The sequence below is a fragment of the Acetobacter malorum genome (assembly GCF_001580615.1).
Classification (GTDB): Bacteria; Pseudomonadota; Alphaproteobacteria; order Acetobacterales; family Acetobacteraceae; genus Acetobacter; species Acetobacter malorum.
This window is the reverse complement of record NZ_LHZC01000056.1, coordinates 229,059-286,729: the sequence shown is the minus strand read 5'-3', so window position 1 is coordinate 286,729 and position 57,671 is coordinate 229,059. Positions and strand designations below refer to the sequence as shown.

Genomic DNA, 57,671 nt, shown 5'->3' with positions numbered 1-57,671 from the left:
CATTGCTGTCGACGCATCTTCCCAGCAGGGCACGACGCCTGTTGATTTAGACATGTTGCCAATCTCGGCCATTGACCACATTGAAATCCTGCAGGATGGTGCCGCAGCCCAGTATGGATCTGACGCCATTGCAGGCGTTATCAATGTGATCCTGAAATCAAACAGTCACGGTCTGCACATGCAAGCCACGAACGGCGGATATGCTGCCGGAGATGGCTTTACGACAGGGGAAAACCTGAACGCGGGGTTTGCTCTGGGGCAGCGTGGATATGTGAATATCAGTGCAGAATTCAAGCATCAGGATCGTACCCAGAGGACAGGGATTGACCCCAGAACCGGGCGTAATAATGACCTCGCAACTGGTCAGCCGCAGGTCACACGGGAATCAATCGAGGCGAATTTCGGCTATCATCTGACAGATCAGGTTGAACTCTATGGGTTTGGCACCTTTACACATCGGGATGCTGAACGCTGGACCTATTTACGCGCGCCAAGCACGACGGCAGCCGACGGGCTTCAGGGCATGTATCCGAATGGTTTTGAACCTGTGGAGACAATGCCTGAAAATGATTATGGCTTTACGTTAGGGTTTCGAGGGAAAAAATTATACGGCTTTGACTGGGATCTTAGTTCCACCATTGGCGGAGACCACGATAGGCTGGCCGATTACAACTCAGCCAATGCGGATGCCTACAAAGAAACCGGTTATTCACCGTCCCGCTTTTACCTGGGCAATTACTCCAATCAGCAGTGGACAAATAACCTCGATATCCGGCGGGGTGTTGATCTGCCGTTTCTCTACAGACCTCTGAATATTGCGTTTGGGGGCGAATATCGCAGAGACACCTATTCAATCGGGGCCGGGGAGCCGTTGTCATATTATCTGAGCGGGGCACAGGGGTACCAGGGAGAAACGCCAGAAAACGCGGTTAATTCCGCCAGACATGTGGCCGCAGCTTATATTGATTTGTCGACACAAATTATCTCGCGCTGGCGGGTGGATATTGCTGGTCGGTTTGAGCATTATAATGACGTTGGGAACGCACGGACCGGCAAAATTTCCAGCCGTTATGATATCAACAAATATATCGGGTTCCGTGGGACAGCTAGTACTGGCTTTCGGGCACCTACTCTTGCTGAGCAGAATTTTGCCGCTTTTATTTCCAGCCCGAACTACGCTACGGGGCAAATTGCAGCAAACTCTGCAGCTGCACGTGCCTTGGGTTCGCCGGGGTTGCGTCCTGAAACATCAACAAATTTCAGCGTCGGGATGATACTGAACCCTTTGCCACGGCTTCATATCAACATTGATGCTTATACGATCTCTATCAAACACCGGATTGTTGATGGAGGATATGCTTCAGGCGCACGCGCCATTGAGGCTTACGCAGCTGCCGGCGTGAATACATCCGGGTTTACTGGAGATGAATCCGCGGTCAGTACAAATTATTTCACCAATGGTGCCAACACGCGCACTACAGGCCTTGATATCACAGCCCGTTACGCCACGGATTTCGGCCGGTTTGGAAAGGTGGACTGGGATGCCGCCGTTAATTTCAATCATACCAAAGTCAAAAATATTGCTCAGACAGGGGAGGGCAATCCCGTCCTGAATGCTCAGCAGATCAGCCTGATGTCGACGGAAAACCCCTCCAACAAGCTTATTTTTGGCGGCCGATGGACATTGGGAAAATGGGATGTGGCCGTACATGAAATTCGCTATGGCCACACAACGTCAAATCTGACGTTTGTCTCTGGGCCAAATGCCTTTTCCACCACAGAGTTTTACCATCAGATCAACCGCCCGCGCTTTGTGACCAATCTTGAGGTAGGCTATCAGGTGCTGCCTCAGCTTCATCTGGCGTTGGGTGGCAATAATATTGGAAATGCTTACCCGAGCCGGGTGCCTTCTTTTACGGCAGATTATAACAATAACCTCTATGATACGCTTAGCCAGCAGCTTTCAGAAGAGGGCGGATTTTACTATCTGCGTGCGGATTTAAAAATATGAACAACGCCACATTTTCAGAGAAATCGCATGCCTGAGAGTCTGACGGATAGTCTGAGAGTTGACCGGCTTTACAAAGCTTTTGGCGGCAGCCCTGTACTGGAGGGGGTGAGTTTTTCCATAAAGGCAGGCGACATTGTTGGGATTATCGGACGGTCTGGGGCAGGGAAGACAACGCTGCTCCGCTGCCTGCACGGCGCGGAAACCCCGGATGCGGGAGGCGTTTTTATTGAAGGCCAAGAAATCGGCAGGTTGAAAGAAAAGGAACTCCTTGCACTTCGCCGGCGTATTGGCATGGTTTTCCAGAATTTTAACCTGCTTAAATCCCGGACTGTGTGGGGTAATATTTCTCTGACTCTTGAGATTGCAGGGTTTTCCAAATCAGCGCGTACAGCAAGAATTCAGGAACTGATAGGGCTGGTCGGACTGGAAGGGCATGAAAACAAACATCCTTCTCAGCTTTCGGGTGGACAAAAGCAAAGGGTAGGGATTGCGCGGGCACTTGCCACAAATCCGGCGGTCCTGTTGTGCGATGAAGCCACATCTGCTCTGGATCCAGAAACAACATCATCTATTCTTGCTTTGCTGAGCAAGATCAATCAGGAACTTGACATCACGATTGTGCTGATCACCCATGAAATGGATGTGATCCATCGCCTTGCGCGCCGTGTAATGGTTTTAGAACAGGGGCGTATTACCGAAGATGCACGGACAGAGGATTTTTCAGGTGCAAAAGAGAAGCGTACATTCACGCAGTTTTTTGAAGGAGAAGAGCAGAGCTTTCTTTCAGGCCAGCGACTGTCTGTTATACAGAGCGAAAAAACGCATGGAGGATTACTTGCACTGCGTGTGACGGTTTCAGAAAGTGCCTTATTCACGTCTCTCATTCCTGCTCTTTATGAACAGTTTTCTATTACATCAAACGTGCTGAGAGTAAATTTGAACGAAAATTATTCCGATGCGTGCGCAACACATCTCGTTATTCTCTCTCGCGACGATGAGAACGCCCTGAACTGGATTGTGCAGTACGTCGAAAAAATGGAAGTGCTTGGCTATGTCCCATCAGGTATTTGATCTGTTCCTGAAGGCAACGCTGGCAACTCTGGAAATGGTTTTTGCTTCTGCCGCCATTGCCGTAATTTTTGGATTACCACTAGCGCTGCTTCTGACTGTAACGGCCCCAAACGGTTTATGGCCGTCACCTGTTATTCGCAAAGGGCTAGGCTTTATTATTGATCTGACCAGAGCTGTACCTTTTATTATTCTTCTCGTCCTGCTCATCCCGTTCACCCGTCTTCTGGTTGGAACAGCTCTTGGGACCGGAGCTGCGATTGTGCCTCTTTCAATCACCGCTATTCCGTACTTTGCACGCATTGCAGAAGTGTCTTTAAAAGACGTGGACCCGGCGCTGATTGAAGCCATACGCTCCATGGGGGCAACGCGCCTGAAAGTCGTATGGTCTGTACTGCTGCCAGAAGCCCTACCCGGATTGATTTCAGGCCTGACGGTTACAGTGGTCACCCTAATCAGCGCCTCGGCCATGGCGGGTGTGGTTGGAGCTGGCGGATTAGGTGACCTTGCTATCCGTTATGGATATCAGAGGTTCAATACAGGCATGATGCTCTGGATAGTTGGGATACTTGTAATTATTACAATAATTGTTCAAATTTTTGGAAATTTTTTAGCGGGTAAATTCAGGAGAAATCTATGATCAATTTGGACTTGTAACAGCTTTGTGCCGGTCACTTATCTCGTTATGCCACTCCTGACCGGCACCAAATCGTTACAAGTCCAAAGTGAAGGTGAGCTCGACCTCGCCTGTCAGCGACTACGCAGGCCTTGGTTCCATAGCCGCCGTGAGAGCGGCCAAGCGCTTTAAGACGGTCTCGCTGTGGTCTCCTTTTTTGGGCCCCAGCGGCCTTATGATGGGCACGAATATTGGGGGCGTCGAGAAAGACCGTCTCCAAGCCCTGTCCACGTTCCTGTACCAGGGCGAAGAGGCGTTCCCAGACCCAACGGATGGAAAACTGCGCAGCTAGCTACCCCGGGCCCAATTCCGAAAGAATGCTGCGGCATCTCACATTATTCTGATATTGCAACTATACTGAATTGCCCTAGGTTTTGTGGAGACGTTTTTTATCTTGCTGCGGATACGGCACGAAAACAGATCCTGCATCCTTATTGCAAATCTTTTACCAAAGTAGTGGTGGGTAAAATCAACCTATTCATCCTTTCATGATGATGGAACTTTGAAGAGGTCTTGATGTATGTGTGGCTGACAACGGAGGTACTGGTTGGGCGCTTTAACATGACCTCCGAGATGCGCTGCTGCGTGCCAAGGCCAGCGCGGATCGTAAAGGATCGTACGTGCAATGGCGATCATGTCAGCATCGCCCGTAGCCACGATAGCTTCGGCCTGTTCGAAGCCTGTAATCAGGCCAACGGCCACAACGGGGATGGACGTTTCCCGCTTAACCGCACGGGCCAGTGGAACTTGGTATCCTGGGGCAACCGAAATATTTTGCCGGGGGCTTACTCCACCACTGGAAACGTGGATGGCGTCGCAGCCGCGTGCCTCGAGCGCCTTTGAGAAAGCAGTGGTCTGTTCAATGTCCCAACCATTCTCCACCCAGTCAGTTCCCGATACGCGAACGGAGACCGGGTGGTGAGGCAATGCCGTACGTACGGCGTCGAACACTTCCAATGGGAAGCGCATCCGGTTTTCGAGCGTCCCTCCATAGGAATCGTCCCTTTGGTTTGATAGGGGAGAAAGGAACTGATGCAAAAGATAGCCATGTGCCGCGTGCAACTGCACGGCATCAATCTCCATTCTGGCGGCTCGATGAGCGGATGCGACAAAGGCGTCGCGTATTCTGACCATGCCTTCGCGGTCTAGCCTCATGGGCGCATGATCAGTTGGCTGAAAAGGTAGATCCGAGGGCGCGGCCGTTTGCCAGCCGTTCGCCATGTTGGGGGCGATTTGCGCTCCACCTTTCCACGGCACCTCGCATGATGCCTTACGTCCGGCATGGGAGAGTTGGATGGCGATTTTAACGTCTGAAGTTGCCCGGACAACGTCCAGAGCACGGCGCATGGCATTTTCAGTCTGATCATCCCACAGGCCGACATCCGCATAAGTGATGCGTCCATCGGGCATTACGGCTGTGGCTTCGATTGTTAACAGTCCTGCGCCAGAAAGCGCCATGGAGCCAAGGTGGGTCAGATGCCAGTCCGTCATTTGGCCGTCGATAGCGGAATACTGGCACATGGGTGCCACGACGATCCGGTTGGGCAGGGTTAGGCCCTGAATGTCTATCGGTGTGAAGAGAACAGGTCCGCTCATGTGAATTCTCCCAGATGTCAGAGGATATTTTTGCGCTAAGTTAAGCAGTTAAGGCCGTAACGAAAAAAGGATATTCGCCAGATCTTCTTCGATAGTGATGCCGTTCTGCATGGCATGCGCGCGGTTTGCGTGTCTTCTTTCGCCGGGCAGGCGAATGTCCGGATCAGAATGCAGATGCGCGATGAGATGCATGAAGCGCTCCGTGGCATCGTTGCCGGAGGTGATGGCCGGGTCCATGACCAGAAGAAACAGTCCCGCATTCGAACTGGCTGCCCCGGGATAACGGGACGAATGGTCTTCAAAACCGAATGCCGCGCCCGTCATTGCGGCTGCCATAATTTCCACCATCAAGGCGATCGAAGCTCCCTTATGGCCACCGAACGGCAGAAGGGGACCACCATTCATGATGTCGTCTGCCGCAGTCGTCGGGCTGCCTTCGCGGGTCAGTCCGGCGGCTGGGGGAAGGGGGCGGCCCTCGCGAGCGTGGCGGCGCACGTCACCTACAGAAAGCACGCTTGATGCCTGGTCGAAAGTAATGGCCCCGCCTCGTCCGTCGGGAAAGGCGAAAGCCATGGCATTGGTGCCGATTAAAGCCTTCTTCGCGCCGTAGGGTGCCATGCGAGGTCTGGAGTGCACGAAACTGGCAGCCACCAGCCCCTCTTCGGCCAAAGGTTCGATGTCGCACCACAGCGCCCCTAAATGATGCGTGTTACGCACGCACAACGCAGCCAGGCCTTCTTGCCGAGCCATTTCGGTTAGGCGGTTTCGGGCCATGCTGGCGGCAACTGGCGTGAAGCCGTTGCCACCATCGGCACGCAGGAGGCCGGGCCGCACCTGCACGATATCGGGCAACGCGGCGGGATCGGCCCAGTGCGCACGGATTGATGCAACGTGGTCCGGCAGGCGTGACAGCCCATGACTGAGAACGCCGTCGCATTCTGCACGGACCAGACAGTCAGCAATCATTCCGGCTACTTCTGGCCGGGCTCCTGCATGCGTCATAATATCAAAGGCAAGGGCCAGTGCATCGGCCCGGCTCAGATGGATCAGCACACGAACGTCCTTCTATGCGCTGGGCAACCGGAATTCCGTGTGCGCGTGCAGGAATTCCCGGGTGGGAGCGTGGGTGGGGTGCAGAAGAATCTCCGTAGGAGTACCCTGCTCAAGAATGCGACCGCCATGCAGAAAAACGACGCGGTCCGCCACGTTGTAGGCAAAGCCTAACTCGTGGGTTACGACGACCATCGTGGTGCCTTCTTGCGATAATTGCCTCATCGTCCGCAAAACCTCGCTGACGCGCTCAGGATCAAGTGCCGAGGTGGCTTCATCGAACAGCATTACGTCCGGGTCCATTGCCAGTGCCCTCGCGATCGCTACCCGCTGACGCTGGCCGCCGGAAAGGGTATCTGGGAAGGCCAGAGCCTTCTCGGCAAGACCTACATGATGCAGATGATGCCGCGCTTTTTCCCGTGCCTGCGTGATGCTGTAATTCAGGACGCGCCGCAGACCAATCATAATGTTTTCTTCTACCGTCAGGTGAGGAAACAGGTTGAAATGCTGAAAGACCATCCCCACGCGCCGGCGCAAACTCCGCAGTTCGCCTTCACGATAACGGCGCGTGCCATCAGGGCGTGGCTGGCCCAGCTTGTTGCCGTGCAGGAAAACATCACCCTCGTCTGGCAAGTCGAGCAGATTCAGAGTGCGCAGGATGGTGCTTTTCCCCGAGCCACTGGAGCCGAGCAATACGACCGTCTCGCCTTTCGCCACACTGAGGTCGATCCCTTTCAGCACATCCTGGTTGCCGAAGCGCTTGTGAATATTTCTGACCGCTATCACGCTCATTCTCTTTCTTTCCTCCGATGGCCTGCGAAGTGTCGCGCTGCGATCCGGCTTACCCATGTCAGGGTCAGGATCAGGATGGTCATCACGATGGCGGATGCCGTATAGGTTTCGATGGGGCGGTATTCGATATCGCTGACAATCTTGGTTTGATAGAGAAATTCCGGAAAAGCGATGGTCGAGGCCACGGTGCTGATCTTGACGATTTCTATGGCCTCATTGGCCAGGGACGGCATCGCCGCTCGTATGATCTGCGGCGCGATGATCCAGCAGAAAATTCCGGCGCGCGACAGCCCTAATGCCTGGCCACCTTCCCACTGCCCAGGATCGACCGCAAGAAAACCTCCACGCAGAATCTCGCAAAAATAAGCGCTGGTATAAAGGGAAAAAGCGACGCATGCAGTCAGAAAGCGATCATTCTGAAAGCCGGTGAGAACCGGGATTACGTAAAAAAACAGGAATAAAATGACGAGTGCCGGAACATTGCGGAGTAGTTCGACATAGGCTGCAGATGCCATCCGGACGGTGCGAAGTGGAGACATGGCGGCAATAGCCGCCAGCAGGCCGAGGGTGAATCCGGCGACCATGACCACACCTGACAGGCATATGGTATTCATAAGTCCCCGGCCCAATGGTAATAAATAATGCACCAGAAAGCTGAAATCCCATGTATGCCTCATTGTGACCTGCCCCGGCCGAGACGCCGCTCCATGGAGCGCGCAAACATGCTGAGGACGAAAATCGGCACGAAAAAGATGCCGCCGAGAACGACATACGTTTCAATAGGATGATAGGTGCTCGCCGTGACCTGCGACGCAGCATAGACGATTTCGTTGTAAGAGATGACCGATGCGAATGTCGTCGTCTTGATCAGGTCAATAGCTCGGGTCATGAAGCTGGGCAGTAGCGCACGTAATGATTGCGGCGCAATGACGAACAGAAATGCTGTATGGCGACTCATGCCGAGAGACAAAGCGGCTTCCCATTGTCCGCGTGGTATTGCGTTCAGCCCGCTACGGAAAACTTCGCTGAAGAAGGCGGCTGATTGCAATGCCACAGCGCCCACCGAGACGACGAGCGCCGACAGGCCGAGGCCTGTGATCATCGGGAAGGCAAAAAACAACCAATAGAACAGAACGATGGCCGGAACGGCGCGAAGGATGTCGACGTAAGCGGCACTCCAGGCACCAAGAAGCGGAATGCGCAGCACCCGTAGGGCGCACAGGAGCGCCCCCAGAGGGATTGCGAGCAATAGGGATAAGGTCGTCAGGATCAACGTGCCCTTCGCCCCTTCGATAAACAGGCGATAATCTTGTAGAACCGCCATAAAATCCCAATGATAAGGCATAGTAGAACGGTATCCGGTCATAGCCCGGTAGAAAGAGGGGGCATCACTGCTTTATTCCCCAATCCTGCCGGTTTAGCGAAACGGCGGTATCAGCATTGACCCCGCGATAGCGCAGAAATGTATTGTATATTTCTTCCATCTTACCGGTATTGTAGTAACGGGTGACGAAAGCGGTCAGGAATTCCTTCCACCTGTTATCCTCTTCCTTTCGCACTGCTACGCCACCGGGCACAGACAGAACCGGCATGGGTAGGATTGTCTTACCGGTTCCTATATGCACGCGAGCGATATCGGCGGCCATTGCCGAGAGTACGCCGCCGTTGACCCGACCTGACTGGAACGCGGCAATTATCTCCGCGCTGCTACGAAAGCGCAGGATATTGGCCCGTGGTGCGACTGAGGTTACATATTCATCGGAATTGGAGCCGAGCGCTACAGCCAGACTGTAGCGACTATCGTTCAGATCTGACCACCGGGCAATCGAGATCCTCTCGTCCGCCAGCACCCCCAATGGGTACCAAAGCATGGGCACTGGCAGGAAATCGACCGCCAGAGCGCGCCGCGGCGTCGACTCCAACATAAACATGACATCGTACTGGTCCACCTGCAGGCCGGTAACGGCATTGGCCCATGTCGTTTCGACAATTTCGAGATCGACCTCAAGTGTCCGGGCGAGATCGGCCGCCAGCACCGGGCAGATCCCGCGCCACATATCGGCCCCCACTGTGACGCTCCCCGGCGCCCCTGAATGCAGAATATCCTTGAAATACCAAGGTTCCAGCAAGGCGGCGCCAACCCGTAGTTTTCGCGTAAGCGCGATGCGATCCCAGGTGCTGGGTGGCGAGGCGCGATACGGATTTGCCGCTGCCTTGTGGCCAACGACAGCAGTTGCTGCCGTCAGGCCGACTGATGCTATCAGCTGGCGCCGTTTCATGATCAAATCACGAATTTGCGGCACGTGCGACATGTGGCTTCATACTGAGATCTTGCAGTATATTTTCTTGATATAAGCGTTGCTTTCCCAGGCATTGGAAATTGCCCGGTTCACGATCAGCGTCTCACCTGGCCCGTAAGTCTGGCTTTCTCCTATGGCGTTGGTCAGGGTAACCTGGCCCTCAAGGAAGTGCATTAATTCATAATCGCCAAAGGCCGCCAGCCTGCGTCGATAAGGCTCGGCCCCCCACAAGCCAACCGTAAATTTGCCATCTGTGCTGGTATAGAGGGTGCGGCGTCCCACGGCCGGCAGCGACGCACCTAGAATCAGGTCTGCAGGCGGAGGGGAGGCGGGTTCCAGAGCGCCAGCGGGATCAATAGGCAGGATGCGGGGGCGCGGTGCCGTCTGGTCGTCAGGGGTATCGCGGCGATGATGCATGAAGAAGACACGTGTTCCTTCGGTCTGCGTCCAGTGCACACGGGCACTACGAGGCACCACGACCGCCTGCCCAGACTGGAAGCGGGCAGGCGTTCCCCCATCGTCCTCAAGTCTGATCTCGCCTGCCGTTACGATCAGCAGAAGATCTACAGGAAAACACTCAATAGTGGCATCAAACGCCTTTAAACGTGCTTCGCCGGTATAGACGTCATGATCGTCGTTACGCACATAATAGAGAGCGCCGCTAAAAAATTTGTTTTCAGAAAAAGAGGGATGTTCGGCATCTACCCAGGGCAGGAACCCTTCGACCCTGTGTTCTGACGGATTAAAGGTAATAATGGGGTACATGGACTATCCTTTCGTGATGGATGTGGATTGCACGCGATCTAGGGGAGGATTCAGAAAAAATTCCTGCCCCATCGCATGGAAACGGAAATCTGCGATGGCGTCCTCGATCCTGTAGGCGGCGGTGGCCAGTCGGACGATGCTACTGTGAGCGAAATGGTACCATCGGGGCGTCACCGCCGTTATGGGATGAACGGCATCGGGTGCCTGACCCAGAGCGCAGAGGGCCAGATCCCGGCCCAGCACAGTGCCGACGCCGATGCCACGCCCGCTCAGCCCGGCGGCAGACCACAGCCCAGGTGCCAGATCGTGCAGCACGGGATATTTGTCCGCCGTCATGTCGACCCAGCCGCCCCATGCCTCCTGCCACGTGACCGGGCTCAGCTGGGGATACGTCATACGCAGGCGGCGGCTTGCCCCGGTTAGGAAGGCGCGTCCGTCGCCGGAGCGTTCCGGACCGTCAACTCCAACATGTAGCCGCCCGTCGGGCCAGATGCGGATGCCGGAAAAGAGCCGTCGCGTATCATTCAGGGTCTGCCTCTCCGGCAGGATGCCAGCTAGTATTTGCGGGTCCAGCGGACGGCTGATCGCCTGATAGGCTCTGACAGGAAAGATTTCGCTACCGATTCCGGGGTGCAGGCGGTCGGAGGTGAAGGCATTGGTGGCGATAATGACGCTTTCGGCGCGGATTGCACCTTGGGCGGTTTGCACGATCCAGCCCTGTGCGTTTCTTTCCAGCTGAGTGACTGTGGTATTTTCAGAAATGCTGGTGCCGGCGTTCAGAACGGCCCGTGCCAGGCCGCGCGTATAAGCCAGGGGATTGAGGGCGATACCCCGCTTGTCTTGCAAAGCCACGCGATAGCGTGGGCTGCCTGTCACGGTCGTGCAGGCCGCGTCTTCCAATAGCGTCACGGGGTAACCACGACGAGCCAGATCATCGGCAAGGCGGCGCAATCCAAGCTCTTTGCCGGGACGGTGCGCGGCGATCAGGTTGCCACTTTCCAGCATCTCGCACTGAATGTCGTGGCGCCTTACCGTTTCTGAGACGATTTCCGGAATGCGTGCCATCGTTTCGTTGATGCGCCAGGCGCGTTCGGGAGGGAAGGTGGCGTCAATTTCCTTGGGCGTATGTTTCGCCGCCGCCGCGACCTGCCCCCATGCCCGCCCGGAGGCGCCCCATCCGATATGCCGCGCCTCCAGCACATGTACGCGGACGCCGCGCTCTGCCAACGCCAGGGCCGCTGACAGGCCAACGATTCCGGCACCAATAACGATGATATCGTAATGGCTGCCCACAACGATCGGCGTGGTGGCAATCGCACTTTCTCCCCGCTCGGAGAAATATTTGCACGGGGCGTCCTGACGGGGCGTGATATCCGCATTCTTCGTCATATCGTCAGTCCTTCCATCATCTTCACGGTCAGCCGAACTGGTTGAGGCACGCGCGGCGGTATTTATCCCCACCCAAGGCATTCGTGATTTCTGTACCGACATACTGGGCATACTCGGCCAGAGGGGCATAGGAATCCTGCGGCATCGCACCGTCCTCCGCCGTGAAGATGATCGATCCGAACGGCTCCGTGCTCTGCCACCAGACCGGCACGGCCAGTGAATTGACGTTCGTTCTGATTGCACCTTCGGTGGTGGCGTAGCCGCGCCTCCTGATCGCGCGGATCGCGCTCTCCAGTGTTTCCGGCTCTCTACCGATTGGCAGGTGATCGCGCGGCAGGGATGCAAGAGCCTGAGGCGGCAGATAGGCGGCAATAGCCAGCCCGCCTGCCGTTCTAAGCAGTGGCATTGTTTCTCCCAGAGAAATTGACAGCAAATGGCCCTTTAGCCCCTCCACCTTCTCCAGATAGATGAAATGTGGATACAATAGCTTGGTCGCGATAACGGTATAGCCAGTCTTCTGGGATGCCATCCGGATCATAGAATGGACAACCCGCAAAGCCGGGTGGCGCGCGATGATCCTGCTGCCTAGCGACCACAGCAGAAGGGACATCTTGTATTTCCTGCTGCCATCATCCTGTTCGACGTATCCGGCCTGGCTCAACGTATAAAGAATGCGCTGAACAGCACTTTTTTCAATCTTCAACGCGTCGGTAATCTGCGTAATCCCCCGCGGCTCGCTTTCTGCCGCAAGATATTCCACAATTCTGATTGATTTTAGTAGCGTCGAGCTGCCGCGTGTCATGCTCTGTCCATTTCATATGCTGTCAGAATATTCATGACTTCAGAAATCATAAGATCCTTTCAGATAATAATATCCGCCGAACATGGGAACCTGGGACGAGGCTTTGTCGTAATATGCGACGCCGTAGATGGTGGTTTCAGGCGTTAAACGCCGTGGGCGGACGTTAAAGATGTTGTTTGATCCAAGTGCTACGCGCAGCCGTTTGAGCGGGCGGTATCCAACCTCAATGTCCGTAGTCCAGCGTGGTGTATTGACGAACTGCTCAAACACCTTGTTCGAATATCGCACTGAGGCCGGGGCCTGATCCTGATAGGTTTGCATGGTTGTGGTTTGCCCCCAACGCGTCTGGCGAAGGGTGACATCCCATTTTTCGATTTCCCAATGTGCGGTCAGGATGATTTTGCTGCGTGGCGAGGCCGTCGTAAGATAGCTGATACCCTGAGCGCTCAGAAGCGGATTGCCGTTATTATCTATACGCAGGTGGTGCAGCCGTGTCCTGTTAAGATCGATGCCAAGATTCAGGTCTAGCAGACCGTTCTGGTGAAAATCGAAGCGGTAATCGGCAGTGATGTCTACGCCCTGGGTTCTGGTGCTGGCGGCGTTAGAAAAATAATTGCCCGTGACATTGTTGGTATTCAGGCCGCCTCCACCAATCGCTGTCGGCACGTCCGCTCCCATCATGCTGATGGCCTGAAGGGCGAGCGGACCATTATAATTGCCGCTACCGACGATCCGGTCGCGCAGATTGATCTGGTAGACATCCGCCGTGACATGCAAGCCTTTGATCGGTTCGACATAAAAGCCGCCGCTGGCGTTTGTGGAGCGTTCGGGCTTGAGTGGTGAGCCGCCTAGCAGCTTTGCTGATGCGGAATTGGCCGGCAAAAGGGCAGAGGCACCTGACGGCGATATACCCAGAGTGCTAAAATGTTCCTCGGCCAGCGTGGGCGCGCGGAACCCGTTACTGATTGTGGCGCGTATGCCGAAACGGGATGTAAAATCGTAGCGAGCTGCGATCTTACCGCTTTCGGTATCACCAAAATCGGTATAGTGCTCGAACCGGCCAGCGATATCTACGTCCAGCTTTTTGACTGGATGAGTGTCTATATCAATATACCCGGCCCAGACATCTCTGCTCCAGTTCCCGGCATTTTGTGGCATCAGCCCTGGCTGACCGTTCGAGCCACCATAAGAATAGGATAATGGCTCTCCCGGACTCAGGCGGTACATATCCAGCCTGTACTCGCCACCCCAGTAGAGTTCGATAGGCCTATTGAGAACATGCAGCTTTTTCGAAAAATCCAGATCGTTGGTCCATTGAGAATTACGATAGTTCCCGACCAAGAAATCCGTCGGCGTCGTTCCAAATTGAGCATAATATCCTAAGTTTGCTGTATTTTTCATGCTCATACGGTTTTGGTCTGCGCCGTAAGTGGTGCGGAGGCGCCATTTGACCCCGTAGGGCAATTGGCCTTTCAGCCCCAAAGTAGCGGCGTAATCGTCTTCATCTATCGTTTCAGACGGTACGAAGCCGTAGGGATAGATAGCGGGTAAGGTGCTGGGTACCCGCAGATACTGATAAGATTCGGCATGACGATGGGCATACGTGATGTTGCCGAAGAACCCGAGCGTATCGTTGATATCGTATCCGAAATTCGCCAGTAGCGATCCGCGTGTTTCCTCCGGTGAACTGAGGAAGGGATTGTTATGGGTGCCAGTACGGACATCGGTGTTGGCTGCTGCCGCATGGTCGGTATGATAATATTGGCCGCTGATATTAAAAAATCCGGATGATCCGATCTTGAAGCCGGAATTAATGTTCTGCTGGATATTCCAGCCGCTGCCGTCATAGGCATTCGCACCCGTCTGAGTTGCGATCTGCATGCCATGGTTCTTTTTTTTCAGGATGATGTTCACGACACCGGCTATAGCGTCGGCGCCATACATCGCCGCCGCCCCGTCACGCAAAATTTCGATATGATCAATGGCTGACGCGGGGATCATGTTTAGATCAACAGGTGTAGATCCTTGCTGAGGCCCAGGATAGATGATCATGTTCGCTGTGGAATGGCGGCGCGCGCCGTCGATCAGCACCAGAGTCTGATTGGGACTAAGCCCGCGCAAGCGGATTTGCGAGGTTAGGGCTTCGGTATCACGCCCTTGAGCGGAAATCGTGATTGACGGATTTAGGCGTGCTAACGCGTCCGCGACATTCATAGCTCCTGATCGCTGAAGCTGCGTTGCGGTGATGATGTCGATCGGGCTGATGCTCTGGCGTGCCTTTACGCCGGTTGAATGCGTTCCGGTTACTACGACCTGTTCATTAACGGGTGAGGCGGGGTTTTCCGTTTGCCGAACCGTTTTCGTGCTCTGCGTCGGGGCTGCTGTTTTCTGGCTCGGTGAATGGCGCAGAGTCTCTTTCCCCTGCGGCGTTGCCGCGCAGAGCGCGTTCGTCGTCAGGGAAGTAATCAGAAAAGTGCCTGCAACCGGCACATAAGCTTTTATCGCCATGCCATAAACCACCATAACAAACGGTTGATATAATCAATATACTGCATGGTGTGATTTATTTTTCAAACACGAATGTGACACTATATATCGTATAATGATATATGAACCGCAATTAATTAAATCAGATAAGAAATAACACTTTAATACATAGTGAAATGTTTGCGTTATAAGGCTGAATCCGAACTCTTCAGCATGCACAATGCCTTGAGGTCTTGCTGCGGAATATGTGAATATTTGCGATCACAGTCTAGGCTGTTAAGGAAGCGATTGGGCCGTATCCAATTTTGGAGAACTGCCTGTAGCTAAATCACGTGAAAATCCGTCCCATCCCTGTCTGTGGGATTGCGCTTCTCGAAGGGCGGAACTGATGGGGTGGATGCTCATCCAATTCTTCAAGAGCAGAGATTCTGAAAATCCAAACAAATGTAAGAAAAATATTCTTTATTTTTCAGTGAGTTATATTTTCTGTTAAACGTTCGATGATTCCGCTCATAAGCTGCAATTTTCTTTGGTTGTGTGCCCCCGCAACCAATGAATTCTACACTAAGAACTTACCAAGAACGCCAGCATCGGGGTGATGCATGGCGCTCTTACTTTTCGTCATAAAGACAAGCATTGCAGCCAGATCTCTCTCAAGGAAGATCCCAAATGCTTCCTTTTCTGGAATGAGGCGGATCCATGCGCGGGATGTGGATAGAATATAGAATGCAGACGAGAGTGAAACTCCAGCGTAGATTGGGCTCATAGCAGGGTATTGTCACGGTAGGGTGATACCTGTCCGCTCCCCTCCATTGCTCACAATCCCGGTTGAGCATCTGGCGTTTTTCCGTTCCCGGATCAGGAGAGCCCTGATCCGGGTCTGACGTAAGTCAGGACGTGGTTTTGCGGTGGATGGCGGCCTGCATGTCGGGGCTGAAACAGGGCCGTTCCACATACTGGCCCGCGCCGCGTGTCACGCGCAGGTCGTTGTCGGCCCAGACGACTTTTCCGCCGCTGATAGTGTATCGGGCCAGGCCGGTCAGGGTCATGCCTTCATAGATGTTGTAATCGACATTCTGGTGATGGGTTTTTGCCGAGACCGTCCGGCTGGCCTGCGGATCCCACAGGACGAGGTCGGCATCCGCGCCCACGGAGACGCTGCCCTTGCGGGGGTGGATGTTGAAAATCTTCGCCGTGTTGGTGGAGGTGATGGCCACGAATTCCTGCGGTGTCAGTTTTCCGGTCAGCACACCGTGGTGCCACAGCACGCTCATCCGGTCTTCAATGCCTGGGGTGCCGTTCGGGATTTTTGTGAAATCGTTCCGTCCCTGTTCCTTCTGTCCCGCGCAGAAGCAGCAGTGATCCGTGGCGGTGGTCTGCAACTGGCCGGAGGCCAGTCCCGCCCACAGGGCTTTCTGGTGATGTTTGGGGCGAAAGGGCGGACTCATGACGTGTTGTGCTGCGCCGAGCCAGTCTGGGTCTGCGTAAACGCTGTCGTCGATCACGAGATGCTGGGCCAGGACCTCGCCATAGACGCGCTGGCCGCGGGCGCGGGCTGCGGCAATGGCGGCTGTGGCTTCCTCCGTCGAGACATGCACGATGTAGATAGGAGCGCCGAGCAGTCCTGCGATGGCGATAACGCGCTGTGCGGCTTCGCCTTCCACGGAGGGCGGCCGGGAGAGGGGGTGCGCCTGCGGGCCTGTCATACCGCGTTTGAGGAGATCGGCCTGGAGATAGGCGACGGCGTCTCCGTTTTCCGCGTGGATGTTGCACAGGGCGCCGAGTTCGAGCGCTCGGCTGATGGAGCGCAGGAGGACGTCATCATCCACCATCAGGGCGTTTTTGTAGGCCATGAAGTGCTTGAAGGAATTGACCCCGCATTCCCGGGTCAGGGTGCCCATGTCTTCATGGACTTTCTCGTCCCAGTGCGTGACCGCGACGTGGAACGAGTAATCGGAGACGGCTTTCTCCGCCTTACTGCGCCAGTCTTTCCAGGCATCGAGGAGGGAATGTCCGGGCTCAGGGATGACGAAATCGATGATGGTCGTCGTGCCGCCGGCAACGCCTGCGCAGGTGCCCGTATAAAAATCCTCGCTCGCCACGGAGCCCATGAAGGGCATTTCCATATGGGTGTGCGGGTCGATCCCGCCGGGCATGACCAGCAGGCCGCCCGTATCCAGAATGTCGCAGCCCGAGGGGGATTCCAGATCGGGGCCAACGGCGACGATCCTGCGTGCGTCGTCACACAGGACATCCGCTCTTTGAGATGTTTCGGCCGTTACGACGGTGCCACCACGGATGAGAAGCATGGATTTATCCTTGCGTAGAGAGGTTGGGGACGGAATTTCGGGTGATCCGGACAGGCCCGGTCTTGTCAGCGGGCGGAAAGGGGAGAACGATGTCTGTATGACTGAGACTTTTTCTCCTTCTTCTGGGGGCAGGGCCGTTCACAGGACCCGGCCAGGCATTCCCCGGCAGGCGGCCGAAGCGGCCATTCTCGCGGCTGCCGAGCGTGTGTTCGGCCAGCATGGTTTCCGCGGGGCGAGCATGAATGAAATTGCCCGCGAAGCAGGTGTTCCCAAGCCGAATATCCATTACTATTTCGGGACGAAAGAAGAGCTCTATCGCAGCGTTCTCGAAAACATCATGACGTTCTGGCTGCGGGACGCGGATCACTGGCTGGTGCCAGAGCGGCCGGCGCGGGAGGGATTCGAGGGATATATCCGGGCGAAAATGGCGTTTTCCCGCGCTCGCCCGGATGCGTCGCGGATCTTTGCCTACGAGCTTTTGCAGGGCGCGGGAAATATCCATTATTACCTTTCTACAACCCTGCGGGAGCACGTTGCGAGACGGGCACAGACATTTGAGGTCTGGCACAGGGAGCGCCAGATGCCAGCCATTGATCCGGTCCATCTGATGTTTGCCATCTGGTCAATGACGCAGGCCTATGCCGACATGAGTGCGCAGATGAGCGCGGTGATCGGCTGTCCTGCTCTCGGTGGCCCTGATTTCGAGGCGGGGCTGCAGACGATCCTGCGTCTTGTTCTGGGATTTTGTAACGACATTGGGGATCAGGTGTGATTTCAGCAAGGAAATTGCTCCCTTCTGGTGATTGGGGAATGATTGTTGCTTGAGTGAGGATGTAATTTTCTGACCGCATGGTCAAGTTTACGTTGCGGAATCGGTATGACTTCAGTCATGGTGTGTTACGAAATGCACATGATTGAGAGTTTTCTTCATGAATCAGACTCCGAATATCGCCGCAGATCGCCTGCCCCCGGACATACTTGCCCGGAACTTTTCAGATGCTCATCCGCCTCTGACGGAAGGGCAGGCCACCATCGAATCTGATCGGTGTTTCTTCTGTTACGACGCCCCCTGTGTTGAGGCGTGTCCGACCGGAATTGATATTCCGGGCTTCATCAAGAAGATCTCGACAGGGAATATTACGGGATCGGCACGGACGATTCTGGAATCGAACATTTTCGGCGGATCCTGTGCGCGGGTCTGTCCGACGGAAATCCTTTGTGAAGGCAAATGTGTCCGTAATTCGCAGGAGGACCGGCCTATCCAGATCGGGACACTTCAGCGCCATGCCACGGACTGGCAGATGGGGACGGGTGAACAGCCGTTCAGCCGGGCGCCCCTGACGGGGAAGCGGATTGCTGTCGTGGGGGCAGGACCGGCGGGGCTGGCCTGTGCGCACCGGCTGGCCATGCAGGGGCATGACGTTGTCGTCTTCGACGCGCGGCCCAAGGGGGGTGGTCTGAACGAGTATGGTGTTGCCGCTTACAAGCTGGCGGATGAGTTCGCGCAGAAGGAAGTGGCATTCGTCCTGTCCATCGGGGGGATCACGGTCGAGAACGAGATGGTGCTTGGCCGGGATATCACGCTGGCGTCTCTCAGGGCGCAGTATGACGCCGTGTTCCTCGGGATAGGCCATGCCGGCGTCAGGGCGCTGGGGATTACCGGGGAGTATTTTCCGGGCGTGCGCAATGCCGTGGAGTTCATCGAGGATCTGCGGGTCTCTCCGACAAAATCGGATGTTCCCGTCGGGCGGCGTGTGGTTGTGATTGGGGGTGGGAACACGGCTATTGATGCTGCCGTTCAGGCGAAGCGCCTGGGGGCGGAAGAGGTCACGCTGGTCTATCGCCGGGCTGCGGAAAACATGTCTGCGACGACGGTCGAGCAGGAATGGGCGCAGACGAACGACGTTACGATCCGGTACTGGTCGGCTCCCGTGCGGATCGACGGGTCGGAGGACGGGGTTGCGTCCGTCACCTTCGCCCGTGGTCTCACGAAAGACGGGCGCCCTGTTTACGATCAGGGGGAATACACGCTTGAGGCGGACATGGTTCTCAAGGCGGTGGGACAGCTGTTCCTGCCGGACCCTCTGGCGGAGGACGAAATCGTTATCGAGGGGGGCCGCATCAGAGTGGATGCCGAGGGGCGGACAACCATGACGGGCGTGTATGCCGGCGGAGATTGCACGGCGGGCGAGGATCTGACTGTGGCGGCTGTCCGTGATGGTCGCAATGCTGCTGAAGCCATCACGGCGGATCTGATGAAGGCGGGGAACTGAAACATGGCCGATTTAAGTATCAATATCGCTGGTATTCGTTCTCCCAACCCGTTCTGGCTGGCGTCGGCGCCGCCGACTGACAAGGAATACAATGTCCGGCGGGCGCTGGAAGCCGGCTGGGGCGGCGTGGTGTGGAAGACGCTGGGCGAAGATCCGCCGGTCGTGAATGTCAGCAGCCGTTACGGAGCCACTCGCTATAACGGACAGCGCATGGCCGGGCTCAACAATATCGAGCTCATCACGGATCGTCCGCTGGCGGTCAACCTGGCGGAGATCAAGTCCGTCAAGAAGGACTATCCGGACAGGGCCATCATCGTCAGCATCATGGTGCCGTGTGTGGAGGAAAGCTGGAAGCGTATCCTTCCGCTTGTCGAGGAGACGGGAGCGGATGGCATCGAACTGAACTTCGGCTGTCCGCATGGCATGTCCGAGCGGAACATGGGGTCCGCAGTCGGGCAGGTTCCGGAATACGTGGAAATGGTGACGCGGTGGTGCAAGCAGTACACACGGATGCCGGTGATCGTGAAACTAACCCCGAATATCACGAATATCCTCAATCCGGCCCGGGCGGCCCTGCGCGGTGGGGCTGATGCGGTTTCGCTGATCAATACCATCCAGTCCGTGGTGGGGGTCGATCTGGATGCGATGGCGCCCATGCCGGTCGTGGACGGGCGGGGCACACATGGGGGCTATTGCGGGCCTGCGGTGAAGCCGATTGCCCTCCGGATGCTGGGAGAGATCGCCCGGACGCCTGATACATCCGTTCTGCCAATTTCGGGGATCGGAGGAATTTCGAACTGGCGGGATGCGGCCGAATTCCTGGTCATGGGGGCGACGTCGCTTCAGGTCTGTACGGCTGCGATGCATTATGGCTTCCGGATTGTGGAGGACATGATCGATGGCCTGTCCAACTGGATGGACGAGAAGGGCTTCGAGACGATCGCGGATGTGACGGGGCGTGCGATTCCGAATTTCGTCAACTGGAACCAGCTTAATCTCAAATTTAAGACGCTTGCGTCGATCAATCAGGATGCCTGCATCAAATGTGGCCTTTGCTACATTGCGTGTGAGGATACGTCCCATCAGGCCATTTCAAAGACGCTGCTGAATGGCGAGCGCCATTATGACGTCATTGATGAGGAATGTGTGGGCTGTAACCTCTGCGCGCATGTCTGCCCGGTGGATGACTGCATCACGATGGTGCCGCAGCCTGTCGAGGGTGTTGAGACATGGAATGAGCATCCCAACAACCCGATGAGCAAGATCCCTGCAAAAGCGGGCTGATCGCCCGGACACGAAAAACCCGAAAACGGAGAACAACAATGAGCATGCAGTATGCATCTGGCGCGGTTGGCAATGTTACCGTGAATGGCGTGAAGCTCTGGGATGATATTCTGGAGACGGCAAAATTCGGTGGGACGCCGAAGGGCGGGATCAAACGTCTTGCCCTGACGGAGGAGGATCGTCAGGTCCGGGACTGGTTTGTCCGGACCTGTGAGGCGCTGGGATGTACAGTGTCCCATGATTCCATGGGCAACCAGTTTGCGCGGCGTCCCGGGACGGAGGATACGCTGCCGCCCATTACGATGGGGAGTCATCTCGATACACAGCCGACAGGTGGGAAATTCGACGGGATCGTCGGTGTGCTGGGTGGTCTGGCGGTTCTGCGGGCGTTGCAGGAAACGGGGCGGGAGACACGTCATCCGATTGAGCTGATCAACTGGACGAACGAGGAAGGGTCGCGTTTTTCGCCCGCCATGCTCTCTTCAGGTGTGTTTGCAGGGGTTTTTACAGAGCAGGAAGCGCTCGATACGAAGGATCGGGAGGGCGTGCGTCTGGGGGATGCGCTTGAGGGCATTGGGTATCGCGGGGCGGAGGTCTGTGGCGCGCATCCTGTAGCGGCCTATTTTGAGCTGCATATCGAGCAGGGGCCGATCCTTGAAGTCGAGCATAAGACGATTGGAATTGTGACGGGTGTGCAGGGCATGCGCTGGTATGAGGTGACGCTCACGGGCCGGGATTCCCATGCCGGGAGCACGCCCATGCGGTTGAGGGCGGATGCGCTGGTGACGGCGGCGCGCATGATTGATGCCGTGCAGACAATCGCGCTGGAGCATGGTCCGGATGCGGTGGGGACGGTCGGGCTGATTGAGAACAGGCCGAACAGTCGCAACGTCGTCCCGGGGGAGGTGTTCTTTACCGTCGATTTCCGCGACCCCGACGACAGCATTGTCCAGAAAATGGAAGATGCGTTTTATGCACAGGCGTCGGAGCTAGCCGAAAAGGCCGGTTTGACGCTTGATATCGCACGGGTGTGGGATACGCCTGCGGTGCAGTTCGATCCGGAGTGCGTTGCATCCGTCACGCGTGCGGCTGATACGCTGGGCTATCCGGCCCGGCGGATTGTTTCGGGTGCGGGGCATGATGCGACCTATATGGCGCAGGTTGCCCCGACCGCGATGATTTTTGTGCCCTGTGCCGGAGGGCTCAGCCATAACGAGGAGGAAAGTGCTGAACCTGACGATGTGACGGCCGGTGCCAATGTGCTTCTCCGGGCTGTGCTGGAAACGGATATGCGTCTCTGACAGGCGGGTAGCCGGATTTTTTCAGACTGGTGGGGGAGGGGCGTTGATGAAGCCGGGTTTTGCAGCGGATCTTTATAACGAGGAACTGGCCCCGGTTGCGCCGGAGAACCGGACCTGGTCGTGGCTGAACATGGCTACGGTCTGGATGGGGATGGTCCATAATATTGTGGCCTACGAAGCGGCGGCCGGTCTTATGGCGCTTGGTCTCTCGGCATGGGAATGTCTGGAGGTCGTGGCGGTTGCCTATGCGATCCTGTTCGTGACGATGTGGTTCAATGCACGGCCCGGAACGCAATACGGAATTCCGTTCTGTGTTCTGATCCGGTCCGCTTTTGGACCGAAAGGAGCACAGATTCCCGTTGTCCTGCGGGGATTTTGCGCGGTTTTCTGGTTTTCCGTTCAGGCTTATGCCGCCACACAGGCGATGGATGCCATCCTCTCCACACTAAGTACGGTATGGGCGTCTTTCAGTACACCTGTTTTAGGAATGCCGGAAAAGCGATGGGCCGCGATGGCGATCATCTGGGCGCTCCATGCCTGGATTTCGAGCCATGGTGTTCATCGTATCAAGAACTTCGAGCTGGTTGCCGGGCCTTTGGTCATTATCGTGGGGCTTGTCGCGACAGTCTGGGGACTACGGGTGGGGCATGGTCTGGGGCCGCTGTTTTCCGTCCCGTCCCGGTTGCACGGGTTTGCCTTTCTGGCAACGTTTGCGCTGGGCGTGACAGGCATGATCGGGATGTGGGCGACGTTTGCCGTGAATATCCCGGATCTCTCGCGGTTTGTCCGGTCTCAGCGTGATCAGGTCATCGGGCAGGCCATTGGTCTGCCTCTGACGGCCCTTGTTTTCACACCGATGGCCATCATCACTACATCGGCAACTGTTCTGCTGTTCGGGCGGCCGATCTGGAATCCGACGGAGCTTCTGCTCGCGCTCAATCAGCCGCTTGTTACGGTGATCGGAGGGGCCACACTCATTCTGGCGACACTGTCCGTTAACGTGGTCGCTAATATTCTTCCAGCGTCTTACGACCTTATCAACCTCTTTCCCCGTTATCTTGATTTCAATCGCGCAAGCCGGCTTGTTCTTGCTCTGGGGATTTTCTTTGTTCCCTGGCTCTGGTTCGATCATGCCGATAATATTTATCGGATGCTTGATATCATCGGCGGTACCCTGGGGCCTGTGACAGGCATCATGCTGGCTGACTATTATGTTGTCCGGCGGCAGGCTCTCGATGTTGGCGCGCTTTATCGGCATGGCGATGTCTATGATGGCCAAAGAGGCTGGCATGTGCCGGCGATCATCACTCTGGCTGTGGGGGGCGCTGTCGCTTCTGCGGGGCAACTGGTCCCAGCCCTGCATGCTTTGGGAAATGTGTCCTGGTTTGCAGGGGTTTTCATCGGGTTCGGACTGTATCTGGGGCTGACCTGCGATCGACAGAAGCAGAGTGTGCAGCTCAGATGATCGCGTTTCGTGACAGTTCTGTGAAGAAATGACCCGTTCCGGAATCGAATCATTGTATCTCTGGTTCAGGCTTGATAATAATTTGACTGTTCAGTCAGTTTCATAACGTTTTCAGCCCCGTGCATCTGCAGCAGAACATTGCAGAATGCGTCCTTTGAAGGAAAACGCGTGTCCATGTCGCTTCCTTTTATCCGTACCTGTTCTGTAACGCTTCTTGCGGGTACAGCACTGGCCAGTGTGGCTGCTCACGCGGCACCTTCAAGCCATACGTCTCATGCGTCTTCTTCTGCGTCCTCCGGCAGCAGGCCAGCATCGGCGGCTCCCGGCAAGACGGCAGTTTCGGCTGCACCCGCTGTGAAAAATCCTCCGCACGACACGACGGCGGCCGGTCGGGTCGAGGAAGTCAGCGTTTCCGGGTCCGGACGCAGTGCACGGACGCGTTCTCCCGGCGGTGGCCTGATGCGGGTTGAAACGGCGGCGAAGGCCGTTCAGAGTGTCACGCGCGATTTTATTGCCAAGCAGATGCCTTCCGCGAACGTCCAGCAGCTTATCGCGATGTTGCCGAGCGTGAACGTTTCGCAGCAGGATGCGGCAGGGCTGTATTCCGGGCAGGTCAATGTGCGGGGGTTTGACCAGAGCGAAGTAGGCTGGACGCTTGATGGTGCACCACTGAATGATATTGGCGGCGGCCAGTTTTATGCGAACGAGGTTCTGGAATCCGAAGATCTGGAGAATATCTCCCTTCAGCCGGGGTCTGTCGATATCCACAGTCCCGTGGTGAATGCGTCCGCTGGCCTGACCAGCATGACCATGACAAATCCGACGACGAAGGCGGGCGGACTGCTGGATGCGTCCTTCGGGTCCTTTGATACGTTCCGCGAATTCCTGCGCCTGAATTCCGGCTATATCGGCAATAGCGGCATCCGTGCCATGTTCGCGTTCAGCCACACGAAGGGCAATCAGTGGCGTGGGCCGGGGCAGGCCGAGAAGTTCCATTATGATTTCAAGGCCGTCAAAGACTTCAAAAATGGAAGTCATACGGGTCTGACAGTGTCCTATAATGACCAGATTAATGATTCCTATCTCAATCCGAGCCTGCCGAACTATCTGAAGTCCGGCTACAGCAACAACTATGCGGCGGACTATACCGGCGTGAGTTCAGGGGCTAATTATTACCGGCTGCATGTCAATCCTTTCCGCAACGTGGTTGCGGTGCTTCCCACCCATATCGTGGTTTCTCCAAAGATCACGATCGATGACTCTCTCTATTTCTGGCATGGTATTGGGAACGGAACGGGCGCCGGGCTGGTGAATGCCTCGACCGGTCTTGGTAATCAGTCTGTTGCGCTGGATCTGAATGGTGCCAGCCGCGCCCTTGCTCTGACCCCGTCCAATCAGGAACAGTTTCGGACCGGTAATACGCTTTCCCTGCATTACAAGCCGGACCGTCACCATGACCTTTCGATCGGCTGGTGGTACGAATATTCCAACGAGCTTCAGTTCTCTCCCTATGGGCGGGTGAATCAGGAGACTGGAGAGCCGGCCAATATCTGGGGGACGAGCAGTATTCTCCAGACGACGTCGGGACAGGATTATAACGTCCGCAACTTCCTGACCCTGACGCAGGTGAACATGCTGTTCATTGGCGATGAGATGAAATATTTCAATGATCGGCTGAAGATCACGCTGGGTTTCAAAGAAGCGATGGTGACGCGCCGGACCTACAACTACACGCCCGGCACGACCTATAACCGGAACCTGCACAGTGCAGAGCCGCTGCCGCAGGTTGGACTGTCCTGGAACTTTGATCGCAAGAACCAGATTTTTGTTTCTGGCAGCACCAATTTCAAGATGCCGTCCAATACGTCTCTTGTGGATTATTATGGCACCGGGAAGACCCAGACGCAGCGCGGTGGGGCCAGCAATCCCGAGTATACGATCGAGGAAGAACTGGGATACCGTTACAACGGCGATGTCATTATCGGATCAGTGTCCTTCTTCAACTACAATCTGTCGAACCGCCAGCAGTCCCTCAATTATTACCTGGGCGGGACGGCGAACGGGGCATCTTACAGCCAGACCGTCAATGCCGGTGGCCAGACGACCCGGGGTGTTGATGTCCAGCTCGGCACGCGTCCGATCTGGCATCATTTGCGTCCCTACGTCACGTTTGAATATCTGCACTCGACCATCGACAACAATATCGCGGCGACCACGACCAACGGGACCAGTGACTTTCTGCGGACCAAGGGTAAGACGGCCATTCGGTCTCCGCATGAGATGGCAGGGATCGGCATTGATTATGACGATGGCAGCTTCTGGTTTTCCGGGCAGATCAAGTATGTGGGCAAGCAGTACGCCACTTTCATGAACGACAACGCCATTCCCCAGTACATCACGAACAATATCGGCATGGGATACCGTTTCCACAACGTAGGTTTCATGAAATCGCCGCAGATCCAGCTGAACATGCAGAACCTGACGGGTGCTAAGTTCCGTAGTGGCGTCTACGGTTTCACCACGAATGCACATGCGACGAAAGGTGTTTTCGGCGGTACGATAGCCGGCTCTGCCCCGAGTTATTATCTCCAGGTGCCGTTCAGTGCGATGGTGACACTCTCGACCGGCTTTTAAAATCCAAGGAACCCTTCCGGCACAATTCATTGATTGTGTTGGGAGGGTCCTTTGATTGTCCATTGTTTACCCGACGAGGTGTGTAAAAGGGGCGCGTGCTGTGAGGCGATTGGGTATGGCGCCCTGGACATGAATTTCGGTGATCTTATCGATCGGAAACGGGTGCGTTCAGGCGCTGACCAAAAACTGATGCAATAAATTTTTCTCTCGACATGGCTTCGGCGATGACATCTCGTGATGTCCTAATCTTCAGAGATCTGGGCCAGAAGCGTTCGCAGGACAGGAGTATCACTGATACCATGTCCCGCCATGCTTGCGGCTGTGCCATTGGCCTTCTCCCGTGACTTTGATCTCTGTGCTGTCGATTAGAAAATGTACAAGCCTACTCGCGCCGCGATAGGGAATGTCAATCGTCAGAGATCTGTGTCGCTTTAGCGCCGCGTGACGGGAACACCAGTTTATTTTCCGGTAGCGGGTAGCGTAATCATCCCCTCGGGCTAGCAGAGCCGATTTATTCGTGAAACTGCTCAATAAATCCACGGGTCCATTGCAGCTTTCTCTGGTTGTGTCTCCCCCCGCAACCAAACAATCCTGCACTAAAATATTCTAAGAACGCCGCGGTTCGGATGGAACGCGGTTTTTTTGTTGGTTGATGAACTTCAATAAAATCAAGAATATAGTTTTGCGGGTTCAAATTGGGGGCATGGCTTCCTGCAAGCTGACATGATTATCTTAAAACTCTGCCCCAGAGTTGTGAATAGTCCCTACTTTTCTAGATGCTTTGAGTATTCAAAATCTACTGTTCTTCGAATTGTATGAGTGACAGCATTCCGTTCCTGACATGCTTGTGCACCGGATTATAGAACATTTCGATGTGGTCAAATATCTAGTTCAACGGCTTTCTTGGCGTGTTTTTGTAGGTTCGGTGTTGGCTGCGTTCCGCTGGAGCAATAAGAAGAAACTCTCTGCCACAGCATCGTCGTGGCAATTGCCGCGACGGCTCATTGGGTGTTGCAAATGGTGAGCCAGTAGGAAGGCAGTCCAGCCGCCTTCATGCACAGTGGAGGCAAGGAAAGCTGATTCTTCATGTCGCCACAGGTGATGGAGGGCTCATGTTACCGCTGAGACGTGGAATACGGTTCCATGCATCAAGGGCCGCAATCTTGTAGGCTTCCGCCAATGTCGGGTAATTAAAAGTTGCATCGATAAAGTAATCGAATTTTCCTTCAAAATTAAGCACAGCCTGACCGATATGGATTAGTTCCGTGGCACTTTCACCGACTATATGGACCCCTAACAGTTTGTGGTTTTCAAGAGAAATCACCAATTTCAGCATTCCCGAATGCATACCCGCGATATGCCCGCGTGATGTCTCGCGAAAGCGTGCAATTCCACATTCGTACGGTATAGATTTTTCCTTTGCCTGTTCTTCAGTCATGCCGACTGTCGAAATTTCAGGCACGGAATATATTCCATAAGGGAAGAATTCAGGAGCCGGCGGCACGGGCTGGCCAAAGGCGTGACATGCTGCGATACGCCCCTGTTCCAGCGATGTAGAAGCAAGGGAGGGAAAACCGATGACATCGCCCGTGGCATAGATATGCGTGACACCTGTCTGAAATGTCTTTGGGTCTACCTGCAACCGGCCGCGACTGTCGGCCTGCAGGCCGCATGCATCAAGCCCTAGCTGGTCTGTAGCTCCGGAACGTCCGCCAGTATAAAGCAGAATATCAGAACGGATATGCCCGCCATCGGCCAGAATTGCTACGGGTTTACCATCCGTAATCGTGATTGAATCCAGCCGGGTGCCTAACCTGAAGCGCATGCCGCGATCACATAACTGGTGCATGAAGTCGGCAATGATGCCCCGGTCCACAAAATCAAGAATACTGTCATGGGCTTCGACAACGCTTACCTGCACATCCAGCGCACTGAATATTGTCGCGTATTCAATACCGATCACTCCCCCGCCAATTACCGTCAGGGAACGTGGCAGGCGAGCAAGGCTGGTCATTTCATCGCTATCCAGCACGACCTTGCCGTCAAAGGGCACGTTGGCCGGACGGTGGGGGCGGGTGCCGACTGCAATAATGATCCTGTCACCCGAGACAGTCCGGGCAACCCTATTGTCCATGATGATTGTAATATGGTGCGGATCCACGAACCGTGCTGTGCCATGCGCAACCGTTATGCCATTGCGGGCGAAATGGTGGTCCAGCATATCGACTTCATAATCCAGAGTCTTACGCAGGCGACTATTCAGGTCGGCTATGGTTATGTCCTTGCAGGCACGATAAGCCCGGCCATAGAAAGCCTGCTCCCGCCAGCCTGTCAGGTTGAGGACTGTCTCCCGCAGGGTTTTGGACGGAATGGTGCCGGTATGCACACAGACCCCGCCAACTCTGGCATTTTTCTCGATAATGAGTACGGATCGTCCCAGTTTGGCAGCCTGAACCGCAGCCCGCCGGCCTGAAGGGCCGCTGCCGATCACGACCATATCATAATCATATGTATCGACCATGTCCGTTTCCCCCAGACCGGGCTGTTCCAGCCCATGTTGCGTCTATAGGCTAACGCACAGAGTGTATGCCGGATTGCTCCAGCTATGATGGGGATTGACGGGAAATTCCTTCAGCCCTTTTCGAAAGGTCGACATATTTTTGCTGATGGCGGTGATGCTGGTGACAAACTGCGATCCGAGTTCGCTTATTTATAAGAGTCCTTTTGAAAATTCACGAATGATCATATCGGCGTAGCAGAAGGCTACCCACGGTAATGTGGATTATGGCCTCTGCTACATCGACACGTTGTTCATAATCCATGGGACGTGTCACGGTTTAGTCCCGGATCATGAGTTATCTGTTAAGCGGCCTGCGCTCGGGCCGGGCGTTGCGTCTTCCTCGGGAGCGTGCACGTAAGCGAGGCCTCTCTTGTGTCGAAGACGCATTATGATCAGTGATCGCCCGGCAGGCGTTGCGGAGAGGGGCGTGCCGGGCCATTGGGAAGGGGACCTTAATCAGCATGGCGCGGGCATATTGAATACGGTTGATTATGCGCTGAACATGCGGGACCGCAAGACTGGGGTTGGAGAACTCCAGCAAAAGAAATCGATCAACTCCTTAAGCAACATGTCATCAATGGTGTCGCGACGACCGATTGAATCCGAACTGACCAGCCCTGATCGGAATGATGGGCCTCTTTCCCTTCAGACAGCAAAAACATATTACTCACAGCCTCATTCTCCCCGAATGCCTGTGAAATACAGCACAACACTCAGTTCAGTGAATTAAGAGATCCTGAACCTAAATGCCCAGATCTTTCTTCCGGGCATAGTGTGGTCAAGTTCAGAACGCGATATTTACGGCAGTACTAAGAACAACTGCGTCTTTGAAGACCGTTGTTCCGCCGACATGATTAACGTACTGGAAATCAGGCTTGATGGTGAAGCCTTCCATGACATGGAAGCCGTAATAGGCTTCGTAAATGGCTTCATGCCCCTGAATACCGTAGGGAAGCCCGTAATTGCCGCCGGGAAGAGGGAGCTTCCCCGCTGCGGCGGCTTCCTGAGATAAGATGGCGGAGCGACTAAATTTAGACCACAGAAATGCGATACCAACACTGTCCAGAGGCCGCTTCCATAACGCGCCAGTGTCCATCAGGACCGTTGTAAAACTATGGCTGATCTGGGATGTCTTACCGGAACCCCATCCAAAATATCCCCCCCAAATGAGACCGTTCATTTCACCGGGGCCGTGTCGCACAAGCATCTGGTCAGCCAGTACCCAAACAGAGGTTTGTCCGCTTTGTTTGCGGGCGGGCAGACCGGTAAGAACCCATGGCGCGCCATGAATATCTTCATAAAGATCATTGTATCGGGAATTATCGTACATAATTCCGACCTTATAATGCCCGATCAGATGATGGGGGCCGAATTGCGGAATCCACCCTGCCTCGAAGTGTGTAGCCAACTTTCCTAGATTATCCTGCCCCCATGACCAGCCGGAGATCCCACCATTATAAGCGTGCGGGGAAACGGCAAAGAGGCCGCCCATCAGATAGAACTGCCGGGTGGGCATCACACGCAGGATCGTGCCGATATTGCCTGATGGCCAGCCACGACCGCCTGTCATGAATTTAGTCGGAGATTCTCCGCCGCAGAGCCACACATTCATGAAGTTGCAAACCCATGGCGAGTTCTGGAAAAATGCGCCAGGTGGAATCCAGCCCACAGCCAGATCAATTTTGCGTTGCAGCCAGGCTTTTTCAAAATAAGACCAGACTAAATGCGCGACCACATTGCCGCGAGCGCCGTAAATCTGCTGGACCTGGTTGCTGTTATCTCCATACAAGCGGCTAAGGTTGGTGCCATGTCCGTTGACGACGAGCATGTGCAGCCAGAAATCGTTGGACCAGGAGCTTGCGTGCAGCAGTTTCTGCCAATCCACATCCAGTGTGGAGCCTACTTGCCCGGCAGCGCTGTAGGCTTGCCGTTTACCTCCTGAGACATTCCCTGCAATGTCTTCGTACACATTCAGTGCAAAATAAAGCCCGCGCTTTTGCAGCCATGGCTGAATTCCTCCCCAGTCTCCGAGCAGGTGCGTGGTTCCGTAGGGAGGCCCAAATGAGGGCGCCCCGTAAGAGGCCTGCAAGAAGCTAGGAATTTCCTGATAGAGCGGGACTGTCGGCTGGGTTTCCGCAAAGGGCGTGGGGTTGGAGACAAAAGGCACCTTTGGCGTTGGCGCTCTGTTTCCGATAACGCGCTGAAGCCATGAGGGGGTTTCTGTTTTTTTGGTTGTCTGAGATTCGGCTGGAGGGTTGCCATCTTGCTTTGAAATCGAGGAACGGGAAGCCGACTTTTCCGTAGAGGCCGGCGCATCCTGTGCCATAGCGGGAGGGGAGAGGCCTTGTTGCCAGCCAATCAGGCAGATAACCGCAAGCAGGTAGACCGCATAAACAGAGCGCATGGTGCCATAGGCATGTCTGGCTTTGTTGGTCTTGATATCCAGTTCTGAGACAATGCGCATAATATTGTTCCTCGGGAATGATTTTGATCACATCTGTGCAGAAAATAATCCTGCGGTGATCAAAGCATTCGACGTATTTGTTTTTATTTTTGTATTTGGAACAGTCTGAGGCCCCATCGTAAAAAGAGCCGGGGTAATTTCGCACTTTTATTAAGAATATGTGTCAGGTCCTACATATATTTCTCCTTTATTGTTTCCTGTCTCTGGTCGCGGATTATGGCCTGAGAGCAAGAAAATGTTTCCTCAGGATAAGGCTTCCCAAGAATGTTATAACAAGTGCGGGGGCGGCAAGAAGGAGAAAAGATGTCAGATCAGGCAGATCCTCAATCAATTGTCCGAGAACACGTGGACCTGCGACACCGCCCGTAAGAGCAGCGCATACCAGAGTAGGCCTGCTTTCTTATTTTTCGCTAATGATAACGAACCAGAAATGAAGATCGGGGTAAGACTTAGGACATTCGGTTGGCACCTTGGCGTAAGCTGCCTGCGGTCCCATGTGAAGGGGAACTGAATAAAAGGACGGCTCCCATGATTCCGCTTTCAATTCTCGATCTGGCGTTCATCAATGAGGGCAGTTCTGCTGCAGATGCACTGCATCGCAGCGCGGATCTTGCTGTGCATGCTGAAATGTTGGGGTTTCGTCGCTTCTGGCTGGCTGAGCATCATGCGATGCCGGGTATCGCTTCGGCTGCAACGGCAGTTGCTATCGGGTATGTCGCGGGAGCGACGAAAACCATTCGGGTGGGGGCAGGTGGTATCATGCTACCCAATCACGCACCACTTGCCGTCGCTGAAGCGTTCGGGACACTGGAATCCCTTTACCCCGGACGGATTGATCTTGGATTGGGGCGTGCACCGGGCTCTGATCAGGCGACCATGCGGGCGCTGAGGCGCGATGCCGGCTCTGCCGATCGCTTCCCGCAGGATGTCGCGGAACTCCTGCACTATTTTGAGGACATACAGCCCGGGCAGAAGGTCTTTGCGGTGCCGGGAGCCGGGCTGGATGTGCCTGTCTGGCTACTGGGGTCTTCCCTGTTTTCAGCGCATCTGGCAGCGATCATGGGTGTACCGTTTGCATTTGCCAGTCATTTTGCACCGGATTTGATGGAAGATGCCTTAACACTTTATCGAGACCGTTTTGAACCTTCAGAACGTCTTCAAAAGCCTTATGCCATGCTGGCCGTCAATGCGATTATCGGAGAAACGCTCGCTGAGGCGCAGCATGCAGCAACGTCACTGGAACAGCATTTTGTTGCGTTGCGCCGGGGGCGTCCAACGCAGTTTCCAGCACCTCGGTCTGTCTCCTGGAACGAACCGGAACAGGCTCTTATCGAGCGGACCCTGCGCTATACGTTTGTAGGAACTGCTGATACCGTAGCAACGCGCATTTCATCCTTTATAGACCAGCACCGCCCTGATGAGCTCATGATTGGCACGCCACTCTTCTCTCAGCAGGCAAGGCGGGCAACACTTACCGGGATTGCACAGCGTCTGATGGATCGTCAGTCAGTAGAAATTTCCTGATTTCACTTCTGTATACTCGGGTGGCAGTTCTGACTGGTCTGTGCCGACATCATGCCGCCACCTCTTGCCGATGGCCGCCTTTACTCCTGTCCGAATAGCTCAAAGCCTTGGCCAGATCAGAATGAAACATCTCAAAATCCATAGTTCGAAATATGAGCATGTATCGTTGTGTCGAGTAATTGGATATTGATCGACTGCAAATATATTGGGAGTTCATGAATGCGGCGGGAAGAGCTGGTCGACCTCAACGCGTTTCTCATCGTGGCGGAAGAGCAGAGCTTTACCAGGGCTGCGGCGCGGATGGGGACATCTCAATCGACCCTGAGTTATACCATCCGCCGCTTGGAAACACGCCTTGGCGTCAGGCTTCTGACCCGGACCACGCGGCGTGTTTCTCCAACGGAGGCCGGAGAACGCCTTTTGCGCACTCTTGCGCCAGCCCTCGATAGTATCGCAGGTGAAATTGAACAGCTTGGGCAGTTACGAGACCGGCCTGCTGGCACAATCCGTATCACCACATCTGAGCATGCTGCCAACCGGTTACTGTGGCCGGTGCTGGAAAAGCTGCTTCCTGAGTATCCTGATGTGCATGTCGAACTGGCTGTTCAGGCAGGCCTCACAGATATCGTCGCTGAGCGTTTTGACGCCGGTGTGCGGCTGGGAGAGTCGATTGCAAAAGACATGGTCGCGGTAAGGATCGGCCCCGACCTGCGGATGGCGGTTGTCGGGGCACCATCCTATCTGGCGGGAAAGAAGAAGCCCAAAACACCGCAGGATCTGGCGCACCACCAGTGCATCAACATGCGGATGGAGACATCTGGCCGCATTTACGCGTGGGAGCTGGAAAAGGGAAAACGGGAACTTCATGTCCGGGTTGAGGGCCAGTTGGTCTTCAACAACATCCCGATGATCCTGCAGGCAGCTATGGCGGGCTTTGGTCTGGCCTGTGTTCTGGAAGATCAGGTGACGGGTCATATTGCGGACGGGCGACTGGTCCGGGTGCTGGAAGACTGGTGCCCCCCATTTTCCGGCTACCATCTCTATTATCCCAGTCGCCGACAGTCCTCCGCCGCTTTCCGATTGCTGGTCGATGCGTTGCGTTATCGTCAGTGATGGACTTTTGAGAGACGCCCCCTCGCCCTAAGGGGGGCATGGGGCATCTGTCTTACGCGGCCGCTGTGTCCGGTGTGAGTGTCGCCATGTCGATCACGAACCGGTAGTGAACGTCCGAGCGTTCCAGTCGATCAAAAGCCGCGTTGATCTGGTCCATGCGGATCATCTCACAATCAGGCAGGATGTTTTTACGGCCACAGAAATCAAGCATTTCCTGCGTCTGGGCAATGCCTCCAATGGGAGACCCCGCAATACGGCGACGACCTATGATCAGGGGAACGGTGCTGGGTTCATTCAGCGGCCCAATCTGACCGACGAGCACCAGTGTACCATCAACGTCCAGCAGAGGCATATAAGAGTTGAGGTCATGCTTGACCGGAACGGTATCGATGATCAGATCGAAGCTGGAAGCCGCCTTCGCCATGGCAGTGTCGTCGGTCGAGACCAGAAGCCGGTCCGCACCAAGAGCCAGGGCGTCTTTCGCCTTGGCGTTTGAGCGGCTGAGAACCGTGACCTCTGCGCCCATGCCAGAGGCGAGTTTGACAGCCATGTGCCCGAGGCCGCCAAGCCCGATAACACCGACGCGGCTGCCCGGTCCTATGTTCCAGGTGCGTAAAGGCGAGTAGGTGGTGATGCCAGCGCAGAGAAGGGGAGCTGCCCGGGACAGGTCCAGTGTTTCCGGAACCTTCAGGGCGAACTCTTCCCGCACGACGAGATGTTTGGAATAGCCGCCATAGGTGCGCTCGCCCGTAATACGATCCTTGTCGTTGTAGGTTGGCGTATTACCCTCACGGCAAAGCTGTTCCTCGCCCTTGCGGCACTGATCGCAGGTCTGGCAACTGTCGACCATGCAGCCGACGGCCACAGCGTCACCCACTTTATAGCGTGTGACGGCCTTTCCTGTTGCGGTCACACGGCCGACAATTTCGTGGCCGGGGACCATGGGGTACTGCGAGCATCCCCAGTCATTCCGCGCCTGATGCAGGTCTGAATGACAAACACCGCAATACAGGATGTCCATGGCAATGTCGTTGTCTCGCAACTCACGGCGTTCAAAACTGAACGGTGCGAGAGGGGCATCACATGAGGTTGCTGCAAAACCATAGGTTTTCATCAGTTTTCTCCGTTCTCTTCAGGATTTTTCGGGTTCAGGCGACAACGCGTCCTTCAACCGGGTAGGCCGGGTCAGTATAACCGGGAGTGGACGCATGCCCCGGATGAACCAGATTATTAATGAACGCTTCATCTTCCGCTGTCAGTGTAGCATTCAGAGCATCCATGTAACTATCCCAGTGCGCTTCTGTACGAGGGCCAGCAATGGTTGCGCTGATGAGGCGGTTTTTCAAGACCCAGGCGAGGGCAAAGGCGATTGAGGAAATACCTTTTTCTTTGGCCCGTTCTGCCACTTTCTGCGCGATAATCAGAGATTCAGCGCGCAGTTCGGTCTGCTGAATACGGGCATCTCCGCGTCCTGCCCGTGAGTCTTCTGGCAAATTGTCGAGGGACGCATATTTGCCCGTCAGGACGCCGCGGGCCAGTGGGCTGTAGGGCACAACCCCAAGCCTATACTGACCGGCAGCAGGCAATTGCTCGACTTCGGCAGAGCGGTCCACCAGATTGTAGAGGGGCTGGCTCACGGTAGGGCGCTGAATGCCGAGATGGTCTGCCAGCCTGACAACTTCGGCAATCCGCCAGCCATGAAAGTTGGAGACACCGTAATAACGGATCTTGCCCTGACAGATCAGGTCACCAATGGCCCGCAGTCCTTCCTCCGGTGTCACGCCGGGGAGGGCGCGATGGAAATACAGGATATCAACGTAATCCGTGCCAAGGCGTTTGAGGCTTCCTTCAAGCGTGTGCATGATCCATTTACGGGATTGCCCCTGCTGATTGGCACCACTCCCATAGCCAAATTTGGTGGCAATGACCCAGGCATCCCGGTTGCCCTGTACGCTGGTGCCAACTACCTCTTCAGATTTTCCACCATTATAAACATCGGCAGTATCCAGAAAATTGATGCCCTATGAGGCAGCTTTGTCGATAATCCGCTTTGCCGTCTGGGTATCGGTCTCACCACCGAACATCATGGCCCCGAGGCAAAGAGGAGAAACTTTGAGCGCGCTCTGTCCGAGATAACGGTAGTCCATGGGGATATCCTTGCTCTGCATCGTGTTGAAGAAAGTTTTTTAAGAGTGCTCAGGATTTGGCTTCATCGAACACGCCGCGTGCGATCGTTAAAGCTGTCGAGGCTGTTGGCCAGCCTGAATAAAAGGCCAGATGCGTGATGACCTCGATGATTTCTTCACGGGTTACGCCGTTTTCAAGAGCTTTGCGGATATGGAAGCCGAGTTCGTTGGTTCTGTAGAGCGAGATCAGGCTGGAAACCGTTACCAGGCTTCGATCGCGCGGTGAGAGTTTGGGGCGCTCCCACACATCCCCGAAAAGAACCTTGTCGGAATATTCGGCCAGGGCCGGAGCAATATCGCCAAATGCCTTGCGTGCGGCGGAAGGAGTATCAGACATGGAAAATTTCCTGTTCAAAACAGCGTAGGTTACTGGGCCGAATATCCGCCATCGACCGAAAGAGCGTGCCCAAGCACCAGACTGGCGTCAGAACTGCAGAGCCAAAGTACAGCCGCAGCAATTTCTTCGGGCTTACCAAGACGGCCAATGGGCTGAGCTTTGACGAGTTCGGCCTTGACGGTCGCATCCCCTCCCGTGAGCCAGTCCAGCATGGGGGTCTCAATCACACCGGGGCATACCGCGTTGATGCGTATCCCCTTAGTCGCGCATTCGAGAGCGGCAGATTTCGTCAGACCGATAATGCCGTGCTTGGAGGCGATATAAGCAGGCAGTCCTGCCACGCCGTTCAGGCCACCAATGGAGGACGCGTTGACGATTGCGCCGCTCCCCTGAGAGAGCATCTGTTTCAGTTCATGCTTCATGCAGTACCAGGTGCCACGCAGGTTGACCGACATGACGCGGTCCCATTCTGCGTCTGGCAGATCTGCTGTGTCGTGGTGCTGGCTGATAACTCCGGCATTGTTGAAGGCACAGTCCAGACGTCCAAAAGTCTCGACAGTCCGCGCCATCATGGTTTCAACATCTGCTTCCGCGGCTACATTACACCTGACGGCAAGAGCTCTGGCTCCTTCCCAGCTTAAAGCTTTGGCTGCCGTAACAACGCTTTCCTCATTGATATCCGCGAGAACAACGCTGGCGCCGGCTCGGGCAAATGCCTGAGCGGCGGCGAGGCCCATTCCGGCACCGGCACCCGTTACCAACGCAACCTTGCCTTCAAATTTTCTGCTCATCAGAACGGCCTTCTGCTTCTCACTCTATCAGCAGAGGACGGTAAGTGATGAAATAGCTATTGATTAGGGTGTATAAAGAGCATGAAGTTATATCGGCTGTTCATAAATATATCACCAACTGGAACCGCTTCCCCCCGAGATCAATGGCCGAATGCCTGACCGCAATCAGGACATCCGGGGCAGATGAGCCAGATGTTTGTCGAGCGTGACAGGATAATCACGGATGCGCACAGCTGTTGCGTTGTAAACGGCATTTGCAATCGCTGCGGCTACGCCACATAGCCCTAGTTCCCCCACACCTTTTGCTTTCATGGGCGAAGAGAGGGGATCGACTTCATCAAGAAAAATCGCCTCCTGATGAGGAATGTCGGCATGAACAGGGACCTCGTAACCCGCCAGATCGTGATTGACGAAGAAACCGCGCCCGGTATCGACCGCCAGTTCCTCCATGAGGGCTGCACCGGCTCCCATGGTCATGGCACCGATAACCTGATTTCGGGCGGTTTTGGGGTTCAGGATGCGGCCTGCGGAGCAGACGGCCAGCATCCGGCGGATACGAACTTCCCCGGTAAATCCATTGACGCCGACCTCGACGAAGTGGCTCGCAAAGGTGGACTGCTGATATCGTTTGTCCACGTCCGCATATTCAATGGCATCTTCGGCAACCAGTTCACCTTCATGCGCAGCCTGCCCAAGGGGGAAAATACTGTTGCCGGCATGGATATTTCCGCCGGAGAACTGCGCTTCGGCTGGCGGTAGTCCCATCTTCTCCGCAACGCTTTCTCGCAATTTGACGCATGCGGCATACACACCTGCAGCCGAATTGTTGGCTCCCCACTGGCCTCCGGACCCTGCGGACACCGGAAAATCTGAATCACCCAGAATGACCCGGACCTGATCGATGGAAACTCCCATCATTTCGGCGGCCGTCTGGGCAAGGATGGTATAGGTGCCGGTGCCAATATCGGTCATGTCGGTTTCGACCGTCACGATCCCCTGTGAATCAAGACGCACGCGTGCTGCCGATTTCGTCAGGAGATTGTTCCGGAAACCTGCCGCGACGCCCATGCCGATCAGCCATTCTCCCTCCCGCACGGATGCGGGGCGGGCTTTTCGATGGCTCCAGCCAAATTTTTCGGCTCCATGCTCCAGACACTCAACGAGATGACGCTGTGAAAACGGGCGTCCCGGCTTTTCGGGGTCGACCTGCGTGTCATTCAGAATTCGGAAGCGCACGGGGTCCATACGCAGGCGTTCAGCCATCTCGTCCATGGCGATTTCCAGCGCCATCAGGCCTGATGCTTCGCCAGGCGCGCGCATCGCATTGCCTTCCGGCAGATCAAGAACAGCCAGCCGCATCGCGGTCAGTCGATTAGGACCCGCATACAGTAGCTTTGTCTGATCTATAGCGGCTTCCGGACGCCCATGAGGGAGATTGCCCGACGTGCTCTCATGGGCAATGGCCATGATCCTGCCGTCACGGTCCGTACCGATCCGAATGCGTTGGATTGTAGCAGACCGGTGCGTTGTATTGTTCATGATGAAAGGGCGGGTGAGGGCAACTTTGACAGGCCGACCTGCTGCTTTTGCGCCGAGAGCTGCCAGCACGGCGTCAGATCGCAAGAACAGCTTCCCGCCAAAACCACCGCCAATATAGGGGGAATCAACCCGGACGTTGTCCTCGGACAGGCCAAGCGTAGTTGCGATATCACGCCGGTTCCAGGCGATCATCTGGTTTGACGTCCAGAGCGTCAGTTTTTCGCCTTCCCATGCGGCAAGTGTTGCATGGGGCTCCATCATGGCATGCGTCTGATCCGGTGTAGTGTACGTCTCATCAAGGCGCGTTGCAGAGGCAGAAAATGCCTTTTCAAAGTCTCCAACACGATCCGCGCGAGATCCGTCGGCTGCCGGAACAGACCGGGCGCCATGCTGGGCCTGTTTCAGATCGAACTGACTCTCATCATGGCCGTAATCCGTTTCGATCTGAACCGCCGCCGCCCGTGCCTGTTCGAAAGTTTCCGCCACCACAATCGCAGTGGCCTGATGGTAATGGGATATTTCGGGGCCACCGAAGAGCTTTGCCGTATTTCTGGGACCGTTTTTCAGGGCTGGCATATCAAGCGTTGTGACGATTGCCAGAACGCCGGGAGCGGCCTTCGCACGGGCCACATCCATGCGGGTGACCCTGCCTTTGGCGACAGCGCTTCCGATAATATAGCCGTAAGCCTGATGAGGGACGACGTCATGCCGTTCATAGGCATACGGTGCGGTGCCTGTTGTTTTGAAACGTCCGTCGATGCGGTCCAGAGGGTGGCCAACGACATGTAATTGATCAATGGGGTTTTGGCCTGCGGCCCTATCGAACTTCATGATGCCTTGGCCTCCTGAATAACGGCCGCCAGAGTGCGCTCCACCAGCGGCACCTTGAACGCATTTGCCGGCGTGGGGGAGGCATCAGCCAGAAGCCTTGCGGCAACAGCCTCGGACCCCTTCGGCATTTCTGACTCCGCAGCCTCGATACGCCATGGTTTCGGCGCGATGCCGCCGACCGCAACCCGGCCTGTACCATCTTTTTGAAGGATGGCTGCCACCGAGACGAGGGCAAAGGCATAGGAAGCCCGGTCTCGAACCTTACGATAGAAATGATGGCCGCCCACTGGGGGCGGGAGGGTGAGGGACGTAATCAGTTCGTCACTGTGCAGAGATGTTTCGATATGCGGCGTTTTTCCCGGAAGTCGATGAAAATCGGCAATGGAAATATGACGGGATTGCCCGCGGACATTTATAGTTTCAACAGTGGCATCAAGAAGACGCATGGCCACAGCCATGTCACTGGGGTGCGTCGCAATACAGGCTTCGCTCGTCCCGATGATGCCTAGCTGCCGGCTGACGCCCCCGATGGCCGCACATCCCGCTCCGGGCTGGCGTTTGTTACAGGGCTGGTTCGGGTCATAAAAATACGGGCACCGCGTGCGTTGTAGCAGATTGCCTGATGTTGTTGCCTTGTTCCGGAGCTGCCCTGAGGCACCTGCGAGAAGGGCACGACTTAAGACCCCGTAATGGCGGCGAACGCGCATATCTGCGGCAAGATCCGTATTGCGGACAAGCGCACCGATGCGGAGCCCGCCGTCTGGGGTGTCATCAATGGTATCCAGACCAATCCGGCCGATATCAATCAGATGGTCCGGCGTTTCGATCTGAAGTTTCATCAGATCAAGGAGGTTCGTTCCTCCGGCAATGATCCGCGCTCCCGGTGTCCGGGCAAGGGCGGTGACTGCTTCATGGGGTGTCCGGGCACGCTCATAAGTAAACGCTTTCATGGTTGCGCTCCCGCGACTTCAGCCATGGCTTCAGCGATGTTAGAATACGCACCACAGCGGCAGATATTGCCACTCATCCGCTCCCGCATTTCCAGACCGCTATGCTCCATTGGTGCGAGCAGATCCTTCGTTACATGGCTGGGAATGCCACTTCTGATTTCATCAAGAACCGCAACGGCGGAGCATATCTGGCCGGGTGTGCAGTATCCGCACTGATACCCATCATGCTGAATGAACGCGGCCTGCATCGGATGCAGATGGTCCGGATCTCCCAAACCCTCGATCGTCGTAATTCGGTCTCCTTCATGCATGACCGCAAGGCTAAGGCAGGAATTGATGCGTCGACCGTCCACAATGACCGTGCAGGCCCCGCATTGCCCATGGTCGCACCCCTTTTTGGTACCGGCCAGAAGCAGGTGCTCGCGTAGGGCATCCAGTAGCGTGGTTCTTGGATCCAGATGGAGGGTGTGAGTGCGTCCATTGACTTCGAATGTGACGTCCAGGCTCTGTGTGGGGCTTTCCTCCGTGCGGGCATTTGCCGGTGAGGGATCAGGAAAGACGCCAATCGCCGCGCTGCCAGCCAGCACCGCACGACGGGAGAAAATCAGTGTCATACTGGGAGGCATGGTGAACGTCCTTGCTAATGAGTGCGACTTCAGCTCATGGCACGGGCGGGGACGACGCGCGTAGGGGACCCTGAGGCTCTGGTAGTAACGCCGTCAGCAAGGTGGAGTTCTATGTCGATTAATCGTTGATTTCGTATGACGTTATAGGCTGAATTCATTATTCTATGAATTCAAACCTCTATAATTGCGATGTTTTCAGTATTTCTTTGCCGGAGGGTGGGCGTGGCCTGTCACGCGTTGCCAGTATTCATCGGCCCGCTTCTCAAAAGTCGCGGCATCGCGTGCGTCGCTTTGATAGAATGTTCCTTTAGGGATTGGAGAATACACCTGCTCTACCCAGCCTCTCGGGTCATCATGGGGCAGGCGGTACCCAACGTGACCTAAGGCTTGGGCTCCCTTGTAGTGGGCATCGCGTAAATGCTGGGGTACGGATGCCGCGGGCTGCGTTGCGACATACTGTAGCGCGGCTGAAATCCCGCGGCATGCTGACATCGATTTTGGGGCCCGTGCGATATGTAACGCCGCATGGGCCAGAACGAGCTGCGCCTCCGGGTAGCCGATTTTTTCCACGGCCTGTGCCGCAGCGACTGCTGTCTGGAGGGCGGTGTTATCGGCAAGCCCCACATCTTCGGAGGCGTGAATCATGATCCGTCGTGCAATATAGCGTGGGTCTTCGCCGCCGTGGATCAGGCGTGCCAGCCAGTAAAGCGTGGCATCCGGATCCGAGCCCCGCATGGACTTAACGAACGCTGAGACCACATCATAATGCGCATCTCCCGAGCGATCATGGTTGACGGGGGCTGCGGCATAGAGTTCCTCCAGCATGGCATCCGTGACAGTCACTGTTCCTCGCTCATGCCCCACCGCAAGGCTTTCAAGCGCGGTAAGGGCGCGTCGGGCATCGCCACCAGAGCGACCCGCGATCACCCTGATCTGAGGGGCAGTGAGTGTAATATGGACGCCGCTGTTTTGCAGATGTGTCACGCCACGGCGGACAACCTGTTCCATCTCCTCAATGCTCAGAGGTTCCAGCTTTAGAATTGTAGAGCGCGAGACGAGGGCCGGGGTAAGAACGTGGTAGGGGTTGCCGGTTGTCGCACCAATAAAGTCAGCTGTGCCTTCCTCGCAGATAGCGAGAAGGTCATCAGTCTGGGTTGCTGAAAATCTCTGGACTTCATCAACAAAGATCAACAGAGGCACCATGCGTGCTTCATCAGCCAGCTTGCGGATGTCCGATACCCCTGCGCGTGTCGCATTAAGAGGCCGGAAATTTTTGCCAAGCATAGTGCCGACAGCGCGCGCTATTGAGGTTTTGCCAATGCCCGGAGGCCCATAGAGAATGACGCTTCCCAAAGTGCCTGCTGCAATACGTCGTCGCAGGATTGAACCGGGTGCCACCACGGCAGACTGACCAATGACATCATCCAATGTCGCGGGCCGGAGCTGGGCGGCGAGTGGCAGTTGGCCTATCGGTGTTCCGGTATCAAAAAGGTCGCTCATGTCTTGGTGGCACGCTCTGTAGATAAGATTTTATTTTCCGGCGAAAACCGATGCTTGTCTGGAGGGGTATAACCCGAGTGCCTTTTTCTTTCCATGCCAGGTAGCAAGCTTTGCAACTTGGCCGGAATATAAGCACGCATATCAAGTATGAAACGGATTAAGCTATTTTTCCCACTGGCGCATGGGGTTCGCGTGCGGACGACAGGCGGGTTTTGGGCGGGATCGTTTATGTGATCCGCAACGATCTTCAGAGGAAAGAGGCTCCGAAAGCGTATGGTCCATAGAAGACGTTATACAACCGCTTTATTCGCTGGAACCGCCTGAGTGTCTTTGACCAGATTTTCGTCGTGCTGACAGAACAGAGTGGCCCATCAACGCGATACGTCTCAAGGCGCCCCGAATATCGGCCTCCCTGCTTAAAAAGGGCTTTTTGTCACCATATCAGACGGGTAGAGGGCGGTCTGAACTCAAAGCTCCATGCCGTTTGTGATTGTAAGGAACGACCGGTCCAACTGCATCTGATTGAGCCGCCTTCCTCCTATGTGAATTTCACCATGAATAGCTGACACGACCATAGAAATAGCTTCCGTCCAATCCGTAGGCCGAGGCGTAGCTGTAGTTCGGATTGACCTGAAGGAGGGACTGGGCGCCTTGTGCCAGTTTGCTGAGAGTTTGTGGGCGGTGGTTGAAAACATTATTACCGCCCGCTGAAACCCGGATACGGTTCGGGAAGGTATAGGAAACATCGAAATCCATTAGCCAGGCGGGGGCTACTGTCTGGTCATAAGCGGCGCCCCGATCGCTCCAGAGCTGGGTTTTTGAATAACGCGATATCCTGATGGTTGTACTCCAGTTATCTATGTTCCATGTCCCGCTAAGACGGAGCGTATTCCGAGGATAAATTGCCGTGATATTGCCAATCTGGCTGCGATAGAGCGCCGTGACGCTAGGGCCGAGATTTACGTTTAGTGGATTGACTCTCATGATCTGCTGCTGCTGTTGGTTCATCATGACGGTCCACAGGACGTTTCCTGCGCGTCCGAATGTGCTGAGGTAATGCACCTGAAGGTCGAGCCCCATAGCACGGGTGTGGGCTGCATTCCGCTCGTAAGTATAGCCATAATAACGGCCGTCATTTGGGACGATGCCATTCTGATGAAGGATATTCAGCACGGTCGCGCCCGAAACGCCTGCACCGGAGACGGAGATGGGAACAATCTGGTTAAAAATGTCGATACGATAGGCGTCGAGGGAGATATCGAGCCGTTTCAGAGGCGTGAGAACAAAGCCTACGCTGAAGTTATGAGAGGTTTCGGGCTTCAGAGGCGTGGCACCGAGAGCGCGGGCACCAGCGTTTGTGACGGACGCATAGTTGGTATAGGACTGTACGAGCTGGTTCGTGCTGGGTAGAATGGAATAGAAAAGGGCTGTACTCTGGAAATATTCCTGCTGGAGTGTTGGTGCATGGAAGCCATTGCTGGCTGACCCGCGCAGGGCGATCCAAGGCTTGACCTGATAACGCACGGAAACTTTCCCGCTTAAAGCGTTGCCGAAATCGCTGTATTGTTCATCACGTCCGGACAAGGCAACCGTTATTTTGTTAGTCACTTTCTGTGTCAGGTCGAGATAGAAGGCGCCATTCATGCGCGAATGAGTGCCTGCCTGCGAGAGCGAGGTTGCACCCAGACCAGAGGCGAAGGGAAGTGCCGGGGTAGCATTGGGAAAGACGTAACTGGCGGGGTTGACGTAACCACCATCCCCCCAGGCGGATCGTTCGCCTGCGTCTACTTCATACTGTTGGTATCGATATTCAATGCCAGCTGCGACCTGAAGGGGGGGTTTGAAAAGACCTGTCTGGAATGGACGACGAATATCGAAATCAGCTGTCAATTCAGAATTAGCCAGAGATTGTAAGTGGAAGTTGTGGGGACTGTCAGGACCGAGTGAATTGTTTATGGTGTTCTCGATGCCGATGCTGCTGTCGTTGCGCCCGTAATTGACGCTGCCATCCCAATGCCAGCCGAAGAAGTTGTCTCCTTTCAGGCCGCTTATGAATTGGAAATCATTGTCTTCGGTCGTATCTGTTGGCAAATATCCCTCCGGATAAACGCTCATGATGTTCTGCTGGGAGTTCGACGGTCTGTACCAGGCCGCGACAAAAGATGTCCTATGTGTATAAGTAGCGTTAGAGTAAAATCGGATTTTCTGATTGAGTGGAATTTCAAGGTTGTACGCGATGCTTTGTCGTTCGGATTCCGGCGCACCTGAAATCTGACGGTAACGGTTGCCATTTTCACGTGGGTCCTGGGAACCATCAGTCAGTAGTGGGTACAGTAATACCGGGCTGCCGCCCTGAGTCTTTGGGACGTAACCGCCATAATTTGTGGATTGGTTACCGACAAATTCAGCTGTCAGATTCAGGAAGCCGTTCTGGCCTATCCGGAATCCCTGATTATAATTCAGGTTTCCACCCTTGCCATAATCTCCGAGTGGACCAACGCTTGAACCATACTGGTTGTATCCGACATCCACGGAGCCGCCGTGGTCTGCGGATTTTAGAATGATGTTGACAACCCCGGCGATGGCGTCGGAGCCATACTGTGCAGCCGCGCCATCTTTTAGGATTTCTATGTGATCGACGGCGCTCATCGGAATCATGTCGAGGTCGACAGGAGATTGCCCCTGCATAGCACCCCCATAGAAAACGGAAGACATGGTGTGGCGACGTTTTCCGTTGACCAGTACAAGTGTCTCATTCGCGCCGAGGCCGCGCAGTGACATCGTCTTGGTGGTGAAGCCAAGCTGACCGGGATACCCCGGTGTGTTGCTCGCTGAAGGGTCGAGTGCAACGATGGCGTTTTTCAGGCTGGTCTGGCCTGTTCTCTTCAGATCAGCCGCCGTGAAAATGGCAATAGGCGACATGCTTTTCGATGCCTTGACGGAAGAGCGTGTGCCTGTAACGATTACCGCTTCAGGAGACTGTAAGGTGGTGCTTCGTGCTGTCTGCGCCCAGCCAGCCAGAGGTGGTAGCATGCCGGATGCGAGACTTAACGGTACGGCTACGCGTCTGTTCCATTGGATGATGGAAGATGAAATTCTCATTGCATTTTACCAGAGTTTTATAAAGATATTATGAAAAGATGTTTGTTTCGTTCTGAAATAACAAATGAGATTTTCAAAGAATACAGTTTTCCAACGCTTGTTTCATGTGGCAGGAATTTGCAGACTTTCTCTTAGGTTACGACTTTCATAGGATTGGCGGGTCAGTCCTCTTCGCTGCAGCTCCGGAATGACCAGTTCCACAAAATCATTGATACCATCGGGTGCAGATGTGAACATGATATTAAAACCGTCACAGGCACCAGAATGATACCATTCCTCAATTTCATCGACGATAGATGTTGGGGTGCCTACCAGAAGACGATGCCCGCCGCGCGTAAAATGATGGAGAATGTCTTTGACTGTCGGGCGGGTTTTCCGGATCCAGTCTACAATTAGTGATTGTCGACTTTTGTGGCTGTTGGTTTCCACGATGGAGTCCAGCTCGACCGGTCTGTCTTCAGGCCACTGCGAAAGATCGGTTCCAAGACTGGAATAGGACGAGATGGATCGGAGAACGTCGGCCTTGTCGAGATAGGTCTGATAGCGCTCGAATTTTTCGCGTGCTTCGCTTTCTGTTCTTCCGACAATAGGTGCAAGACCCGGTAGAATGCGGACATGTCGGTCATCACGCCTATAGCGGGCTGCTCTATCAAGAACATCGGAGCGGTAGGCGCGACCGGCGTCCACATCATATTCGGCTGTATAGATGATTTCGCCTATGCGGGCGGCCAGTTCCTTTCCGGCGCCTGACGCGCCGGCCTGTGCAAGAATGGGGGGACGCTGAACAGGGGGCGGAGAATTGAGCGGGCCTGCCACCTGAAAGCAACGCCCTTTATGATTCAAGGGGTGAACGCGGGAAGGGTCGAGCCACACGCCACTTTCCTTATCACGTATAAAAGCCTCTGGTTCGAGGCTTCTCCACAATCCTTTAACGACATCGACAAACTCATGGGCACGTTCATAGCGTAGTGCATGATCGACATGGGAGGCCAGGTTGAAGTTCTCGCCACCTCCTGTGGCCGTGACGACATTCCACCCTGCGCGTCCGCCGCTCAGAACATCAAGCGAGGCGATGCGCCGTGCGATATTATAAGGTTCATTAAAGGTCGTTGAGGCCGTTCCGATTAGGCCGATGTGAGAAGACGTAACGGCCAGTGCACTAAGCAGGGTGAAAGTGTCCCAGCGTGCAAGGGCCGGTGTGCGTGCGATGTGCGAAGGGTCAGGGATGGGGAGGACATTGTCATAAAGAAAAATGGCGTCGAAGCGTCCTTTTTCCAGAGTGGCGACATAGTCACGATATCGTTCAAACGAAAGGTCAGCGTCGATGTCTTCTTCCGGTGCTCGCCAGGCGTCTCCGTTTGTGGCTGAGCCGGTAAAATAGGCTCCGAGAGCGAAGGGCGCGCGTGTGCTGCGTGAAGCGGTCATGATAGAAATACCCTAGAATGCTATGGTTGAATCGGTCACAGCTTTCGCGTTCCATGAACCTGGAATCATTTTTGTTGCAGTCATGAAGTCGGAAACACCCTGCTGTTTCCCAATGATGTCTGGAGTGATGGGTGTAATGGATGCCATCGATGTTCGGACGACTTCGCGTGCGACTGGGAGAGAGAGCCCCGTTTCCCTGCTCCAGGCCACGGCGTAATCTTCTGCGTGGGTCAGTGCCCACCGATGGCCGTCCCTCAGAAGTTTGCTATAGGCGATGATATCGTTTCGCTGGCTCTGAAGTGCTTCGTCTGTAGCAACAACATAGCTCAGACCGCTCATCAGGCGCCCACCATTCACAATTTCCCGTGCCCCGTCATGGATCTTGGCGTCTGCGATATAAGGTCCCCATGTTGCCCAGGCATCGACGTTGCCATTTTGCAAAGCCATTTTTGCAGCTGTGGGGGGAACAAAGACGAAGCGGACATCGCCATCCTGCATTCCAGCGTCACGCAGCGCTGCGAGCGTAAGATAATGTCCTGTCTGGCTTTTCAGTGTGGCGATGGAGAGTCCTTTGAGATCCTGTATGCTGCGGATGGGACTATCCTTGCGAACCACGATTGCAGTCATGGTGCCATCAGTCTGAATGGCCGCTACGGCCTTAATCGGGCTGCCGCCAGCCTGAGCGAAAACGAGAGGCGCGTCGCCGATTACGCCTACATTTACGGCGCCTGCCGTCAGGGCCTGAATCAGCATCGGAGCTCCGGCAAACAGGCTCCACTGCAACGAGACGGGCGACTGGGATGTCAGTCCTGCAGCAGTAATGAGTGCCTGCGCCCCACCTTTTTGATCACCGACATGCAGCGGAGTTGCAGCAAGGGCCTGGGAGCGGGACAGCAGATATGCGCTGGTTGCCGAAGAGAGGCCGGAGAAAAAGACACGACGGCTGAGAAGCATTGGTGATCCTTGTCAAAAACAGAGCATCCGATCTCATCAGGAAAAGAAAACAGCGCAAAATGAGATAGTTTTATCAATGTATTTTGAATTATTTGATTTTCCCTGCCTGTCAGAAAGAGGGATGGGCGGCCGTCTGTCGGTTCTTCTGTGCGTGTTAGGTCAGGCGAGGGAAAGAGGAGAAATACCGGTCTCAAGCTGTTCGAGGATATGAGCGCGCAGTTCCTGAAGGCGTGGATTCTCACGGTGCCGTGGTTCCGGCCAGTCTACATGGATGTCGGCCAGAATGCGGGCAGGTCTCGGACTGAAGACAAGGACGCGCGAGGCGAGAAGCAAGGCTTCTTCCACGTCATGGGTGACCATCAGAGCTGTGAAACCCTGACTCTTCCAGATGCGGAAAAGCTCCGTCTGCATGGCGAACCGGGTTAGGCTGTCGAGCTTTCCGAGGGGTTCGTCAAGAATAAGCAGACGGGGGCTGTTGATCAGGGCGCGTGCCAGCGCCACACGCTGGGCCATGCCGCCAGACAGTTGATGAGGCCACGCCCTGGAGAATTCTTCGAGCCCGACAAGGCGGATAGCTGCCGTGACAGCCTCCGGATTTTTTTCTCCGTGAATATCTGGCCCAAGAGATATGTTGCCGCGGACGGTCCGCCAAGGATAAAGAGTAGGATCCTGAAACATAATGATGCGGCTGGGATGAGGTTCCGTAATGGGCGTACCATCGGCAAGAAGCGTTCCCGCATCCGGAGTTTCGAGCCCCGCGACCAACCGCAAAAGGGTGGACTTTCCGCATCCGGATGGGCCGATCAAAGCCACAAACTCGCCCGGTTCTACATCAAGGCTTACATCGTCCAGAACAGGCCGGGAGCCTGATGGCGTGTCATAGCTGTGATGGAGATGAGATAATGTCAAAGCAAGAGGTGCCTCTCGCTGAGTGGAGTTTACCATTTGAGGCCGTCCTTCTGCCATTTGAGAAGATGGTCTCTGAGCTTGAACAACACTGTCATGAGAGTGGTGCACATCAGGGACATGACGAACAGGGCGGCATACATGTTTGGGTAGGCGGCCCATCCCTGAGCCCATTGCATGTAGAACCCCAGTCCTGATTTAACGCCCAGCATTTCTGCCACGACGAGCATGGCGAAAGACGCGCCTAGCCCCATGAACAGCCCAACAAAAATCTGTGGTGTTGCGGCGGGAAGTGCCACGCGAAGAACCAGAAAGCGATTTTTTGCCCCCATTGTTCTGGCAACATCGTAATAGGCGGGATCGACCGCGGACACGCCGGACCATGTCAGGATAGCGACCGGAAAACCCGCTGCAAGGGCCATGAGAGCCTCACCAGCCCAGCGGGCCGAGGGAATGACGACAAATGCCAGTGGCAGAAGTGCTACAGGCGGTAACGGCCCGATAACCCGCATGACAGGTCGAACCCAGTAACGGACATGCTGAGAGCGCCCCAATGCAACACCAATAATAATCCCGAGAATGGAACCGGGGAGATATCCTCCTGCCAGCAGAAGCAGGGAGTGGAATAGACTGTTTCCAAGGCGTTTCCAGTCAGTCAGAAAGACATCAAGCAGGTCCTGTGGTGTTCCAAAAAATGGTCGTGGAAGAAGCAGGAGCTTTGCCTGCATGAGTTCCCATACGCCCAGGCCTAACCCGAGAACGAAAGCCCACGGCGCGCGGTCTTTCAGTCGGCCCGCTGCTGCGAGAGCGATCAGCACAAGGCCTGTCGCGAGGAGAAAGGCGGCAAGCTGGTTGGTGGCAGGGAAGTCATCCGCATCCGGCCATTTCCATGTTATGAGTGCTGACAGCAGCCATGCGGGTCCTGCGGCCTGACGCCAGAACTGCTTGGGTTTGAAGCGAGTGTTCGTTGTTTCGGCGCCTCCCTCCAAAGCGTTGGAGTTGCCCAGCATAGTCTGCGCGTTGCTCATAAGCTGAACAGGTCCTGCGTGACACGCTGTGCATAGCGTTCAGTGTCCAGAGAGGGGCGAAAAACACCAATCTGCTTGAGCGCTTCTGCATAACGGATAATTTCCTGCCTGAAATTACCGGTTAGTGTCTGGTGGTGATGGCCCTGCATCTGAAGCATGGCCGTCAGATCCTTGATATTTGCTTTAGGGGCATAAGGCTGGAAAATGGTGGCTGCTTCCTCAGTGTTGCAGGCCAGCCAGGCGCCAGCTTCCATGATCGCTCGCGTGACAGCCGCCGCGACTTTTGGCTCATTCCGGATGAGACTACCGCGTAACCCGATGACGCAGCATGTCAGATGAGCCCATTCGCCCTTCATGTTGTTATCAATATCCAAAAGGCCGAACTGGCGCCGCTGCGGATAAGAGAACGGATCGGCATCTGAAATGGCCTGAATGTCTCCACGTTGTAGGGCTAGAGGCAACAGATCGGCTGGAAACTGCTTCCATTGAACATCCGTTTCGGGATCGATCCCGGCTTCTTTCAGGCGAATGCTGAAGAAATTCCGGTCTGGCCCACCAATATCCGTTACTCCAACGGTCTTGCCTTTCAGGTCCACAAGCGTTTTGATTCCAGTAGACGGAGCCGTCATGAGATACATGCAACCAGCGTGCAATCCAGCCACGAGCTTGACGTCAAAACCCTGCTGGAGTGGCTTTAGCCAACGAAGGGCCATGCCCGGTGCTCCATCAGCCTTGCCGGTTGAAAGCGCCTCAAGAAGCTGGTCAGTCGCCCCCGCAAAATTGACGTAATCGACGTCCAGATTGTATTTTTTGAAAAATCCTTTCTCCTTCGCAACGGGAACGGCCGCAGTGCAGATCGAGGCTTCATTCCATGCGATCGTTAGGTTGCGAGGTGGGCGCGGAATGGGTTCGACAGTTACAGGTGCGGTAGCCTGACATGCAGTTTGCGGTCCTCCCATATCCATATGATCCATGGCTTGTGCGAAGGCGCGTCCATACACGCTTAAAGCGGATAGACTTGCCAGAGATCCAGTCAGGATAATACGGCGTGAGGGATGAAACGCATTGGACATTAATAATGACCCTGAAAAATCAGTCAGGCCCGTTTGACGGGCAGAGGGTGAAAATTATGAGAGAACCAGGCAAGTCCCTGTTCGGCGTCTGCGCTGGTAGAAATGGATTTGACGGCACAGAACAGGACATCGTGCGTGCCGGCGCTATGAATGGCGTCAATTTCGCAATCGAGTGTGACAAGGGCGTCTGCGAGCAGCGCTGATCCCGTATCACCAATGACCCAGTTGCCTTGTGCGAATTTTTCATCAGGCGCTACAGAGCGGCTGGAAAAAATTCGCGCCAGATCATGATGAACGGGCGACAGCACACTGATTCCGATGACACCGTTTTGCAGAAACGCCTGATGGGAGCGATTATTACGGTTAAGACACACCAACACGGTGGGTGGCGCATCACTGACACTGCTGATGGCAGAAACTGTTAGTCCCTGACGTCCTCCAGGGCCGTGAGTTGTGACGAGAACCACAGGAGCCCCAAGCAGACTCATGGCCTCTCGAAACTGCTCCTTACTGACACCTGGCGCTTCAAAGGTGTTTTGCGGAAACAGGATTGTGGTGTCATGCAGCATGATAAACACCTTTGTTTTTAAGCCCAAGTGCTGTCAGCACGACTGAAGTTTCGGTTCTGCGCATCCAGTCAGGTGAGATGTCGATAAAGCTCACGGTGCGGCCGGGGCCGAGAACAAGAATGGTGGGTTTTGGAAGTTCCCAGCGTGACGTTCCGTTCAGGGCTTCGCTTCGGTCTCCTTTAGCAATCGCGGCGTCTCGTGCGCTCTCATCAAAGAGATACGTAATGCCCAGAGCGTGAGACAGGGCTAGTTCCGGATCGTTCAGGATCGGGAAAGGTAAGTCATTTCGCGTTCTGATGCTGTCGAGTTCTGGAAAAGGCTGTGAAGAGACTGCGACTAGTGGGATACCTGCGGCTTTCAGAACAGGAGCTAGTGTTTCTGCATAGTAAGGCAGCGCAATATTACACGCGGGACAGCCTGCGAACCTGAAAAAGACCACTACAGCTGGCCCTGCAGACGTCAGGTCATCGAGTGAAATCGTAGTGCCGTCTGCGTCCAAAAGTACATGGGGCGAGAGGACGTCACCTACTTTAACATGCGTTGTCTCGGGCTGGGCCCGGACAAGAGCCTCCCGTTGCGCGATATTTCCAGCCAGCGCCTCAGAAGACCACGTTCTGCGACGTTCGGCCTCAAGGGCTTCATAGCGGCTTTGGAGGGAAGAAGAGAGAGTGTTCATGCTCAATAGACCCTAAGGGTGACCTGACGTCCCTACCATGCGGGAGAACCGGGCATGGTTTCCAAAGAGTTTTTCTTATGTGACAATTTGTGAGTGGTCATTGATCCGCAGTCGCCTCTGTCAGAAGTTCCGCAAGATCCTGCGCAGCTTCGGACAGACCGTTTCTTTGCACCAGAATGGTTTCGATTTCCGGGACTTCTGGCAGGATACCCATTGGTAAAATGGAGAGTCCTTCTGACGTCGCGAAACGACGTGTTCGGCAGCTTGCGCCAAGTCCGCTCCGGACACCAGCACGCATGGCTGGAAGGTGAGGGGTTTCAAGCACGATGCGGTAGTCTCGGCGTGCTTTTGCAAGGGTTCTGAGTGCCGCTTCACGGAACCGGCAAGGTGGCTCGAGAAGGACGAGTGGAATCTCAGATTGATCCAGAACGCCGGGATCTCCAATCCAGACCATTCTGTCCTGCCCAACAATGCGCCAGGAGGAGTTGGGGCGATCTCCGTGCTGACCCAGGCACAGCACGATATCCAGTCGGGAGCGATCAAACATCTCCAGCAGTTCCGTTGATCCGCCAACACGGACCGTCAGTCTGCAACGCGGATGTTCGAGCCGGAAACGCGCCAGAACATCAGGAAGAATGGTGTCGGCAAAATCCTGCACCATACCAATTGTGATCGGTTCCGGCTCTGCAACGTGGCCAAGCTTGTGCATGATCCGGTCATTGAGGGCGAGGAGCTGCCGCGCATAGGCCACGAGTTCCTCTCCCGCTGGTGTGAGAACCAGCTTTCGTCCATCCCGGCGGAAGAGCTTCTGTTGGAGTACATCTTCCAGCCGTTTCATCTGCAGGCTCAGGGCGGATTGAGTGAGGAAGATTGTCTCGGTCGCCTGCGCCATGGAGCCAGCTTCCACAATGGCGACGAAAGACCGCAGAAGTTCAGTTGGAACATTGCGAGCCATGCGCTGGGGAAGGGACGTTTGAGACATAGCAGCGCTCCATGCTGGAGGCATGGTCTATAATTAACCATGCAAAAGTGTGGAATTAATGTTTCTTGCTTGAATTATGACGTAAGAAAATGAGTATATTGTCAATACCACAATCCATTATAGTTTTTTAGGGGCTTCAGTCATGCCTGTGGAATTTATCGGGTTCGTGAACAGCCAGAACCATTCCGAGATTATTCCCCCCACCGGGCCGGTCATTGATCTTGCCCATATCGAAACGACCGCCAAAATCCATGAAAATGGCGGTTTTGATCGGGTGCTGATCGCCTTTCATTCCAATTCACCCGAGAGCATCCTGCTGGCCCAGTATGTCGCTGCAGCCACACGGACGCTGGGCCTGATGGTGGCGCATCGCCCCGGATTTACAGCGCCAACTCTGGCGGCTCGCCAGTTTGCGACGCTGGATCAGATCAGCCGTGGGCGGGCCGCCGTTCATATCATCACGGGCGGGAGTGATACGGAACTTCAGGCTGATGGTGATCACACTGTCAAAGCAGAGCGTTATGCTCGAACCCGCGAATATCTTGAGATTGTGCGTCGGGAATGGAGGAGCCTGGAGCCGTTTGATTACCAAGGCAAGTTCTACACTGTGCGTGGTGCCCAGTCCCGCGTCCTTCCCTATCAGGGGCACGCTATTCCGGTTTACTTCGGTGGGTCTTCGGAAGAAGCGATTGCCGTCGCCGGAGAACAGGCAGACGTTTACGCTCTGTGGGGGGAAACCTACCAGCAGGTTCGGGAAACCGTTTCCCGTGTTCGGGCTGCTGCGGAAAAGGCAGGGCGCAGTAACCTACGATTTTCGCTCTCCCTTAGGCCAATATTGGCTGACACTGAAGAAGCCGCTTGGGCCAAGGCTGATGCCATTCTCGAAAAGGCCAGGGTTCTTCAGGAAAAAACGGGCTACGTCCGCTCTTCCATTATTCCGAATGAAGGGTCCCGCCGTCTGCTGGCTGCGGCCGAGCAAGGCTCAAGGCTGGACAAATGCCTCTGGACGGGCATTGCTGCTCTGACAGGCGCTAAAGGTAACTCCACCTCATTGGTGGGAACCCCGGATCAGGTGGCTGAAGCCCTTCTGGATTACTATCGTCTGGGAATTTCAACCTTTCTGATTCGTGGGTTTGATCCGCTGGGAGATGCCTATGACTATGGACGGGATCTGTTGCCACGTGTTCATGAACTGGTTGCAAAAGAAGACCAGCGTTCTGGCAAGAAGGCCGCCTGAAGCATGGTAAACGCGTCTAATTGGGGGCCCCTTAGCTTCCGGGCGCTCAGCTCCCTTTTTATACGCCTCTCAAAATTCGGCTGGCGCCAGATATTTCCTCGTTCCAGTCAGACGTGATGGCCTGTGTGGGCGCAGCATCGCCCGAAATTTTGAAAATTTCCTTCAGGGGCGACCGCTGGAAGCACGGTTGGATCTGAGGCGTGGATACTGATTTCTCAAGGAAGAACCTATGAGTGCGACACAGTATAACATTTCGTCCCTGCAGGACGTTCGTGCGAGGACGCACCATCTTCAGCCACGCACACCCGCAGCGACGTTTGAGGCGGAGCGGCTTCACCGCAAGCAGCGGCTTGCCGCTACGTTTCGGCTATTTGGGCGATATGGCTTCGATCAGGGGCTTGCAGGCCATGTAACCGCTCGTGATCCTGAGTTCCCGGACCGGTACTGGATCAATCCGCTGGCTGTGCATTTCTCCCAAATCAAGGTTTCTGATCTTCAGCTCGTGGATCATGAAGGAAATATCCTGATCGGGGATCGTCCGATCAATACAGCGGGTTTTACCATTCATTCGGCGCTGCACCGGGCCCGTCCGGATGTGGTCGCTGCGGCGCATACCCACTCTACATACGGCAAGGCGTTTTCTGCATTAGGAACCGAGCTGCTGCCCATCACGCAGGATTCCTGTGCTTTTTACGAGGATCATGCGGTTTTCGACCCTTTTAGCGGCGTGGTACTGGATGACAGTGAAGGTGACCGTCTGGCGGAAACACTGGGCCATCGAAAAGGCCTGATCCTTCAGAATCACGGCCTCCTGACCGCCGGACCAACTGTTGAGGCTGTGGCGTGGTGGTTTCTGGCCATGGACAATGCTGCCCATACTCAGCTTCTGGCGCAGGCCGCCGGGCCACTGAAGCCTATTGCACCGGATATTGCACGGCTGACTGCCAGCCAGGTCGGGACGGCGCAGGGCGCCTATTATTCGTTCCAGCCTTTATGGGACTGGATCGTCGCACTTGAGCCAGATCTGCTTGATTAAAGGACTGCGAGATCAATGACGAATATTGAGCCACTACGGGAGTTTGTTTTCGGATTTACGCGGCTTTTCGAGACACACTCTGACGCTGCGTCACTCCAGAAAGTGGGTGCGGAGCTTCTGAAAACCCTGGTCTCGCGCGATGACTGGTTGCCTGAAACTTATACCCGACCACATCCGGAACGTTACAGCCAGTATCTCCTTCACTGTGATCCATTGGAGCGGTTCTCTGTTGTCAGTTTCGTCTGGGGACCGGGACAGAAAACACCTTTGCACGATCATCGAGTCTGGGGGTTGATCGGGATGCTCCGTGGTAAGGAAAGCGAAACGCAGTTTACGCGCAGGGACGATGGACGTTTTGAAAAAGGAGAAACGGATTTTCTGGAGCCGGGTGAAGTCGCGTTTCTGGCACCAGGGGTGAATGACTATCATCTCGTGGCCAATGCTCTGCCGGACCAGACGTCTATTTCCATCCATGTCTACGGTGCCAATATCGGTGGCGTTTCGCGCGCCGTTTACGACGAGACCAGTGGCATCGAGAAGACTTTTATATCCGGATATTCCAGCGAGGATGTTCCCAATCTTTGGGATCGTTCCAGGAGCAGGGCTGCATGAACCGCATTACACACCTTCTGCCAGTGATCTCTTCGGAAAGCGTAAGGCAGAGTCTCAAAAACGGTGCTGAAATTGCGCTGCTGGATGTGCGTGAAGAAGGACCTTTTGCCTCGGCGCATCCGCTCTTCGCGGTCAATTTGCCCGTTGGGCGTATTGAAGAGCGCATTGCTGGCCTGGTACCGCGCAAAGACGTACCCATTATTGTGTATGATAATGGAGAAGGCCGGGTAACAAAAGCAGTTCACCTGCTTCAGTCTCTTGGATATTCGGCTGTATCGGCACTTGAGGGCGGTCTGGAGGGCTGGAAGCGTTCGGGGGGCGAGATATTCATTGATGTGAACGTCCCATCGAAGGCATTTGGCGAACTTGTTGAGCATGTGCGCCATACACCCTCTTTGCCGGCGCGCGAGGTTCATGACAGGATTAAGCGTGGCGATGATCTTGTCATTCTCGATGCGCGCCGGTTCATTGAATACAATGTTATGGCTATCCCGGGAGGCCGTTCGGTTCCGGGGGGAGAGTTGGTGTTACGGGTTCGGGATATTGCGCCTTCGCCAGAAACAACCGTCATTGTGAATTGCGCGGGACGGACAAGATCCATTATCGGTACGCAGTCTCTCGTCAATGCCGGAATTCCCAATCCGGTTTTTGCGCTTCGAAACGGCACGATTGGCTGGACGCTGGAAGGACTTTCGCTCGAACAGGGCGCTGCTCGCAAAGGAGCAGACGTTTCAGAGCAAAATCATCAGGCGGTCCAAGCTCGCGCGGAGTTGCTGGCAGAGCGGACAGGCGTTCGGCCTGTTACAGTGGAGGGTCTGGAGAGACTTCTGACGGATCCGCAGCGGACTGTTTATCGGCTGGATGTTCGTTCGCCTGAAGAATATGTGGAAGGGCACCTGAAGGGTTTCCGGTCCGCACCGGGCGGCCAGCTTGTTCAGGCGACGGATGAATGGGTGGGCGTGCGGCATGGAACCCTTGTTTTGACAGACAATGATGGGGTTCGAGCCAGAATGACGGCTCACTGGCTCAGGCAGTTGGGGTGGAATGAAGTTTACGTTCTGGAAGAATGGGATGGCCTGCCGTTTGAAACAGGGCAGGAAGCACCTCTGCTTTCAAAGCCCTTGCCTGATGTGGAAATGATTTCTGCTGTAGAACTGCATGATCGTCTTGAGGGCGGCGATATTCTGGTGTTGGATCTTGCTGGCAGTCCGGCCTTCCGGAAAGGACATATTCCGGGGGCGCGGTTCGTGATCCGGCCGGTTCCGGTGTCTCATCCGACAATTCGCGAAGCCAGAGAGATCGTTCTGGTGTCCCCGAATGGTATAGCAGCTTATCTGGCTGCGGCGGACCTTGTCGGCGGAAGTTGTCGGGTTCGTGCTTTGAAGGGCGGTACGGAAGCCTGGCAGGCGACTGGGTATGCGCTTGAAACAGGGCTGGACGAGGTGCAG

47 protein-coding genes and 4 pseudogenes (2 of these 51 cut by a window edge) are annotated in these 57,671 nt (G+C 55.2%); 17 read left to right on the top strand and 34 right to left on the bottom strand.

The features are described from left to right. The 3 genes in view from AD930_RS15415 to AD930_RS15405 are tightly spaced (at most 27 nt apart) and all read left to right on the top strand, a layout consistent with a single transcriptional unit that may run on beyond the window. On the top strand, nt 1-2,011 hold the 3' portion of the coding sequence (locus AD930_RS15415) for a TonB-dependent receptor plug domain-containing protein (RefSeq protein WP_061506943.1). Its footprint begins 443 nt before the window's first position; 2,011 of the gene's 2,454 nt are visible here — the last part of the coding sequence; the start codon falls outside the window, past its left edge; it ends in the stop codon at nt 2,009-2,011. A 27-nt stretch (nt 2,012-2,038) separates the two neighbouring features. Then, on the top strand, nt 2,039-3,082 hold the full coding sequence (locus AD930_RS15410; protein WP_061506942.1) for a methionine ABC transporter ATP-binding protein: 1,044 nt from the start codon (nt 2,039-2,041) through the stop codon (nt 3,080-3,082). Beyond that, the gene (locus AD930_RS15405; protein ID WP_061506941.1) at nt 3,063-3,719 is read left to right on the top strand and encodes a methionine ABC transporter permease; all 657 of its coding nucleotides are present in this window, start codon (nt 3,063-3,065) and stop codon (nt 3,717-3,719) included. Before AD930_RS15410 ends, AD930_RS15405 begins: the two co-directional genes overlap by 20 nt. Nucleotides 3,720-3,813: 94 nt before the next feature. Here AD930_RS15405 and AD930_RS18540 read toward each other — a convergent pair. The 12 genes and pseudogenes from AD930_RS18540 to hydA form a co-directional block, all read right to left on the bottom strand. Beyond that, a pseudogene (locus AD930_RS18540) lies at nt 3,814-4,104 on the bottom strand (IS5-like element ISMex42 family transposase); the annotation flags it as partial. A gap of 137 nt (nt 4,105-4,241) precedes the next feature. Continuing rightward, a complete protein-coding gene (locus tag AD930_RS15395; protein ID WP_061506939.1) occupies nt 4,242-5,351 on the bottom strand; it encodes an NADH:flavin oxidoreductase/NADH oxidase in 1,110 nt (369 codons plus the stop codon). A gap of 48 nt (nt 5,352-5,399) precedes the next feature. Further along, the gene (locus AD930_RS15390; protein WP_061506938.1) at nt 5,400-6,404 is read right to left on the bottom strand and encodes an Ldh family oxidoreductase; all 1,005 of its coding nucleotides are present in this window, start codon (nt 6,402-6,404) and stop codon (nt 5,400-5,402) included. Nucleotides 6,405-6,416: 12 nt separating this feature from the next. Beyond that, nucleotides 6,417-7,193 carry an amino acid ABC transporter ATP-binding protein gene (locus AD930_RS15385; RefSeq protein ID WP_061506937.1) on the bottom strand — a complete coding sequence of 259 codons (777 nt, stop codon included), beginning with the start codon at nt 7,191-7,193 and terminating at the stop codon, nt 6,417-6,419. Beyond that, a complete protein-coding gene (locus AD930_RS15380) occupies nt 7,190-7,870 on the bottom strand; it encodes an amino acid ABC transporter permease (protein ID WP_082781931.1) in 681 nt (226 codons plus the stop codon). Before AD930_RS15380 ends, AD930_RS15385 begins: the two co-directional genes overlap by 4 nt. Next, nucleotides 7,867-8,538 (bottom strand): amino acid ABC transporter permease, encoded by a 672-nt coding sequence (locus tag AD930_RS15375; protein WP_061506935.1) that lies wholly within the window; start codon nt 8,536-8,538, stop codon nt 7,867-7,869. The genes AD930_RS15380 and AD930_RS15375 overlap by 4 nt, the downstream gene beginning before the upstream one ends. 43 nt (nt 8,539-8,581) lie before the next feature. Continuing rightward, a complete protein-coding gene (locus AD930_RS15370; protein WP_167375203.1) occupies nt 8,582-9,472 on the bottom strand; it encodes a transporter substrate-binding domain-containing protein in 891 nt (296 codons plus the stop codon). Nucleotides 9,473-9,511: 39 nt separating this feature from the next. Beyond that, complete coding sequence (locus tag AD930_RS15365) at nt 9,512-10,258, bottom strand: cupin domain-containing protein (protein ID WP_061506933.1); 747 nt, start codon at nt 10,256-10,258, stop codon at nt 9,512-9,514. Nucleotides 10,259-10,261: 3 nt separating this feature from the next. Then, complete coding sequence (locus AD930_RS15360) at nt 10,262-11,647, bottom strand: NAD(P)/FAD-dependent oxidoreductase (RefSeq protein ID WP_061506932.1); 1,386 nt, start codon at nt 11,645-11,647, stop codon at nt 10,262-10,264. A gap of 28 nt (nt 11,648-11,675) precedes the next feature. Then, nucleotides 11,676-12,449, bottom strand: a complete 774-nt coding sequence (locus AD930_RS15355; protein ID WP_081775339.1) for an IclR family transcriptional regulator — start codon at nt 12,447-12,449, stop codon at nt 11,676-11,678. Nucleotides 12,450-12,488: 39 nt separating this feature from the next. Continuing rightward, on the bottom strand, nt 12,489-14,957 hold the full coding sequence (locus AD930_RS15350) for a TonB-dependent receptor plug domain-containing protein (RefSeq protein WP_061506997.1): 2,469 nt from the start codon (nt 14,955-14,957) through the stop codon (nt 12,489-12,491). An 869-nt stretch (nt 14,958-15,826) separates the two neighbouring features. Next, on the bottom strand, nt 15,827-17,245 hold the full coding sequence (gene hydA / locus AD930_RS15340) for a dihydropyrimidinase (RefSeq protein ID WP_061506930.1): 1,419 nt from the start codon (nt 17,243-17,245) through the stop codon (nt 15,827-15,829). Between the two features lie 97 nt (nt 17,246-17,342). On the opposite strand from hydA, the gene AD930_RS15335 reads away from it, so the two are divergent. The 6 genes from AD930_RS15335 (at nt 17,343) to AD930_RS15310 (ending at nt 26,202) form a co-directional block, all read left to right on the top strand. Further along, complete coding sequence (locus AD930_RS15335; protein WP_061506929.1) at nt 17,343-18,017, top strand: TetR/AcrR family transcriptional regulator; 675 nt, start codon at nt 17,343-17,345, stop codon at nt 18,015-18,017. A 157-nt stretch (nt 18,018-18,174) separates the two neighbouring features. Further along, nucleotides 18,175-19,518 (top strand): NAD(P)-dependent oxidoreductase, encoded by a 1,344-nt coding sequence (locus tag AD930_RS15330; protein WP_061506928.1) that lies wholly within the window; start codon nt 18,175-18,177, stop codon nt 19,516-19,518. Nucleotides 19,519-19,521: 3 nt separating this feature from the next. Then, complete coding sequence (gene preA, locus AD930_RS15325; RefSeq protein WP_061506927.1) at nt 19,522-20,802, top strand: NAD-dependent dihydropyrimidine dehydrogenase subunit PreA; 1,281 nt, start codon at nt 19,522-19,524, stop codon at nt 20,800-20,802. Between the two features lie 38 nt (nt 20,803-20,840). Next, nucleotides 20,841-22,103, top strand: coding sequence for a Zn-dependent hydrolase (locus tag AD930_RS15320; protein ID WP_061506926.1), 1,263 nt, complete (start codon nt 20,841-20,843; stop codon nt 22,101-22,103). Between the two features lie 46 nt (nt 22,104-22,149). Next, complete coding sequence (locus AD930_RS15315; RefSeq protein ID WP_061506925.1) at nt 22,150-23,568, top strand: NCS1 family nucleobase:cation symporter-1; 1,419 nt, start codon at nt 22,150-22,152, stop codon at nt 23,566-23,568. A gap of 174 nt (nt 23,569-23,742) precedes the next feature. Beyond that, nucleotides 23,743-26,202: a TonB-dependent receptor gene (locus tag AD930_RS15310; protein ID WP_061506924.1), complete on the top strand. Its 2,460-nt coding sequence runs from the start codon at nt 23,743-23,745 to the stop codon at nt 26,200-26,202. Nucleotides 26,203-26,505: 303 nt separating this feature from the next. Here AD930_RS15310 and AD930_RS18400 read toward each other — a convergent pair. The 3 genes and pseudogenes from AD930_RS18400 to sthA all read right to left on the bottom strand — a co-directional run. After that, nucleotides 26,506-26,613 (bottom strand): annotated as a pseudogene (locus tag AD930_RS18400) (IS5/IS1182 family transposase); the annotation flags it as partial. A gap of 385 nt (nt 26,614-26,998) precedes the next feature. Further along, nucleotides 26,999-27,246, bottom strand: a pseudogene (locus AD930_RS18395) (IS3 family transposase); the annotation flags it as partial. Nucleotides 27,247-27,286: 40 nt separating this feature from the next. Next, complete coding sequence (gene sthA / locus AD930_RS15305; protein WP_061506923.1) at nt 27,287-28,723, bottom strand: Si-specific NAD(P)(+) transhydrogenase; 1,437 nt, start codon at nt 28,721-28,723, stop codon at nt 27,287-27,289. A 350-nt stretch (nt 28,724-29,073) separates the two neighbouring features. On the opposite strand from sthA, the pseudogene AD930_RS18390 reads away from it, so the two are divergent. Continuing rightward, nucleotides 29,074-29,216, top strand: a pseudogene (locus tag AD930_RS18390) (IS30 family transposase); the annotation flags it as partial. A gap of 330 nt (nt 29,217-29,546) precedes the next feature. On the opposite strand, the gene AD930_RS15300 reads toward AD930_RS18390, so the two are convergent. Next, nucleotides 29,547-31,226, bottom strand: a complete 1,680-nt coding sequence (locus tag AD930_RS15300; RefSeq protein WP_244150627.1) for a carbohydrate porin — start codon at nt 31,224-31,226, stop codon at nt 29,547-29,549. Between the two features lie 528 nt (nt 31,227-31,754). Here AD930_RS15300 and AD930_RS15290 point away from each other — a divergent pair. Next, nucleotides 31,755-32,750, top strand: a complete 996-nt coding sequence (locus AD930_RS15290) for an LLM class flavin-dependent oxidoreductase (RefSeq protein WP_061506921.1) — start codon at nt 31,755-31,757, stop codon at nt 32,748-32,750. 219 nt (nt 32,751-32,969) lie between these two features. Further along, nucleotides 32,970-33,863: a LysR family transcriptional regulator gene (locus AD930_RS15285; RefSeq protein WP_061506920.1), complete on the top strand. Its 894-nt coding sequence runs from the start codon at nt 32,970-32,972 to the stop codon at nt 33,861-33,863. Nucleotides 33,864-33,915: 52 nt separating this feature from the next. Here the strand turns inward: AD930_RS15285 and AD930_RS15280 are convergent, their stop codons facing one another. The 10 genes from AD930_RS15280 to AD930_RS15240 all read right to left on the bottom strand — a co-directional run bounded on the left by AD930_RS15280 (nt 33,916) and on the right by AD930_RS15240 (nt 45,545). After that, a complete protein-coding gene (locus AD930_RS15280; RefSeq protein ID WP_456303510.1) occupies nt 33,916-34,980 on the bottom strand; it encodes an NAD(P)-dependent alcohol dehydrogenase in 1,065 nt (354 codons plus the stop codon). A 31-nt stretch (nt 34,981-35,011) separates the two neighbouring features. Beyond that, a complete protein-coding gene (locus AD930_RS15275; protein WP_244150632.1) occupies nt 35,012-35,872 on the bottom strand; it encodes an aldo/keto reductase in 861 nt (286 codons plus the stop codon). A 12-nt stretch (nt 35,873-35,884) separates the two neighbouring features. After that, complete coding sequence (locus AD930_RS18455) at nt 35,885-36,010, bottom strand: hypothetical protein (RefSeq protein ID WP_264820965.1); 126 nt, start codon at nt 36,008-36,010, stop codon at nt 35,885-35,887. 49 nt (nt 36,011-36,059) lie between these two features. Next, on the bottom strand, nt 36,060-36,386 hold the full coding sequence (locus AD930_RS15270) for a carboxymuconolactone decarboxylase family protein (RefSeq protein WP_061506918.1): 327 nt from the start codon (nt 36,384-36,386) through the stop codon (nt 36,060-36,062). Nucleotides 36,387-36,415: 29 nt separating this feature from the next. Beyond that, a complete protein-coding gene (locus AD930_RS15265) occupies nt 36,416-37,177 on the bottom strand; it encodes a glucose 1-dehydrogenase (RefSeq protein WP_061506917.1) in 762 nt (253 codons plus the stop codon). 165 nt (nt 37,178-37,342) lie between these two features. Continuing rightward, nucleotides 37,343-39,547: an aldehyde oxidoreductase molybdenum-binding subunit PaoC gene (gene paoC / locus AD930_RS15260; RefSeq protein ID WP_061506916.1), complete on the bottom strand. Its 2,205-nt coding sequence runs from the start codon at nt 39,545-39,547 to the stop codon at nt 37,343-37,345. Beyond that, a complete protein-coding gene (locus AD930_RS15255) occupies nt 39,544-40,497 on the bottom strand; it encodes an FAD binding domain-containing protein (protein ID WP_061506915.1) in 954 nt (317 codons plus the stop codon). The genes paoC and AD930_RS15255 overlap by 4 nt, the downstream gene beginning before the upstream one ends. After that, nucleotides 40,494-41,123 carry an aldehyde dehydrogenase iron-sulfur subunit PaoA gene (gene paoA / locus AD930_RS15250; RefSeq protein WP_061506914.1) on the bottom strand — a complete coding sequence of 210 codons (630 nt, stop codon included), beginning with the start codon at nt 41,121-41,123 and terminating at the stop codon, nt 40,494-40,496. Before paoA ends, AD930_RS15255 begins: the two co-directional genes overlap by 4 nt. A 195-nt stretch (nt 41,124-41,318) precedes the next feature. After that, on the bottom strand, nt 41,319-42,623 hold the full coding sequence (locus tag AD930_RS15245) for a replication-associated recombination protein A (protein WP_061506913.1): 1,305 nt from the start codon (nt 42,621-42,623) through the stop codon (nt 41,319-41,321). 549 nt (nt 42,624-43,172) lie between these two features. Beyond that, nucleotides 43,173-45,545 carry a TonB-dependent receptor plug domain-containing protein gene (locus AD930_RS15240; protein WP_244150626.1) on the bottom strand — a complete coding sequence of 791 codons (2,373 nt, stop codon included), beginning with the start codon at nt 45,543-45,545 and terminating at the stop codon, nt 43,173-43,175. On the opposite strand from AD930_RS15240, the gene AD930_RS18385 reads away from it, so the two are divergent. Further along, complete coding sequence (locus tag AD930_RS18385; RefSeq protein ID WP_244150625.1) at nt 45,544-45,759, top strand: hypothetical protein; 216 nt, start codon at nt 45,544-45,546, stop codon at nt 45,757-45,759. The genes AD930_RS15240 and AD930_RS18385 overlap by 2 nt on opposite strands. Nucleotides 45,760-45,827: 68 nt before the next feature. Here AD930_RS18385 and AD930_RS15235 read toward each other — a convergent pair whose 3' ends face one another. From AD930_RS15235 to AD930_RS15200, 8 genes are all read right to left on the bottom strand, one after another. Beyond that, entirely contained in the window at nt 45,828-47,150 is a 1,323-nt protein-coding gene (locus AD930_RS15235; RefSeq protein WP_061506911.1) for an NtaA/DmoA family FMN-dependent monooxygenase, read from the bottom strand. Between the two features lie 12 nt (nt 47,151-47,162). Then, entirely contained in the window at nt 47,163-48,104 is a 942-nt protein-coding gene (locus tag AD930_RS15230) for an ABC transporter substrate-binding protein (RefSeq protein WP_061506910.1), read from the bottom strand. A 159-nt stretch (nt 48,105-48,263) separates the two neighbouring features. Further along, the gene (locus tag AD930_RS15225) at nt 48,264-49,049 is read right to left on the bottom strand and encodes an ABC transporter ATP-binding protein (RefSeq protein ID WP_061506909.1); all 786 of its coding nucleotides are present in this window, start codon (nt 49,047-49,049) and stop codon (nt 48,264-48,266) included. Then, on the bottom strand, nt 49,043-50,038 hold the full coding sequence (locus tag AD930_RS15220) for an ABC transporter permease (protein ID WP_061506908.1): 996 nt from the start codon (nt 50,036-50,038) through the stop codon (nt 49,043-49,045). Before AD930_RS15220 ends, AD930_RS15225 begins: the two co-directional genes overlap by 7 nt. Beyond that, complete coding sequence (locus AD930_RS15215; RefSeq protein ID WP_061506907.1) at nt 50,035-51,111, bottom strand: ABC transporter substrate-binding protein; 1,077 nt, start codon at nt 51,109-51,111, stop codon at nt 50,035-50,037. The genes AD930_RS15220 and AD930_RS15215 overlap by 4 nt, the downstream gene beginning before the upstream one ends. A gap of 23 nt (nt 51,112-51,134) precedes the next feature. Next, entirely contained in the window at nt 51,135-51,680 is a 546-nt protein-coding gene (locus AD930_RS15210) for a flavin reductase (RefSeq protein WP_061506906.1), read from the bottom strand. Further along, nucleotides 51,670-52,356 carry a peroxiredoxin-like family protein gene (locus AD930_RS15205; RefSeq protein WP_061506905.1) on the bottom strand — a complete coding sequence of 229 codons (687 nt, stop codon included), beginning with the start codon at nt 52,354-52,356 and terminating at the stop codon, nt 51,670-51,672. The genes AD930_RS15210 and AD930_RS15205 overlap by 11 nt, the downstream gene beginning before the upstream one ends. Nucleotides 52,357-52,453: 97 nt before the next feature. Continuing rightward, entirely contained in the window at nt 52,454-53,338 is an 885-nt protein-coding gene (locus AD930_RS15200; protein WP_061506904.1) for a LysR substrate-binding domain-containing protein, read from the bottom strand. Between the two features lie 142 nt (nt 53,339-53,480). On the opposite strand from AD930_RS15200, the gene AD930_RS15195 reads away from it, so the two are divergent. From AD930_RS15195 to AD930_RS15180, 4 genes are all read left to right on the top strand, one after another. Beyond that, nucleotides 53,481-54,575, top strand: a complete 1,095-nt coding sequence (locus AD930_RS15195) for an LLM class flavin-dependent oxidoreductase (RefSeq protein WP_061506903.1) — start codon at nt 53,481-53,483, stop codon at nt 54,573-54,575. Between the two features lie 229 nt (nt 54,576-54,804). Further along, the gene (locus tag AD930_RS15190; protein WP_061506902.1) at nt 54,805-55,611 is read left to right on the top strand and encodes a class II aldolase/adducin family protein; all 807 of its coding nucleotides are present in this window, start codon (nt 54,805-54,807) and stop codon (nt 55,609-55,611) included. A gap of 15 nt (nt 55,612-55,626) precedes the next feature. Continuing rightward, the gene (locus AD930_RS15185; protein WP_061506901.1) at nt 55,627-56,223 is read left to right on the top strand and encodes a cysteine dioxygenase family protein; all 597 of its coding nucleotides are present in this window, start codon (nt 55,627-55,629) and stop codon (nt 56,221-56,223) included. Further along, a protein-coding gene (locus tag AD930_RS15180) for a rhodanese-like domain-containing protein (protein WP_061506900.1) crosses the window boundary here: on the top strand, nt 56,220-57,671 show its 5' portion. Its footprint extends 156 nt past the window's final position; 1,452 of the gene's 1,608 nt are visible here — the first part of the coding sequence; the start codon lies at nt 56,220-56,222; the stop codon falls past the right edge of the window. Before AD930_RS15185 ends, AD930_RS15180 begins: the two co-directional genes overlap by 4 nt.

Coding starts and splice junctions, on each gene's coding strand:
- AD930_RS15410 (WP_061506942.1), top strand. CDS start 2,039: ATGCCTGAGAGTCTGACGGATAGTCTGAGAGTTGACCGGCTTTACAAA.
- AD930_RS15405 (WP_061506941.1), top strand. CDS start 3,063: ATGTCCCATCAGGTATTTGATCTGTTCCTGAAGGCAACGCTGGCAACT.
- AD930_RS15395 (WP_061506939.1), bottom strand. CDS start 5,351: ATGAGCGGACCTGTTCTCTTCACACCGATAGACATTCAGGGCCTAACC.
- AD930_RS15385 (WP_061506937.1), bottom strand. CDS start 7,193: ATGAGCGTGATAGCGGTCAGAAATATTCACAAGCGCTTCGGCAACCAG.
- AD930_RS15380 (WP_082781931.1), bottom strand. CDS start 7,870: ATGAGGCATACATGGGATTTCAGCTTTCTGGTGCATTATTTATTACCA.
- AD930_RS15375 (WP_061506935.1), bottom strand. CDS start 8,538: ATGCCTTATCATTGGGATTTTATGGCGGTTCTACAAGATTATCGCCTG.
- AD930_RS15370 (WP_167375203.1), bottom strand. CDS start 9,472: ATGAAACGGCGCCAGCTGATAGCATCAGTCGGCCTGACGGCAGCAACT.
- AD930_RS15365 (WP_061506933.1), bottom strand. CDS start 10,258: ATGTACCCCATTATTACCTTTAATCCGTCAGAACACAGGGTCGAAGGG.
- AD930_RS15360 (WP_061506932.1), bottom strand. CDS start 11,647: ATGACGAAGAATGCGGATATCACGCCCCGTCAGGACGCCCCGTGCAAA.
- AD930_RS15355 (WP_081775339.1), bottom strand. CDS start 12,449: ATGACACGCGGCAGCTCGACGCTACTAAAATCAATCAGAATTGTGGAA.
- AD930_RS15350 (WP_061506997.1), bottom strand. CDS start 14,957: ATGGCGATAAAAGCTTATGTGCCGGTTGCAGGCACTTTTCTGATTACT.
- hydA (WP_061506930.1), bottom strand. CDS start 17,245: ATGCTTCTCATCCGTGGTGGCACCGTCGTAACGGCCGAAACATCTCAA.
- AD930_RS15335 (WP_061506929.1), top strand. CDS start 17,343: ATGACTGAGACTTTTTCTCCTTCTTCTGGGGGCAGGGCCGTTCACAGG.
- AD930_RS15330 (WP_061506928.1), top strand. CDS start 18,175: ATGAATCAGACTCCGAATATCGCCGCAGATCGCCTGCCCCCGGACATA.
- preA (WP_061506927.1), top strand. CDS start 19,522: ATGGCCGATTTAAGTATCAATATCGCTGGTATTCGTTCTCCCAACCCG.
- AD930_RS15320 (WP_061506926.1), top strand. CDS start 20,841: ATGAGCATGCAGTATGCATCTGGCGCGGTTGGCAATGTTACCGTGAAT.
- AD930_RS15315 (WP_061506925.1), top strand. CDS start 22,150: ATGAAGCCGGGTTTTGCAGCGGATCTTTATAACGAGGAACTGGCCCCG.
- AD930_RS15310 (WP_061506924.1), top strand. CDS start 23,743: ATGTCGCTTCCTTTTATCCGTACCTGTTCTGTAACGCTTCTTGCGGGT.
- sthA (WP_061506923.1), bottom strand. CDS start 28,723: ATGGTCGATACATATGATTATGATATGGTCGTGATCGGCAGCGGCCCT.
- AD930_RS15300 (WP_244150627.1), bottom strand. CDS start 31,226: ATGCGCATTGTCTCAGAACTGGATATCAAGACCAACAAAGCCAGACAT.
- AD930_RS15290 (WP_061506921.1), top strand. CDS start 31,755: ATGATTCCGCTTTCAATTCTCGATCTGGCGTTCATCAATGAGGGCAGT.
- AD930_RS15285 (WP_061506920.1), top strand. CDS start 32,970: ATGCGGCGGGAAGAGCTGGTCGACCTCAACGCGTTTCTCATCGTGGCG.
- AD930_RS18455 (WP_264820965.1), bottom strand. CDS start 36,010: ATGGACTACCGTTATCTCGGACAGAGCGCGCTCAAAGTTTCTCCTCTT.
- AD930_RS15270 (WP_061506918.1), bottom strand. CDS start 36,386: ATGTCTGATACTCCTTCCGCCGCACGCAAGGCATTTGGCGATATTGCT.
- AD930_RS15265 (WP_061506917.1), bottom strand. CDS start 37,177: ATGAGCAGAAAATTTGAAGGCAAGGTTGCGTTGGTAACGGGTGCCGGT.
- paoC (WP_061506916.1), bottom strand. CDS start 39,547: ATGAAGTTCGATAGGGCCGCAGGCCAAAACCCCATTGATCAATTACAT.
- AD930_RS15255 (WP_061506915.1), bottom strand. CDS start 40,497: ATGAAAGCGTTTACTTATGAGCGTGCCCGGACACCCCATGAAGCAGTC.
- paoA (WP_061506914.1), bottom strand. CDS start 41,123: ATGCCTCCCAGTATGACACTGATTTTCTCCCGTCGTGCGGTGCTGGCT.
- AD930_RS15245 (WP_061506913.1), bottom strand. CDS start 42,623: ATGAGCGACCTTTTTGATACCGGAACACCGATAGGCCAACTGCCACTC.
- AD930_RS18385 (WP_244150625.1), top strand. CDS start 45,544: ATGCTTTTCGATGCCTTGACGGAAGAGCGTGTGCCTGTAACGATTACC.
- AD930_RS15240 (WP_244150626.1), bottom strand. CDS start 45,545: ATGTCGCCTATTGCCATTTTCACGGCGGCTGATCTGAAGAGAACAGGC.
- AD930_RS15235 (WP_061506911.1), bottom strand. CDS start 47,150: ATGACCGCTTCACGCAGCACACGCGCGCCCTTCGCTCTCGGAGCCTAT.
- AD930_RS15230 (WP_061506910.1), bottom strand. CDS start 48,104: ATGCTTCTCAGCCGTCGTGTCTTTTTCTCCGGCCTCTCTTCGGCAACC.
- AD930_RS15225 (WP_061506909.1), bottom strand. CDS start 49,049: ATGGTAAACTCCACTCAGCGAGAGGCACCTCTTGCTTTGACATTATCT.
- AD930_RS15220 (WP_061506908.1), bottom strand. CDS start 50,038: ATGAGCAACGCGCAGACTATGCTGGGCAACTCCAACGCTTTGGAGGGA.
- AD930_RS15215 (WP_061506907.1), bottom strand. CDS start 51,111: ATGTCCAATGCGTTTCATCCCTCACGCCGTATTATCCTGACTGGATCT.
- AD930_RS15210 (WP_061506906.1), bottom strand. CDS start 51,680: ATGCTGCATGACACCACAATCCTGTTTCCGCAAAACACCTTTGAAGCG.
- AD930_RS15205 (WP_061506905.1), bottom strand. CDS start 52,356: ATGAACACTCTCTCTTCTTCCCTCCAAAGCCGCTATGAAGCCCTTGAG.
- AD930_RS15200 (WP_061506904.1), bottom strand. CDS start 53,338: ATGTCTCAAACGTCCCTTCCCCAGCGCATGGCTCGCAATGTTCCAACT.
- AD930_RS15195 (WP_061506903.1), top strand. CDS start 53,481: ATGCCTGTGGAATTTATCGGGTTCGTGAACAGCCAGAACCATTCCGAG.
- AD930_RS15190 (WP_061506902.1), top strand. CDS start 54,805: ATGAGTGCGACACAGTATAACATTTCGTCCCTGCAGGACGTTCGTGCG.
- AD930_RS15185 (WP_061506901.1), top strand. CDS start 55,627: ATGACGAATATTGAGCCACTACGGGAGTTTGTTTTCGGATTTACGCGG.